Raw genomic sequence first — 40,841 nt, 5'->3', positions numbered from 1 at the left:
GTACAAGCCCCTCTCTTACAAAGTTCTGATGCCTGCGGCGGGCTGTGCCAACGGATAGCGCCACGGAGAGCGAGTCCGCGAGCGTCGGAAACCTCCGCTCAGACTTTGCGCTAAATTGATTTATGGGGATTATTAATTTTTAATTTTTAATTTTTAATTCCCCGTTCGCGTAGCGTCTCCAATAGTTGGGGTTGACTTGTACTGAGCTTTGTCGTTGGCGCAGCCTAAGAAGAGAAGTAGCGCTCACGCCGTACTCCTTCTCTACGAGACGCTCCGCCAACACAGAAGCAAGCTACGCGTAGCGTTCCGCAGGAAAGTCTAAAATTCGGTGAAGGGTGTTGAGGATTTGAGTTCCTTGAATAGGGACTTAGGGCTAGCAAGTTGTAAAGAAGTTGGAGTAGTTCATGTTGTGTACTCGGCGTTAATTCTCACGTAGTCGTAGCTCAAATCGCAACCCCAAGCTTTACCTGCACCATGACCGGTGCCAACGCTGACTGCAATGATCACCGGATTATCTACTCGTTGAGCCTTGATAGTGCTTCTATCAAAGGATAAATCATTACTATTATTGGTGGCAATGAAGTCTTTGGGTAGGGAAGAATCAACAGCTACTTTTTTCAAATAAGCACTCGCTGCTGCACGGTCAAATTGCAGAGGTTGCCCGTTTTCTAACATTAAAAAATTCCCTAGCTTAATTTGCAGGTTTTCTTGCTCAAAGGGCACACCTGCTCGTCCGGCGGCGGCGGCGATGCGTCCCCAGTTAGGATCATGTCCAAAGATTGCAGATTTAACTAAGGATGAACCAGCGATGGTTTTGGCTATTTGCCTAGCTGAGAGTTCATCATGGGCCCCTGTCACTTCCACTTCAATTAGACAGGTTGCGCCTTCACCATCACGAGCGATCGCTTTCGCTAAATGCTGGCAAACTGCTGTTAGCATCCCCTCTAATTTCTCTGCTTCTGCGCCCCATTCTATAATTGCTGGGGTGCGAGATTGACCGTTTGCCAAGGCAATTAAGCTGTCGTTGGTGCTGGTATCACCATCCACGGTAATGGAATTAAAGCTTCTATCAGCCGCCCTTGCTAACATTTGCTGCCAAAGGTGAGGCGAAACCACAGCATCACAAGTCACAAATGCCAGCATGGTTGCCATGTTCGGGTGAATCATGCCGGAACCTTTGGCAATGCCGCCAATTCGTACCGGGCGTTGGCGCAGCCCGCCGGAGGCATCGCCTATAGTTGTCTCTAGGGCAATGGATTTTGTTACCAAGTCTGTAGTGATAATTGCTCCGGCGGCGGCATCTGAGCCTGTTTCTGAGAGTGCTGCTACTACCTTGGGAATTCCGCTTCGCAAAGCATCCATCTTAATTCTTTGACCAATCACGCCAGTGGAAGCCAATAACACAGATTCAGACGAGATGTTCAATGCTTGGGCTACTGCCATAGCAGATTCTAAGGTATCAAGGTAGCCTTGAGTCCCTGTAGCGGCATTTGCTTGTCCGGCGTTGCAGAGGATGGCACGAGCGCTATGTTTAGCTTGCAAGCGTTGGCGACAATATTCTACGCAGGCAGCTTTAACTTGGCTGGTGGTGAATACACCAGCTGCGATCGCTTCCACCTCTGAGAATATCAAAGCTAAATCTGGCAACCCCGAAGGTTTCAACCCTGCGGTAATTCCCGCCGCCTGATACCCCCTTGGTGCTGTGATGCCACCGATTATTTTTTGCCAATCTGCCATTATTCTTCCTTACAACTATCAGGTTGGATAGGTCAATTTGTACTTTGGAAAAGTGCTGAGTACTGTTAGCGGATAGCTAGGGTTTAGCCCGTGCTGAGTTAGGAGTTAAGAGTTATTAGTTTCCCCCTACTTCCCCTGCTTCCCAATCCCCAGTCCCTTTTGTTGTGGGTTTATTTGCTGATGGTAATAATAATGCACCAGTTAGCGATTGGCATAATTGTTTTTACCTTTCTTATGACGAAAGACAAAAGCAAAAAAGGAGAGCCACTTAGGTCGCTCTCTAGATCATCTGGGTGCATCTACTTACTACACTCTATAATTTACGCTTTAAGGGTTAATACTTAATTTATTGAAATTATTTTTAATAATATTATGAAGCTAACCGTAAATACCACAAAAATAAAATAAAAAAGAGAGCCACTTAGGTAGCTCTCCAGATCATCAGGGTGCATCTACTTACCACAGCATATCATTTTAGGTATGCGGGTTGTTACCAGTTTTTATGTGAAGATTCTGTGAATAACACCGGGAAAATACTTACTTGGGGTATTGGGCATGGGGCATTGGGCATGGGGCATTGGTTAATCTCCTTATTCCCGTCATCTCCCTCATCTCCCTCACTCAGCAAAGTTGACTTAACAAACTACTAGTACATCATGGCGTAAATAGAGCAACCATTTAAAATCCCTAAAAAGCCCATTCCATAATACTTTTGACTTTTGACTTTTGACTTTTGACTTCCGCATTGCGGTACTAGGCGTCCAATTTTTTCTCCACTAATTCGTTAGTCAGCTTAGGATCAGCACGTTTACCTGTCTTTTTCAAAACTTGTCCGACAAAGAAGCCTTTGAGGTTGGTGTTACCGTTGCGATACTTTTCTAATTCTTTGGAATTGGCGGCTATGACTTCATCAATGATCGGTTCCAATACACTAGGATCGGTGATTAACTCTTGACCAGCAAAGGCTTTCTCAGGAGAAATACCACTAAGCAAATCTGGCAACTTTTCTTTAGCTTGAGCATTGCTAATTTTGCCCGTTTCAATGCGAGTGATAATCTCTGCTAAATTGGTGGGAGTCAGGGCGATTTCAGTAATACTGAGTTTTTGCTTATTGAGGTGTGCTGCGATATCTTGAGTAATCCAGTTTGCAGCAGCTTTGGGATTTGCTCCAGATGCGATCGCAGTTTCAAAATATTCGGCTACTGGACGATCTTCTGTCAACACTCGCGCATCGTAAGCCGAAAGCCCCAACTCACTTTCATAATGATGGCGTTTTTGGGCTGGTAGTTCTGGTAATTCGCTGCGCCATTGCTCTAATTGGGCATTTGACACCTCAATTGGTGCTAAATCTGGTTCGGGGAAGTAGCGGTAATCGCTAGAACCTTCCTTCACCCGCATACTACTTGTGCGTTGAGCGCCTTCTTCCCACAGACGAGTTTCTTGGATAATGCTCGCGCCTGCTTCGATTGCGGCAATTTGGCGCTCAATTTCGTAGTCAATCGCCCGTTGGATGGCGTTGAAGGAGTTCATGTTTTTAATTTCTACCTTGGTGCCAAACTGCTCTCGTCCCACAGGACGCACGGAAATGTTGACATCACACCGCAGAGATCCTTGTTCCATATTGCCGTCACTCACACCGAGATATCGCACAATCCGGCGCAATTCTTCGGCATATTCAGCAGCTTCTAGTCCGGAACGTAGGTCAGGTTCCGAAACAATTTCTACTAACGGTATACCTGCGCGATTGTAGTCTACCAGAGAATAGGAAGAACCCGAAAGGCGCTCACTGCCGCCGTGTACCAATTTTCCAGCATCTTCCTCCATGTGCAGACGTGTGATGCCAATGCGTTTGCGAGTGGGGTTCCCTTCAGCATCTACCAACTCAATTTCTAGCCAACCATGTTCTGCGATCGGTAGATCATATTGAGAAATTTGGTAATTTTTGGGTAAGTCAGGATAAAAATACTGTTTTCGGTCAAATTTGCTATATTTAGCAATTTGGCAATTCAGTGCCAAACCAGCTTTTACGGCGTATTCTAATACTTTTTCATTGAGTACAGGTAAGACCCCAGGTAAACCCATACAAACCGGGTCAATGTTAGTATTGGGGTCAGCACCGAATGCCGTAGAGCTATTAGAGAAAATCTTGGTATTGGTACTCAGCTGACAATGGGTTTCTAGACCAATAATCGCTTCATACTCAGTTTTTACAGTCGTAGCAGTGGTCATAATATCAATATTTGGGCAATAATCCTTGTAGTTGTACTATTGTAGCGGCGTATTGAGTTCCTCTGAAGACGGTTATTTGGGTGAGCAATGCTTACCCTTTTTAGCTTGAAAAGGGAGATGCAAATTTAACGTGAAGAAAATCTTAATCTTTGGTTCTGGGGGTGCAGGGAAATCTACCCTAGCCCGCGAACTAGGAACCATCTTAGGCTTAGAAGTGATTCACTTGGATGCTTGGTACTGGAATCCTGGCTGGGTTGAGACTCCAAAAGCTGAATGGCAGAGCATAATTCAAGACCTAACTCTACGAGAATCTTGGATTATGGATGGTAACTATGGGAGTACTCTCGACGTTCGTTTGTCGGTTGCAGATACGGTAGTTTTTTTAGATTTTCCCCGTCTTTTATGTTTGTCACGAGTGATTAAACGTCGCTTCATGTATGCTGGACAATCTAGACCTGATATAGCATCAGATTGTCCTGAAAGATTGAACTGGGAATTTCTCAAATATATATGGTCATACCCAATTACTCGTCGTCCTGGAATTCTCGAAAAGCTTAGTCAACTAACACCAAATCAGCAAGTGATTATTCTCTGCAAACCAACAGAAGTCAGAGGTTTTTTACAAAAGATTTATAATCAGGTATTAAATGGACAAATCAGTTCATGGAACAACTAAGATTATGATTGATGTCAAAACAGCAGTAAATGCTGCCTATGAATACATAAAATCCATACAAGACATGATGGGTTCTTCATTAGGAGATTTGAGACTTGAAGAAGTCGAACTTTCTGAGGATAAAAGCTTCTGGTTGATTACTTTAGGGTTTGATATTCCTAAAAAACCTCCTAAAAGCCGATTGGAAGACTTAATTGCTACCTCTCTTGCTTCTACCCCTGTGTTGTATGAACGAGAATATAAACTTTTTAAGGTAAATTCTGAAACTGGCGAAGTAGAAGCAATGAAAATTAAACAAGTATGAAAGATTTGATTGCTTCCCTTGTTCATCCTTATTGTTAATACTAAAAAACTTGTCAAATTCGGACTTGCTGACAGTATAATTTTTACTTTATCTAAAGGAAACTATCTTGTTTTAACTGATGACTTCAAGCTAGCAAGTTATCTTCACAGTGTAGAACTTTACCTGATTATTTTTAACAATACTCGTCACATTAACTGCAAGGAAAAATATGAATTTTAAAGATATATACGCCACTTAATTAATGTCTTAAACTATTTAATAATAAATCAAACTATTAAAAAAAATTAGCACTCTCGGCTTGTTAGTGCTAACTTATGACTGAGGTTTCATGCCTATGATATAGACCAAAACTATACTTTTTCTAGATGCTTGAGTTACTTGTCAGGTATTATATTAGAAAAAACTCAAGCTTTCCTGTAAGTAATTTAAAACTGGGAGTACTAGCATGAAATACACTTTTGATATTGTAGGCGTATCTCCACTTTTACAGTTTTTTAATCATCAACAGCAAAATGGGCAGAAACCACCCCACCAAGGCGTAGAATATTTAGGAATGTATAGGTGTACACTAGATACGTTTCTAGAATCAGTGGAATCAGTTCCAGCAAAGTTAGGTTGGAATATGGATCAAGTAGTAGATACCGTGATTCAATTTTGGTTGAACAACTCAGACAGTATTGGTTATTGGAAAGTACGTTTAAGTGATGCTGGTAAGGATAATTTACTAGTCACAAGATTGGCGGATATAACCGCCTTACAAGGTGAATTTGAATCCCTACTATATAAGGAGTGATGAAAAGATAGCTAGAGCGGAGCAACTCCTGCTCCGCTCTAGCGTCAAAATTAATGCTTTTCTCTGCTATTTTCGTTTTCAAGTGCTTTAAGAACTTTCAGATATAAATTTTCTACTCTCTTCCTCTGAACTTCACCAAATGATGCATAGTGAGTTAAGCTAGGAGCGCTATTCACTTCAATAATTGTATAATCTATTATTGGTGATGTTATATCACTAGTAAGAATATCCACACCTGCTAATCTCAATTCCATATCTCTTGTAATACTTACTGCTAATTTTTTAAAATCAGAATGGATATTTTCAGTAAAGTCTATTGCCTCGCCTCCAGTCGATAAATTTGCATTGTCTAAAAGATAAACTATATTATTCTTGGGTATAACACTATTAAAATTTAGCTTCCGTCTTCGCAAGTTTTTTTTGATTCTGTAATCTTCAAAATCTATAATTTCTTTTCTACCATTTTTGATAAAAGTTTCCTGTTTCTGTTGCATAAGTTCTAAAACATTAGATTGACCATTTCCCATTATAAATAGGGGAATTCTTTGATATGCCGAAACTACTTCATCGTCAAGTACTACAATTCTATAGTCATTGCCACTATAGAATCGCTCAACAATAAATCCTGATATTTTTTGTAAGATTTTCTTGGCTGCTTGATAGTATTCTCTCTTGTTGTGAACCTTTGTAACAAATATTCCTTGACTGAGATTAATCGGCTTGACAATTACGGGAAATCCCAACTCTTTAGCATAATATAATCCTGCATCTATATTCCTATAATTAGCTATTTCTTCGCATAATTCTTCACTAAAAAATGTTTTTCCTTCAGTAACCTTATAGCCAAATTTATTCATAAAAAAGCTTGAAACCCCTTTGTCTTTAGCTATTGCTACTGAACCAGAAGAATTAATACTAAACCTGCCAGTACGAAAAAAGGTTTTATTGCCGTTTTTAAAGGTAATTAGTCCCACAAACGTACATTCTGGATCTAGTAAAACTACTGCTCCTATTTCCTCTGCTACTTTTTGAATTATTGATGTTACAAATGGTGTTTCCATTGTCATAACTATAATTTTACGGAAAAGTATTAACTATTTTATGGTAGTTTGTCAAGACATTTTAATTAAACACTTGCACTATGTATTCTGCTTAAAACTATAGTAAAGTCTGATAATAATTGCTTTTTTAGTATCTAAAGAAACTATTAAACTTAAATTATTCTAAACTAACTATAAAAAACGTAAATGCCTGCAATATCGCTTTACTTTAGGCGTGTAGCCCGCCGTAGGCATCGCACTAGAGAAAATTAACAGCCTGTCCGCGCCAATTAATCTTACGCACGTTATTTGAGCTTTTGATATTATTTTTCAGACATTAGATATTCATTTTACCACTGATACGGACTTTACCTACGTGTAGGCATACAAATTATGCAAACCTAATAATTGCCAAACTTTCTGCTTGAGGATTGTTGTGTCCTGGAAACAATTGCAAATTAAGCCTTTGAGATTGATCGCTAGCCGAAAGTTACAACTTAGTTGGTCTAAAATATAGCGCTAAGTGTTGACAATCTAAAAATAATCGAATAACAAGGTGGCAGCAGCATAAAAAAAAGCGTTAGTGCATTCCTACTTAGAAACTAATTAACGCTCTTCATGAAATTTCATACGGATAAGATAATTATGCCAGAAAATACGGATAACAAAGATTCCAAATCAGACAATCAGCCTATTGCCTATAAAGAACGCCTCAATTCTTGGGCGATCGCTCGTCTACTTCCTAATACGCAACGGGAGATTATTGCTCGCTTCCGCAGCCGTTCTGATGCTGATGGCTATATGCGGCACCTCCCTCAGGAAATACCAAATGCTTCCTACATGGTCGTTTTTGATTGTCAACGCCAAGAAGCTGTGATTTAAAGTATAAGTATACGCAATAGACTTCCGATGAAAATAAGGACTTAGGTGGAAGTTGAGCAGCGTTTATTCAGATGCTCTCCAAGAGATGCTGCGCGTAGCTTGCTTCTTTGCAGAAGTACGCGGACTCGTTGACGCAGCCTCTCCAAGAGTTGAGGCTGCGCTATTCACTAGTCGGATTCTAATTCATGCTGAATTCCTTCTGTTGTGATGACGATATCTCAACAGAAGGAACGCTTAAAAATTAACTCGCGAAGAGGCGATCGCTTACCTCAATCTCAGGTTAAATCCCTTCCACCGTTGGTTTTGCAGATTTTCAGCCAGTGATACCGCAATCGGAGAAAACGTTTTCCATTGCGCTGTCACTTAATTATTACTGGCATTTATAATTATCACCTTCAAAATGCCAGTTAACTAGCATAAGAGACGATGCCCCTACTTATGTTACCTTCAAGCGGTAAGCGCTAGCCATGCCTCAGGCTTATCGCCCTATTACCAATGGTGTTTGCTTGCTGATTCACGATGACTGAAACCTCTATTTTCACGCTCATTTTCAAAAGTTTATCAAACAGAATAAAGGTGTCAGTCGCCAGAATTCAGAATGAATTTTGTGCGACTGGTGGATGAATAAACGGGTTTAAGACCCACACCAAATTGAAAATTTGGTGGTCAACAAGAAAGTGGCGGGTCTGAATCCCCCACTGATTGCATTCTGACTCCTGAATTCTGACTTGTGAATTCTGACTTCTGAATTATTCTTCAAGGTTTACTGATGTTTGCTTTTTAAGCGGTTTTCCCTGTTAATAGTTTGTAGTAGGGAAAACGCAAGAACAAATTCAAGATGTTTTATGCAGCATGAGCGTGATGTAGTTTTATTAATTACCCACAGTGGTGATTACTTCACTATAGATAGAGTTGCCCAAGCCGTGTCAAAACGAGGCGCACAGCCATTTCGGCTAGACACCGATAAATTTCCGATGACAGTCCAACTCCAGGCTAATTTTAGCAACTTTGGGAGCAATCATCGGCTGGAATATGGCGATCGCTCGTTGAATACAGAACAGGTGCAAGCAGTATGGATGCGGCGTATTTGGCAACCTGAGTTGGGCAAAGAATTGGCTCCAAAATTTCAAGCAGCCTGCACTGGAGAATCATTAGCCGCTTTAGATGGCTTTTGGGATAGTCTCAGAGGAGCTAGGTGGGTGGATGATTTACAACGGATTAACGCAGCTGAAAACAAGTTACGTCAACTGCGGGTTGCATCGGAAGTTGGTCTTGTCATACCTCAAACTCTTGTCACCAACAATCCTCAAGAAGCACGAGAGTTTTTCCACCGAGTAAAGGGAAAAATGGTTGCTAAACTCCTCAGACCTCTTTCTTACAGTATGGAAGGCTCCTCTTTTTTTATGTACACCAGCGCAGTTAAAGAAGAAGATTTAGTTGATGCCGAGACACTACGCTATTGTCCAGTTGTGTTTCAAGAACAAATCCCCAAACGGCAAGAACTACGGGTAGTGTATGTAAATGGCAAACTCTTTGTCGGAGCATTAAACGCATCAGCTTATTCAGCATCCACCCAAGACTGGCGACGTTCGACAAAAGAGGCTTGTGCGTGGCAACCCGATGAATTACCTGATGAAATAATTCGTTGTCTCCATGCCTTTATGAAAAAATTTGAACTGGTTTTTGGAGCGTTTGACTTTATCCAAACACCATCAGGGGAATACGTTTTTTTGGAAGTTAACCCTACAGGAGAGTGGGGAATGCTGGAGAGAGATTTGGACTATCCGATTGCGGAAGCGATCGCAGATGCCCTACTCTCAACAAGTACCCAGCAATAACTTTGTCCCAGAAAAATTTAAAACTCAGCAGTTAATATGACTGTTTTAATCATTACCTACAGCCAAGACAACGAAAGTATTCCCCTAGTCATTCAGGCAATTGAAGCTCAAGGAGGGAAAGCATTTCGTTTTGATACAGACAGATTTCCTACAGAAGTGCAGCTAGATGTTTACTACGGTGCAACTGAGCAAGTAATTTTATCAGCAGATGACCAGAAGCTAGATTTGAGTGAAGTGTCCGCAGTTTGGTATCGGCGGATCGCCATTGGGTCAAAGATTCCGACTACGATGGATAAGCAAATGCGACAAGCCTCCATTCAGGAATCTCGCGTCACTATTCAGGGGATGATTGCCAGTATTCAGGGGTTTCATCTTGACCCCCTGCCAAATATCCGTCGAGCCGAAAATAAGCAACTCCAACTACAAGTAGCAAGGAAAATAGGTCTAGATACTCCACGCACCTTAACGACTAATAACCCACAGGCAGTAAAGCAATTCGCCCAAGAGTGCGAACTGGGTATGATTACCAAGATGCTCTCTTCCTTCGCCATTTACGATGAACAAGGACGAGAAAAAGTTGTGTTTACCAATCCAATTTCATCTGAGGATCTGGACAACCTTGATGGACTGCGTTTTTGCCCAATGACGTTTCAAGAGAAAATCCCCAAAGCTGTGGAACTGCGGACAATTATTGTAGGCAGTAATGTGTTTACAGCCGCAGTTGATTCGCAGGCTTTGGATAAAGCACGTTACGACTGGCGGCGACAGGGAATCGCTTTACTTGACGCTTGGGAGTTATACAGCTTACCCCAAGATGTGGAAGAGAAGCTGCTCAAACTCATGGTAGAATTTGGTTTGAACTACGGGGCGATTGATATCATTTTGACTCCAGATGGTCGTCATATATTCCTTGAGATCAACCCAGTTGGCGAGTTCTTTTGGCTGGAACGCTGTCCTGGCTTACCGATTTCTCACGCGATCGCTGAGGTTCTACAGAAATAAAAGAACCTCACTTGGTTTTGCTATGCAAAACCAGTCCCTCTGCTTGGTAAGGAGCATTTGCCACAAGTTAAAAGTAAGTGAAATTTGTCAATACGTCTTTGAGTAGAAATAAATCAGCCTAAGAATGATAATCGTGTCGTGGGGGAAGAGGCGAGCAACGCTCGCCTCTTCCCCCAACCCCTTATTTGATTATCATTATCGACAAGTCTTCAGGCAATATTTGCCAATCTAAAAAATCATGTGAAACTCAGTTAAGACAAGTAATTGAGCGATTGTAGAAAACCGTGAGCCAAAGCCGAAAGACCAATCGAGATCACGCAAAAAAGACACAACGACCAATGGTGCAAGATGAGGTAATTGCCCAGTAGCTAGAAGCGTTACTCACTTCAGCGATCGCCGCACAAGAAAATTACTATCGTCAATTGAGTTTAAGAGACAGAATTCTCAACTTACCGTTTATGGTAGCTGCGGTGCTAACTTTACTGTGGCCAGACGTAGCGGGAGTCACAGAACTGACAAGAATGTTAGCCAGAGAAGGTTTTTTGTGGTGTAGTCCCAAGACTGTTAGTCAACAAGCAATATCCCAACGATTTTTAACATTTCCTGCTCAATTATTCGAGAAAGTTTTTAAGGATTTATTGCCAGATTTATATCGACGAAGATGGAGAATTGAAGATGCTTTTAATACTGTCAAACGTCTCTGAGGTTTAAGTTATTTATGGACTGGTTCTCTTAACAGTATTCAGTTACAAATTTGGGGTACTTGGTTATTTTATGCTGTGTTAGTTGATTTAGCCTCTGCTGTAGCTGACGAGCTTTCTTTACCCTTTATTCATGAATTTACCTACAAGATTATCGAGCTTGATAAACTTAGTTGAATCCTCTTGTGGAGTGTCAAAGTTACAAGCAACGGTGCTGTAGTCCAGTGTGGCAGTGCTGGCATAGTCAGTAGAATTATGATAAATGCCGCCACCTTCACCAGACTTGTAATTACTAGAACTGAGTTCGATCCCAAAAGCTTTATTGTGCTTGATAGTGCTGTTACCCACTATTAGATTGCCATCGTCGTAGATGCCAGCACCAAAGTGTGCCTGATTGTCACTAATGGTACTGTTACTCACGTTAATGTTGCCTAAGATTAACATGTCGTGGAAAACAACGCCAATGGGGCTACCTACTGCATAGAAATATCCATTGATACCATCGATACCGCCGCCGTGCGATGTAGCCGAATTGCCAGTGATGGTACTCTTACTTATCAATAGGGTTTCACCCCTGTTATAAATGCCACCGCCGTCCAATGTAGCCGAATTGCCAGTGATGTTGCTATAATTAACTCTAAGAATCTCATCGTTCAGAAACTGGCCACTCGCAATCCCGCCGCCGTATGCCGCAGTATTGCCAGTGATGTTGCTGTTATTTACTACAAAAGAGGAAGAGGAAATCCCGCCGCCACTGCCTGACGTAGTGTTGCCAGTGATGTTGCTGTTGTTCACTACAAGTCCAACAGAATCACTCTGAATCCCGCCGCCACTGTAATAGTCAGAATTGGTACCTGTTTTATTATTACTAAGAGTACTGTAGTTGACCGTAAGTGTGCCATCGTTGTAAATGCCGCCGCCACCGCCGTTCTCAGAGGAGTTACCGGCTTCCGCAGTATTGTTATTAAGAGTACTGTGGTTCACCGTAAGGGTGCCATTGTTGAAAATGGCGCCACCGCCGCCATTGGTACTGGCAACACTGGAGCTACCGGATTCCGCAGTATTGTTATTAAGAGTACTGTAGTTCACTGTAAGTGTGCCATCGTTGTAAATGCCACCGCCGCCACCAGAGCCGTAATTGGTGCTACCGGTTTCCGCAGTATTGCCAGTGATGATGCTATTGTTCAAGGTAAAAACGCCTTCATTGGAGATAGCACCACCTCCCGTGCCTTTGTAGCTATTGGTAATAGTCAGTCCGTTAATCGTAGCTGTCGCACCACTAGCAATATCAAAAACTCGTGTTGCGCTATCATCCTTAACAGTTAATAAGTTCGGATTTGTACCTTGAATGGTCAAGTTATCTGTGATACTCAGACCACTGCTAGTTAAACTGATGGTATGAGCGAGTCCATCATTAAACAGTCCACTGAAATTGATGATGTTTTTTCCTGTCAGGGCATTAGCATCTAGAATTTCTTGCCGCAGTGAACCTGCACCACTGTTGTTGGTATTAGTAACGGTAAATGTAGCCATTCATACGACTCCGATTGTGGGTAAGTGTATAAAAATTGCGTTAAAGTTTTGTCTCGATAGTACTACGACTGAAGAATATTTCTTCAACTCCTCACCGAGTATTCAAGCATCAGTTTTGTCAAAGAGATGAATTTATTATATATAAACCATAAATAGAAGTTGACCCGTTGGTAAGGTTTTAAGGTTTTACAGCGTTTAGAACCGGGACAACTCGACCAACGGGCATTCGTGAGAGATTAAGGTCATATACCATTTGTCAATAAGCAATTATACTTAAATTATTGCCAAAATTGGGGTCGAAAACAGAATTTTTAGGCAGGCAATCGCATAATCTTGATCCGTATCATTCATTGTCGCGCTCCAAATCAAGTACAAAAGTTAATTTAATACTTCAGTTTTTTCCAAATTTTCAGCATAATTTCTAATTGACAAAAGTAAGATTATCTTAATTTGTCACTGATGGGGAAGAGGCGAGCGTTGCTCGCCTCTTCCCCACGACACGATTATCATTCTTAGGCTGATTTATTTCTACTCAAAGACGTATTGACAAATTTCACTTACTTTTAACTTGTGGCAAATGGGTAAGGAGAGGGATGTCAGTCATGATAGGGTGAGGTTTTTGTTTATTTTAGTATCCTTAAGTTGAATTACCAGCCAAGCTCCTCCAGAGAATACTAACAACAATGGTGTCAACCAATCACCCCAACGCACATATAAAGTCTTTGTCTGTCGCCGATAAATTGTTGCAGCATGAGTTTCGTAGGTATTATATCCAGATATCCACAAGGTTTTACCGTGAGGATCTACAAAGGCTGAATATCCCGTATTAGTTGCCCGTGCTGACCATCGATCAGTTTCAATTGCCCGCATCATATCCTGTGCATGATGTTGGAATGGCATAGATGCAGTGTAATGGGCATCGTTAGAAGAACTGAGGATAAATTGCCCACCCGCCGCAGCTTGACGGCGAAATTGCTCAGCAAAAGCAGATTCATAACATATACTAGCGATCGCCCGACCAAAAGGGGTGTCAAATAGCTGATTTGCTGAACCCGGAACTTGGTGTGCATCCAAAGGCGACAAGCGCTGAACTATTTTGCCTAAAATTCCTTCAAAAGGAATATATTCTCCTAGAGGTACTAGTTTGGCTTTGTCGTAGCGGCTGACAATTTCACCTTTACTGTTAAAAGTAAACAAACTAATTGTATAGCTGTCTCCCCGTTCGCCAAAAGCCCCAATCCAAGCAACTACACCTTTTTCCTTTACGGCTGCGACTAAGGCAGTTGCCATCAAGTTACGTTGGAAAATAGGTAAGGCTCCTTCTGGGGTGAGAACTGCATCTACACCTTGATTTGCTAAAGTTATATACCCACTGGTGTAATTTTCTTGAGCGCGACGAAACCCTTCCGAACTTCGTAAAAGTCGGTTCGGGATATTACCCTGAACAATCCCCACTTTCAAAGCCGCTTCTGAGGGTTGAGCGATCGGACGGCTATATAAGATAAAACCAATCAGGTGTAAGCTAATTAATAATCCTATGGCAATAGCAAAGTATTTATTAACCAACCGCGAAGGCGCAAAGGAAATCTTGGTGTCCTGGCGCTTGATCCATCCTTCAGCAATTAAACCATTGACAGCTGCGATCGCAGCTGTCACAGTATTAGGCCCAGAGAGTTGACCAAGGTGTAAAATCACGAGATTATGCGGACTTTGGGTGTAAGCCAGGGAACTCCACCACAGAGGCCCGGCACTCCACAGACTCTCTAAGCCGCACCAGACGGCTGTACCAATCAGTATACGTAGCCACGGTTTTTGTCCGGCTAGGCGAACCATCACAGCCGCCCAAATAGCAACGAATACCCCTCCTAAGAGGCTGAGAAATCCCCAACAAAAAAGGGTGATTGCCAAACTCGGCAACCACGGAACGCCCAACCAAGTCATGGGATGAATTCCCGTAATCCAAAATAGGGCGACACCGTGATAACCGATACCCCAGGCGAAGCCATTTGGGATTTTGGGTCGCACCTTTGGTGCGCTTCCAGCGCTACTTAGATTTTGGATTGAATTAGAACTAACAACCAATACCCATAAGGGAACTAGAGCAATCCAAGCCAAGAACCATGCGCCGACAGGGGCGACGGTTAGCCCCATAAAAATGCCGCAAGCGTTGGCAATTAAATAAGGGAGTAAGGCGGTTAACCTCTCCCTCTGCTTTTTACTCTGCTTCTTCTGCATCGACAGCATCAGGTGGAACTATTGCCACTCCGGTAATCGCGTCATCTTCATCTAAACGCTGCACTCTGACTCCAGTTGCCGATCGCGATTGGATAGAAATCGCATTCACTGCTTGACGGATGATAATACCGCGATTTGTCACCATCATGATTTCATCGTCATCGTTGTTGACAATGCGTAGGGTTGCTAACTTGTCTTTGTTTTTGCGGTTTTTGAACTTGGTTGCCATTAAACCCTGACCAGCCCGGTTTTGCAGCCGGAATTGAGCAACTGGTACCCGTTTACCATATCCTGCCATTGTAATTACCAACACCCAAGGGCCAACAATGCCATTGCTAGGCACTTCTGCGGACTCTTCATTAATTTCGACAATTTCGATATCTTCTGTTTCGATTGTTTCGATATCTTCAATTTCGGCTTCTGTAACTATATCCAAAGTTTCAAGAATTGCTGCGGGCAGAATATCCATACCCACCAGTTCATCTTTATTTTTGAGTTTCATCGCTTTCACCCCACGAGTCGCCCTACTTAAAGGACGCAGTTGTTCGTGGTTGCACCGGAAGTTAATCGCCATCCCGTTACGAGAACCAATGATTACGCTGTCTTCTGGTTTAGCACGTCGCACCCAGCGGAGTTGGTCGCCTTCTTCTAAGGAAATGGCAATCAAGCCATTAGCACGAATGTGGCTAAACGCTGCCAATTCGGTTTTCTTAATATTGCCGCCTTTGGTGAGCATGACCAAATATTCTTCGTTGGTAAACTCGTCAACGGGTACAATCGAGGTGATTTTTTCCTCTTTGGGAATGGGTAGCATTTGCACAATTGGTGTGCCGCGACTGGTACGCGAACTAACTGGAATTTGATATGCTCTCAGGCAGTAAACGACACCACGCTCGCTAAAGAATAAAATACTGTCATGATCGCAGCAAGTCAAGAAATGCTCAACGGTGTCATCATCTTTTACTTTAGCTGCGGCTTTACCTCTGGTAGCACGGCTTTGCGCCTCAAAGGTGTTGACTGGCATCCGTTTGATGTAACCTTGCTCTGTAACCAGAATGATCGCTTTTTCATTGGCAATTAGGTCACGGTCATCTAATTCCCCTTCCCCTGGTAAAATCACCGTGCGGCGGGGTGTAGCAAAGCTAGTTTTTAGTTGCGCGACTTCGGTTTCAATGATTTCTAGCACTCTCTCCCGCCGTGCCAAAATATCTTGCAAGTCAGTAATTTTAGCTTGTAGTTCCTCGTGTTCCAGACGAATTTTGTCTGCTTCTAAGGCAGTCAAGCGCCGCAATTGCATCTGCAAAATCGCATCTGCTTGCACTTCCGAGAGTCCGTAAGTTGTGATCAGTTCGCCTTTAGCTGTGGGAGCATCTGGAGCATGACGAATCAAAACGATAATTGGATCTAACTGGGACAGGGCAATTAATAATCCTTGCAGGAGATGGTCGCGTTCCTCGGCTTTCCGCAGTTCGTAGCGGGTGCGCCTGGCAATGGATTCGATCCGGAAATCCAAGAAGACGCTTAAGAATTGCTTGAGGGTGAGTACTTGGGGTTCGCTATTCACCAACGCCAGCATATTCGCCCCAAAGTTGGCTTGCAGTGGCGTTTGCTTGTAGAGGTTGTTCAGAACGACGCGGGGATAAGCATCACGCTTGAGTTCGATCACAACTCGCATCCCGTCGCGATCGCTTTCATCCCGGATATCTGCGATGCCCTCTAGACGCTTTTCATTCACCATTTCGGCGATTTTTTCAATTAGCGCCGCTTTATTAGTTTGATAGGGCAATTCGGTGATGATAATTGCTTCTCTATCTGGGCGTCCGCGCTGTTCAACCGTTTCAATGTTAGCTACACCACGCATGGTAATAGAACCACGCCCAGTGGTGTAAGCTTCTCGAATGCCAGATGTCCCCAAAATCTGCGCCCCAGTCGGAAAGTCTGGGCCTTGGACATACTGCATTAATTCCAGATCGGTGATTTCTGGATTGTGGATTACAGCCACCAAAGCATCAATCAATTCTCCCAAGTTGTGGGGGGGGATATTGGTGGCCATGCCCACGGCAATTCCAGAGGAACCGTTGAGCAATAACTGTGGAATCCGTGCTGGTAAAACTGTGGGTTCTTGCTGAGAACCGTCGAAGTTATCGGCAAAGTCTACAGTTTCTAATTCGATGTCGTGGAGTAGACCAGCACTAGTTAAAGCTTGCAAGCGGCATTCGGTGTATCGCATTGCGGCTGGCGGATCGTTGTCTACCGAACCAAAGTTACCATGCCCGTTAACTAGGGGCGATCGCATCGAAAAATCCTGTGCCATCCGCACCAAGGCGTCATACACTGCCGTGTCGCCGTGGGGGTGATATTTACCCAGCACTTCCCCCACCACACGGGCACATTTCTTAAACGGGCGATCGTGGAGTAGACCTAGCTCGTGCATTGCGTAGAGAATGCGACGATGCACAGGTTTTAGACCATCCCTGGCATCTGGCAACGCCCGACCCACTATCACGCTCATGGCGTATTCCAGATAAGACTGCGACATTTCGGTTCGCAAGTCTATCGGGATAATCCTCTCCTGTGAGGTTGTCATAACCTAAAAATCTCCAAAAATCGTAGATTTTAGCTTTTTTACTCAATAAAGCGCAAAATTATTCTAAATTGCTCTTGAATAATTGCTATAATTTGATACAATCCTAGCATATATTGCCTTATTTTGCCTGGATCGCTAACCTAAATATCTAGCAAATAAATAGTATAATAAATCACAATCAAAAAGGTCTTAGCAAGTTAACAATAGCAATAAACTAAAAGCTTACTGAGTGCAAATTTACTTAACCTAAAATATGATCGGATAAATTTAAGATGGCAATCTAAATTAGCTTTGTAAGCTTTTACTTTTATAACCGTAATTTACTAAAAATTCTGAGGATCTGATGACTTTCCAACAACTACAAATAGGTGACTACTTTCGGATACCTGGTATGAGTGACCATTGCGTATATAGAAAGGCTAGTAGTTCACATTGCAGCCTAAATGCTTTATTACAGCCAATCCGAGCAGAAACAAAAGTTACACCGCTTAATCACGCAGAAATTACTAACTATTTTGCGCTTAAGCAAGAGTTCCTTCAAAGTTTTAGACAATAAAGGTTTTACATTTTGCTTAACACTCAAGCACAGTTTTGTCTTAGAGGTTGTTTGAAAAGTCTTATTGTAGGTATCAAAACGTTCTCGATCCTGCTAAATCTACGCCACGTGCAACAAGAGTGGCTCGCCGACGGCAGTTGCTTCTCCCAAGGGGAGACGCTACGCGAACAAGCCGGGAAACCCGTCCAACGCACTGCCTCCCCAACGCAGTGGCTCCCCTTAAAAAGGGGGACTTTGATTCCGGTTCCGCCCTTAAAAAGGGGGGTTAGGGGGGATCAATAAGTGCTTAAAATCACAGCCAACTACTTTTCAAACAACCTCTTAGGCTGTTTTGGTAAAAGTTAAACTTACCTTTATTTTTGGCAGTAGCTACTTTAGCTGTTTAATTCAGTAGCTTCTCTCTGGGATTTAAGTTGAGATGCAATCAAAGGAACTTTAGGGGCAAGAAAAAATCCAATCAAACTGGCAAAAAGGATTGGCGTAAAGGGACTCAAGTTAGTCAGTTTTGACAGTAGCAAAGTCGTACTTATAGGTGTGCGGGTTACGGCTGCATTGACAGCCGCCATTGTACAAATCATGGCAAGGCCAGGATTAAGTTCCGGAATTAAGACTACTACTGCTTTAGCAATACAAGCACCAGTGAAAAACAGGGGAATGATGAATCCACCGCGCCAGCCACCTGTTACCGTAATGCTAATGGCAGCCATTTTACCAACACCTAGAGTTAAGAGAAAAACAGCACCAAACCTAGTAGTGAGGACTGAATCTAACTCTTCATGTCCAAAATAACGTGTGAGGGGTAATAAAACTGCTAAAGTGCCAAGTCCCAATCCTGTTAGTGTTGTGCGTACATAAATGGGGACAGGAATCAGGGCAAAGATGGGTAGACGTGAAACGGCTTGCCAAATGGCATCGCAACCCCGAAAAATGCCCATAAAAATCTATCCCGCCCCCGCCCCAATAATTCCAAACATGATTGCGATCGCAAAATCATGAATATTTTCTAGGTGATACTGAGGAAAATGCCAAATGGGCGCAATTCCCAAGTGTGTAATTGCTGCAAACACCACATAACTAGCGCAACTCGAAACAATGGCTGGCATTAAGGCTTCGTAATATTCCACAATATGCTGATAGTGCAAAATCTCCAGGGCGAACATTGCATCGCCAATAGGTGCGCCAAACAAAGCTTGTTGGAGTCTTGAGTAATTCCAACATAGTAATTCCCTGCGGCTCCCAAAGTTGCAGTAATTTGACCGTTGCGACTGGAACCAGCATAATCAGAGTAAAGTTGTTCTCCACTCTCAATCAATCCATCATTGTTGCTATCGTAATAGACAGCTGCATCGACATAGTTTTGAGTCACTCCACTCAAAAGCAAAGCAATATTACTTGTGCTGGTTAGGGAGAACTTATAGTAATCAACTGAGTCTACATTCCCGACAAAATCGTTGTACTTAAAAGATTTGAGAATACCAATGTTTTGAGCAGTCGCTAATGTACTTCCTGGCATATTGTTCCTTTTGTGAAAATTGGACGAGGATTCTTATAGATTGAATATCGGAATGCACTTTGATTTTTGAAAAAGACTAGGACAGAATACGGGCTTCAACTTTACTGGTCGAACCCATGAAAACTATAAAGTGATCTACTGTTATTACATTGACGCTGTTACTACATTGATGGTGTAGGATTTATACTCATTAACAAAATTAAGTATACAGAGAATCGAGATACCAAAGTTAATTGGAGTAATCATTTAGCACGTCATAATTTTAGGTAAGCGCTGTAGGGGTTTAGCATTGCTAAACTCCTACGAAAGATGGAGTTTTTTCCATAAATTATATTTGGTGTTTTTTGTCAATGCGTAAGTCGTAGCTTTGTTTTTTATCGCTGATTCACTTAATTAACTAAAATTACCAAGTTGCTAATAAATGAGGCTAGGAATTTGAGCAAAAGCGCGATCGCACCCGCAAAAAATGCTTATAAAAATCTATCCCGCCAACGTCCCGATAATTATGACCACACCTACAAGGGAGAGAAGTGTGGGTAGTTCACTGAATTGCAGCAGTTTTTTTGTATGAAGTACAAAGTTACGGGTTTTGAGGCAGCAGGCAGCTATGCTGGAGGTATATCTGATGCGTGAGTCTTGCATTTTGTACCTCACTTACTTACAAACTGCTCTATCTTTGATCTAGAGGGAGCGATCGCCTTTCTTACCTACCACTGTGTGAAATTAAGTCCCAAGATAGTGTGTATTCACCCTAAAAGAACTTAAACTTGAGGTATAAGTTTGGGGAAATAGTGATGAATAAGGAAACAGTTCCTAATCAAGCTGAAAAGTCGAATCCAGAAGGCGATGAATCGCAACTAAGTCCAGAGGTACTGGACAAAATCAAACATCCTGCTAGAATCGACGATGTTATTCGGGAGCAATCACCAGAAGAACGTAAAAGTAACCCAGCTTTAGTACCGGAAATGATTGATGATCCAACTGATGATTGATTGGATTTGCGAAAGAGTAATCGAAATGCCAAGATTACCGACTTTTCTAAAAGTTGGTAATCCTGTTATTCTCAAAAAAATCAAGTGATTAAAAAATCTGATTGTCCAATCAAATAGTGATCGCACTGAAATTTACTCATTGAGGTGGTAGTTTTTAGATTACCAACTCAAGCAAATTTCTGACTCATACTCTTGACAAAATCCCTACCTGAGCGAATGAAACAGCCCTGCCTTTTTAAGGGTGGTTGGAAGTCCAATATCACTAACTTAAATCTATTGAGACCTACCTTTGTTTTTGGCAAAGTTATTAAAATGTAGAACAGCTTAATATTTAAAAAACTAGGCAATTAGACTGAAATTGCTACTACTCAAAGTAATATCAGGATTCCCTAAACGAGCAAACTCAAACACACTTCCTGTACCTAGAAGATTGCCATCCTGGTTATAGAATAGGCTGCCACTACTTCGACTAAAAATAATACGCCCATTATTAGCGTTGACTAATTGATCATTAGCGACAACTGCAAAGTTAGTTAAAGCCTGTCCCACAGTATTAGTAACAGCGTTGAAAGTGGTTTTACTCAGCACAATCTGGTCTTGTCCCGCTTCAAACTCAGTGATGTAATCAACACCTAAACTTCTGCTAAAAACCCCATTATTTTGGAACAGATATTTATCTTTCCCGGCTCCACCAGTGAGAATATCATCGCCGAGTCCTCCCCAGAGGAAGTCATCACCAGTTCCACCAGTGAGAATATCATTACCATTACCTCCCTGGAGGGTGTCATTTCCTGCTACCCCTTGCAATTGGTCATTTCCAGCACCGCCAATCAGAGTATTATTCAGTGCATTACCAGTGAGACGCTGATTTTGATTGCTTGGGATGCTAATGTTGGCTAACTGTAGGGAATAGTTGCTGTTATCGTTGTTGTTGTATTGGGAAATTTCAACATAGTAATTCCCGGCTCCTAATGTTTTAGTAATTTGAGCATTCCCACCGGAACCAACAATCTCAGAGTCAAGTTGTTCTCCACTCTCAATCAATCCATTATTATTCTTGTCATAATAGATTTTGGCATAGAGATAGTCGTCAGTTACTCCATTCAAAAGCAAAGTAATATTATTGGTGCTGGTCAGGGAAAATTTGTAGTAATCAAGTGGGTCTACACTCCCGACAAATTCTGTGAAACTCTTAGTACCAGTCAGATTGCCAATATTATAAGCAGTGTTAAGTGTATTACCAGGATTTGAGGCAATCGAAGCAGGTGCAGACGTAGCTGCTAATTGTAGGGAATAGTTGCTGTTAACGTTGTTGTAGTATTGGGAAATTCCAACATAGTAATTCCCGGCTCCTAATGTTTTAGTAATTTGAGCATTACTACCGGAACCAGCAATCTCAGAGTAAAGCTCATCTCCAGTCTCAATCAATCCATTATTATTCTTGTCGTAATAGATTTTGGCATAGAGATAGTTTTGAGTTACTCCATTCAAAAGCAAAGTAATATTATTGGTGCTGGTCAGGGAAAATTTGTAGTAATCTAGTGGGTCTACACTCCCGACAAATTCTGTGAAAGTTTTATTACCAGTTAGATTGCCAATATTATAAGCAGTGTCGAGTGTATTACCAGGATTTGAGGCAATCGAAGCAGGTGCAGATGTAGCTGCTAATTGTAGGGAATAGTTGCTGGTGACGTTGTTGTAGTATTGAGAAATTTCAACATAGTAATTCCCGGCTCCTAATGTTGTAGTAAGTTGAGCATTCTGACTGGAACCAGCAATCTCAGAGTCAAGTTGTTCTCCACTCTCAATCAATCCATTATTATTTTTGTCATAATAGATTTTGGCATAAAGATAGTTTTGAGTTACTCCATTCAAAAGCAAAGTAATATTATTGGTGCTGGTCAGGGAAAATTTGTAGTAATCTAGTGGACTTGCATTTGCTATAGCATCTTTGTAGTTAAAAGATTTAAGGATACCAATGTTTTGAGCTGTTGTGAATGTAGTTCCTGGCATATTTTTCCTTTTGTGAAATTTGGAGGAGCATTCTTATGGATTAAATATCATAATCCAGTTTTATTTCTGAAAAAGACTACAACAAAATACGAGGTTCAACTTCACTCGTAGAACCCATGAAAACTAGAAAGTAATCAGATGCTATTACACTGATGCTGCTACTACATTGATGGTATAATAATCCTGCTAATTAACAAAATTAAGTATACAGAGAATCGAGCTACCAAAGTTAATTGGAGTAATCATATTGACTAAAATTACCAGCTTGCTAATAAATGAGGTTAGGAATTTGAGCAAAAGCGCGATCGCAACCCAGGGAACCCCATTCTTGCTGTATCGATAGCGACGTAAGACTAATAAAGCTTAAAGTGGAAAGGCTGTTGTCGATAAAATCAGAAGCTACACTTACAAAGAAGAGAAGTGTGGGTAGTTCACTGAATCATCTTTAGTCTACAGGGCGCGATCGCTTCCTGATTGAGTATAATTTCAAACGTTTGTGACACCAGAGGATATTTTCACGTCAAGGAGAGCAAATTTTGGCAGCAGTCCGAGTCCGCCAGCATGTTAACCCACTTGGTAAAAAGTATCAAACACCAGCAAGTCCCCTTGACTGGGAAAAAATTTATGCAAAGCCAAATCAACTACTACATTTAGATATTGGCTGCGCTAAAGGACAGTTTTTGGTGAATATGTCCCAGATAGAACCCAACTGGAATTACCTCGGCTTGGAAATTCGGGAACCTCTGGTGGTGGAGGCAAATAAGTTACGTTCTGAATTGGCTTTAACAAACCTGCACTACTTATTTTGCAATGTGAATAACTCACTGCGATCGCTTTTATCTTCGCTCCCTCCAGGAAGTTTACAACGCGTTACAATTCAATTCCCCGATCCTTGGTTTAAAACCCGCCACGCTAAACGTCGTGTAGTGCAACCAGAACTAGTCGCAGAATTAGCTAATTATCTTGCGGTTGGTGGAGTTGTATTTCTGCAATCAGATATGGAATTTGTTGCAGTGGAAATGCGCGATCGCTTTAGTGAAAATCCAGCTTTTCAAAGAGTTGGTACAGAAGAATGGTTAGCCGAAAATCCGTTACCAGTCTCCACAGAACGGGAAATAGGTACGCAAAAAAAGGGTGAACCTGTTTATCGGGCTTTATTTGTCAAGCAAGAAGTTGTAAATAAAGGGTAATAACGGTATGAGCATCTAGGAATATAAACGCCAAATTTTACTTGACATATTGAGATTTTTAAATCAGATAATGTCTTAGGAGTTTATCTGGAGTGTATTTTCATTAGACATTGCCTGCGAGTTGGCAATAATTTTGGGACATAACTATTATAGTTAATGGCCATAATTACTCGAAATATTCAACTTGCATCAGTATGCAAGAGTATATGGCTTGATTAACTGATATATGTCCCTACTCAAAAATCGGATATTTAAAAATTTCTTTAGTGACATAAAAGTTTTATTTATGTCTAATTAATGATCTTAACAATAAAGTTAGTCGCTTTCCTTTTTCTTAAAATAAGCACATGATTAGGCAATTTGACTTAGTGTTTAAGCCTAAAAATGTCAATCTTTAGAGGAAAATCAACATGGAAAGGAAGTATAACGGTCAACTTGAAATTAACGATCTAATTGATGATGCTGTCAAAAATGCTCTGACACGTCGTAACGAAGTTTTAGATTCAGAAAATGCTTTGTTATCTATGTCTGACGAGGAAGCAAAAAGCGTTGCAGGTGGACTATTAGCATTGGATCCCACAATACTTGGTAAGTTTCCGTTTCCTCCTATTACTATAGGACTCGTAGCTGAAACTGACACCTTATCTTGATAAAGATTTTCTCCACTGGAGGCTCAATTGATGAAAGATATTGCTGTTGATAAAACTACACTTTGCCCCAGTGCTAGACCAGAATCTGAGGATAGTGTGGTTTTCGGAATCATCAGTGGAACAGTTGCAGAACCCCGTGTAGCTTATCTTAAGCAGCCCTTGCCTATCACTGATGAACTAATAGCAAAAGCTAGTCCAATTACACCTGCCGAAATTTTTCGGACGGCGGCAACTTGTGCTACTAAAGGTTGTCAGCATTTTGATGGACAAGATTGCCGTCTAGCAATGCGAATTGTAGAAAAGTTCCCTGTAGTAGCAGAAGAACTACCAACCTGTTCCATACGCCGAGATTGTCGGTGGTGGCAACAAGAAGGGAAGGCAGCTTGTATGCGTTGTCCGCAAGTTATTACAGATAACTACAACGCATCTGAGCTAGCAGTTGAGGTGGCAACACCGATTTTTGGTTAAGGAAAGCTAGGTCTGTAGTTAAATAATTTCAGGAGAAAATCATGTCTATAGAAAATGTTCAAGCCTTTTATGTAAGAGTGGCAAATGATGAAACATTTCGCGCTCAACTTCAAGAGATTCCAAGTAAAGATGAGGCTAACCGAATAGTCAATGATGCTGGCTATGATTTCACTCAAGAAGAGTTTGAAGAATATACGACTCAATTATTGGAGTCAACTACTAGTGAGGGTGAACTCAGGGATTTAAATGAAAAAGAATTAGAAACCGTTTTTGGCGGCTTTACTGGAAAAAACAACCCACAGTCATCATGTTTTAAGTGGTGGCTATCACATAGGCCACAACCAGTATATGGAGTTGTTCACCCACTATATGGAGTTGTTCAGCTAGAGAATGGGATTGTTTCTTAGTAATCCGTTTATTCCTGAACAAATTTAAATCATCATCTGATATTTATTGGGATGGATGAAGATATATCCGTCCCTTTCCAGATAATTTAATTGAGGTATTTTAATGACTTATCGCCGAATTAGTTATGCAGTTTGGGAAATTACATTAAAGTGTAATCTAGCTTGCCAGCACTGCGGTTCTCGTGCTGGTCATGTAAGGGCGAACGAACTTTCTACAGCAGAAGCCCTTGATTTAGTTAGACAAATGGCAGAAGTAGGAATCACTGAAGTAACCATAATTGGTGGTGAAGCGTTTCTGCGTCCTGATTGGCTGGAGATTGCCCAAGCAATTACTTCTTCTGGAATGCTCTGTGGTATGACCACTGGGGGTTATGGGATCACTCTGGAGACAGCACACCGGATGAAGAAAGCTGGAATTAGTGTGGTATCTGTCTCAGTTGATGGCTTAGAAGCAACTCACGATCGCCTCCGTGGTAGACAAGGCTCCTGGCAATGGGCGTTTAAGACTATGAGCAATCTCAAACAAGCTGGTATACCATTCGGTTGCAATACTCAAATCAATCGTCTCTCCGCACCAGAATTTCCGCAAATTTACGAGCATCTGCGCGACGCTGGCATCTTCGCTTGGCAAATTCAGATGACTGTACCAATGGGGAATGCCGCAGATAATAGCGAAATTCTGCTGCAACCTTATGAACTACTAGATGTATATCCGATGATTGCTCGTGTTGCCCAACGCGCAAAGCGAGAAGGGGTGAAGCTACAACCAGGAAACAATGTTGGCTACTACGGCCCTTATGAAAGAATGCTGCGGGGAGGAGGAGATGCTTGGACTTTTTGGCAGGGGTGCACTGCTGGATTATCTACTTTAGGCATTGAAGCTGATGGTGCTATCAAAGGTTGTCCCTCACTGCCAACCACGGCATATACTGGCGGCAACATCCGTGACTACTCACTGCGAAGAATTATTGAAGAAACCGAAGAACTACGGTTTAATCTCGGAGCTGATACTCCTAAAGGAACATCACACTTATGGGGTTTTTGCAAGACTTGTGAATTTGCCGAACTCTGTCGAGGTGGTTGCAGTTGGACTGCTCACGTTTTCTTTGATAAAAGAGGCAATAATCCTTATTGTCATCATCGCGCCCTCACTCAAGAAAAAGGCGGTATTCGAGAGCGAGTTTTTCTTCAGCGTCGGGCGGACGGAAACCCCTTTGACAATGGGGAGTTTGGGCTAATTGAAGAACCGATAAGTGCCCCTTGGCCTGAAAACGATCCGCTTCACTTTACTAGCGATCGCATTCAATGGTCAGAAAGTTGGGAAGAAGAACCAAATCTAGCACCATCTTTGGTTATTTCCAAGAATTAACAACTGTAAAATATCATTACTTATGAACAATATCTCTACTGATTCTCTCGCTTCAGAAAATACGACTGTTCCTGACTCCCAAGCAACCCTATTACCTCGTTCACCTTGGAATAGCCAACTAGCTTATTTGAGAATTATTTTCCGGGCGAAGAAAGCTCTAGACCACATTGAAAAAGAAGCAGACGTGTTGAAAAGCAATAAATAATTATATTCCCAGATTATTCATTTTTAAGATTTATTGCATCTCAACCCAAAATAAATATTGGGCTGAGTTTTTTATCGAACAGAATTCAGGAGTCAGGAGTCAGAATACAGGAAAGGTATTTTGTACGACTGGTGGATGAATAATCGGGTTTAAGATCCCCACAAAACAAGAAAATTTGGTGGTCAACAAGACAGTGGCGGGTCTGAATCCCTGACTGATAGCGTCACGCTTTCTCGTGTCCGCGTTCGCTTTTAGCGTCTCGTAGAGAGCGTCTTGATTCTGACGAATGTATTCTTCTTCAAAAGTTTTTCGTAATCTATCTATTTATCAAAGATGATCAAGAATTGAATCGGACATAAATGTATTAATTTTGGCACATTATCTATTGCTAGAAACCTTGCAATAATAGGGTAAATCATCCATTATATCAATAGGGATGAGGCATTTTTAAGCTAAATTCTCAAAAAATACTTTACCAAGGAGTAAATTACAAGATGACTAAAATTACAATATCTGACTTGAATCCTTCCGAAAGCATTCTCTATGAACTCACAGATGAAGAGATGAGTTTGACTCATGGTGGATTGCTATGGCTTCTTGTCGCTGCTGCCATTTTACTATATTCCACGAACGCATATTAAAAAACTCAAACTCAATGAACTGAATGTTGAAAAGCTAAACTGGCAAGATTTTAGCAGTTCGCAGTCTATTAATTTGTCGAGATTCAATTGAATTTTGACAAATTAATAGTATTAATACTAATGCGAGCTAAATATTTATCAAACAGAATAAAGGTGCCAGTCGCCAGAATTCAGCTTGGGTATTTTGTGCGACTGGTGGATGAATAAACGGCGTTTAAGACCCCCACAAAACAAGAAAATTTGGTGGTCAACTTTCGTAGTGGCGGGTCTGAATCCCCCACTGATTGCATTCTGACGAATGTATTCTGAATTCTTCTTCAACAGAAAATCAGCCTAATCCTGCAAAATATGCGATTATTAACATTGCATTTTTATCTACAATTAAGAGATAAATAACCAATTAAAGGCTTATGGAATTATTATTGAATTCTCATAATGTTTTCGATTATTTAGTTGTATATGGTTTATGTAATCAATCAGACCAACCACCCAGTCAAGTAGAACCAATTGCAGCTAAAAACTTTAATTTATTACTGAGTTGGTCAGGCGATCGCAAACTACTTGTGAAGCAAGAACGACATAATCAGGAAGGTAAAGCGGCTGGTGAATTTTTAAGTGAGTGGCGAATTCAAGAGTTGTTACAACGATTTCCAAACCTTGACAACTACCGCTCATTTTTACCAGAGGTACTGCATTTTGATGCCGAGAATTCCATTATTGTCTTCAGCTATTTAGATAGTTATCAGGATTTAATAGATTTCTACACCAAGGAAAATAACTTTCCTACAGAAATCGCTACGGCAATTGGTAATATTTTAGGGACTATCCATCGTGATACTTTCAACCGCCAAGAATATCAGGAATTCTTTTCTAAAAATCCAGAGAATTTAATGGCTGATCAAGTATCACATTTAGTTCGGAGATTAGAACGGGTTGAACCGGAAATTTTTGGTCTAGTTCCTAGCGATGGGTTAAAGTTTTTTGCTCTATATCAACGTTATGATAGCTTGGGGCAAGCGATCGCCCAATTGGGTAATGCTGTAACGCTCTCTTGTCTCACCCACAATGATTTGAAACTAAATAATATTCTCTTGTGCAAAGATTGGCAGGATTCCAGTAACAATATTGTCCGGCTAATTGATTGGGAACGTTCCGCTTGGGGAGACCCAGCTTTTGATTTGGGAACAGTGATTGCTAGTTATGTGCAAATCTGGCTAAGTAGCTTGGTAATCAGTAATTCTTTGAGTATTGAAGAGTCTCTACGCTTGGCAATAACACCTTTAGAAGTAGTTCAGCCTTCAATTAGGACATTAACCCAAGCTTATTTAAACACTTTTCCAGAAATTCTAGAACACCGCCCTGATTTCTTGCAGAGGGTGGTGCAATTTACCGGTTTTGCTTTGATTCAACAAATTCAGGCGATGATTCAATATCAAAAATCTTTTGGCAATATGGGGATTGTTATGCTTCAGGTTGCTAAGACGTTATTAAGCCGTCCTGTACAATCAATGCCAACAATTTTTGGTGCTGCTGCTGTTGAATTAACTCACTTGAGTAGTTCTGCTGTTTAAATCATTTGGTTATTACTAAAGTAGTTATGCAATTATTAAATTCTCCTCAAACTCAGCTAGAGAGTGGTTTAACTGGACAATTACTGGATGTTCTGCAAGATATTGTTCGGAAAATTCAGATAAAATCTGATTTCTCCATCCACCATCCAGATTACAAACCTTTGGAATTACCATCTGAGGCAGTTGAACGTTTTCAGAAGATGCCAACCGAGATGCAACATAAATATCTGAGTCTACAATTGCGGACTTTTCTTTACGGTATCTATTACAACGGTTCTATGCAAAGTGCGCTGGCACTAGATGGAGAGGGAAATGGTTTGCCCCTAGATTTGGAGAATAATACTGTTTTAGGGGTAGATGTGGGGTTTTATAAGCGATTGCATGAAAGTAATTTTGGAGATGGCTACTTTGACCCTGGTTGGTGTGTTTTGAGAGAAGAAAGTGATGGCAGTTTAGCTGTGACTAAAGGCGGTTTGAGGCTGCATATTCAACGGAATAAGCATCTTAAACCTATTGAAGTGGCAGCTGTGGTAGGTGATTCTGTGGCTATTCAGATGCCGAAAAATCTGGTGCAAAATGGCTTTTACATGGCAGTTAGCAATGTCGTACATCAAAGTCATGAAAATCTGGTACGGGTGTACTTTAACTTCAGCCCTGAAGGTGCAGTGGCGGTTATGGGTAGTTTGACACGGCGGCTGAATGCCATTTCCATTTTCTTCCACTTTAAGGTGCTGTATAACCCAGATGACTACAAGCGTTACGATTCAGGGGTAATGTATTTTGAAAAAGCCAACTATGAAGCTGTCCGACAAATTCTTGAGGCTGTCTATGCAGAAAACCAATCGCATTTTCAGCCGGAGGTGCCGCTATTCACTATGCAACTTGCACCAGGGTTAGGGTTGGCAGAAGAACCAGACCAAAAGTTTGGTGTTCAGGAAAGCTTTGGGATGAATCGCTGTCAGATTGTGGCAAATGGGTTGCTGGAAGCTTGGTATCAAGGGGATAACTCAATTGAGGGGCGGATGAAGGCTATAGTTGAGCAATTTTCTTCTTTGGGAATCGAATTGCAGCGTTCATATCTTAATCCCAACTCTGAAGATATTTATACAATGCTAGATTTCTAAAATTTTCATTCCAAAGGAGACTCAAAAAATGCTGAAAAAGTTGTTGATAGCTGCTACAGGAGCAGCATTTATTACTCTTGGAGTTGGAGAAGCTTCAGATGCAGCAAGCTTAAGTGTTATAGCTAGTGGTCTTGATGGGCCACGGGGGCTGACCTTTGCTCCTGACGGATCTCTCTACGTTACGGAAGCAGGTACAGGAGGTACAGGAGCCTGCATTCCGGCACCTGGAGGCAGTGGACTGACGATGTGTTATGGCGCAACCGGTGCTCTGACACGGATTCAGAATGGCACACAAGAGCGTGTGGTTACAGGTCTGCCATCCTTAGCAATATCCATTCCACAATTACCTGTTAGTTTTGATGCTACTGGCCCTCATGACATCCAATTTGATTCAGCTGGCAAGGCTTATGTAGTTGTTGGTTTGGGTTCAACTCCAGAGGAACGCGATAATGTTTTGAAAATTCCTGACTTTGGACAACTCATTAAAATTGATCAGCTTAACGGTGGGTCTTCGTGGACAAGGCTGGCTGATCTAGCGGCTTATGAAGGTTTATACAATCCCGATCATACAGGTTCAAATTTATATAATCCTTATCAAAATAGTATTGATAGCAACCCCTATTCTTTCCTGATTAAGGGAAACACAACTTATATAGTTGATGCAGCTGCAAACGACCTTTTCAAAGTCAAAACTGATGGGAGTGATTTAGCGGCAATGTCTGTGTTTCCTGAACGGGCTGTAACCGACCCAGCTACAGGTAAAACTATTGGAATGCAATCAGTTCCCACTGCGATCGCAGCTGGCCCTGATAATGCTTTATATGTAGGAGAATACACGGGGTATCCTAATCCAAATAACGCAGCGCGGATCTTTAAAATTGGCCCCAATAATAAGCCTGTGGTTTACGCTGATGGTTTTACACAAATAGTTGATCTTGCTTTTGATAAACAAGGTGGACTATATGTTTTAGAATTTGCCTCTAGTCCATTAAATTCTGGAAACACGATTCCTTCTGGTGCTTTGATCTATGTAGATCCTGATGGTACTCGCAAAACTATCGCCAGTGATGGGTTATTGTTCCCTACTGCTTTAGCACTTGGTTCTGATGGTGACATCTATGTTTCAAACAAAGGTTATCTTTCAGGACAAGGTGAGGTTGTTCGTATTTCCGTTCCTGAACCTAGTTATACAGCAAGTATGTTAGCTTTTGGTATTTTCATTACAGGTTTGCGGTTGTCACGCAAACAAAAATTAAGTACTTTTATCAAAAACTATATCGAGTGATTGTTAGAATATCTTTTGACATAGATGAATTTTGTAAATCTGGAGGAAATGCTAGATTTTTTTAGCAACATTTTATATATCAATTTTACTAGTCCAATATTAAAACAATTATGTCCTTAAAAAATCAGACATCTAACTTAAGCTCACTAGTACAACACAATTCTCAACTCTTACAAGAGATTTTTGATATGTTTTAATATGGAAATAATGAAATATTTAAGTCATTAAAAACTCTTTATAACTAGTTGTCATAATAGTTTTTAAATAGGAAAATGTAAGTATAAGGATTAATAAATACATTAATTAATCCTTGCTTAAACCTCATAAACAACTCCAAAGGAGACACAGCAATGGCTACAATAAAAATTGATAATCTGTCCGTGACTGGAAGCGAATTTTTTTCTGATTCCGAAAGCTATTTGGATCAGTTAACAGAATTGTCAGAAAATGATGCTCTCAGCATCAAAGGAGGAACAGATGTCGTAACAATTATTGTTCACCCTGTTTATCATCCACCAATTTATCATCCACCAACTTATCGTCCACCAGCCTTAATCTAACGAAAACAAAAGGCTTTACTTCTAGCTTAAACCTTATAAACAACTCCAAAGGAGACACAGCAATGGCTACAATCAAAATTGATAATCTGTCCGTGACTGGAAGCAAATTTTTTTCTGATTCCGAAAGCTATTTGGATCAGTTAACAGAATTGTCAGAAAATGATGCTCTCAGCATCAAAGGAGGAACATCTGTCGTAATAATTCATGTTCATTCTCATCCACCAGCATACTTATAGTAACGAAAACAAAAGGCTTTACTTATACCTGAGAAATAGAGCTTAAATAATAGTAAATCCCTCAACTAACTTGAGGGATTTTTAGGTAAACTCAAAAAATTATGTATTTATGCTTTTAAAGCAAGTTCTCTAATTTAACTGGCTCAATTTGTTGTTTAATCCACTCATAAAACAAATCAGTGATAATTTGATTACGCAGTTTATTATCCAATTCAGATTGGATAATTTCTTCCACAAAAATTAGATGTAATCCCTTAGAGGTCACTATTGGTTTGAGGATTTGAGGCGGTGTAGCAGCAAACACAGCAGCAGAAATCTCCGGCTTTAAATCTTGGCGACGCACTATCCCCAAATATCCCCCTTTTCTCCGTAACTCAGTATCCTGTATATATTTGTGAGCTACATCATAAAAACTCATTTCACCTTCTTGAATAGAATAGAAAAGTTCCAGCGCTAAGTCTTCATCATCTAAAACAACCTCATACATAACCACACCAGCGTAGTCTAATTGATTTTCAAAGAAGTATGATTCGATTTTATCTGTGAACAGATGTTGGCTTAACTTTCCAAAAATAACACCACTGTAAACAATTTCTTCAAAATCATCTAAAGACAAACTATGTTTTTCCAGCCAAGCCCATGTTTCTTCAGCATTGGTAAGTTTATTCATTAAACGGAATAAGTCTGCTGCTTTTTGTAATTCTTCTATCTCTACTTTTATACCAGTTTCTTCAGCAGTATATGTAATCACTTTGCGGCTAACAATCTGCTCAACTATCTCAGGCATTTTGCAGGATAGTTTGACTTGTTGAAGAATATCTTCGTTGGTAATAGTGATAGCTTGTAGCATTATATTTCCCCTAAATTTGGTTAACACAATTAAAAATGAGATAATGACTTATTCCCTGGATATAGAAACGTTATATATAACGTCTCTACATTGCCGATTTCCGTGTCATTCAGACACGCTTTGCGAACGCACAGGGAAGAGGTTAGGTTTTCTATAATTTCACACCTCCCTGCTGCAACTTCTTAAACGGGTCAAGTAGAAAATCAATAATTCGACGCTGGCGCACAATTACCTCAGCTGTTGCCGTATCCCCAGGATGCAAAGAAATACATTTATTAGCTGAGGGAATACAATTTTGTTTTAGGGCAATTTTCAACTCATAAGCTGCCACTTTTCCATTAGGTGTATCCACCTCTATGGTAGTAGGAGAAATCTCTAACAATTCTCCTTCTAGCACGCCATAATCTTGAAACGGATAAGCATCAAATTTTAGCTTAACTGGCAATCCTCTTCGTAAAGAACCACTCTCAGTTGTCGCCATTTGCGCTCGAATTATTAAAGGCGAACCTTGCGGTGCAATCTCCGCAATCATTGTTCCAGGCTGCACTACAGACCCAGCCTGTTGTATTGGTAACTGAAACACTCTACCATTCACGGTGGCTCTTAATTCTCGTTGTCCTAACTGAAAGTTTAACGAGACAATCTGACTCTTACTTTGAGCAATTTCTGCCTGAAGCGTAGTAATTTCTGTCTCCAAATCCTTCTGTTGTTCGTCGATTTTTAGCAGAGCTAGCTTGCTGGAACGAGTTAAGGTCTGATAACTCCTTTCCTGTTCTTTTAGTCGTAACTGTGCTTGCTCAATATCTGCATTTGCTTGCCGAATAGTCCGCTCATAACTACTCTGTTGTTCTACCAAACGTAGTTTAGCCTGCTGAATATCTGACTGATTTTGTTCGTATAACTGTTGCTTGTCTTTAGCTATATCTTGCTTCTGGATAACATTAATTTCTGGAACAACCCCTGACTGCCAAAGACTGCGATAGCGTTCAACTTCGCGCTCGGTACTCGCCAAAGTACTGTTTACTAACTTATTAGCAGTTTTACTATGCTCAAGAGTTTGCCGTGCCTGATCGACTTGAGCTAATTTTTCGTCTTTTTGTAAGTCGTATGAATTCCTTAGAGTATTCATATTCTCTCGTGCTTGATCAATTTGAGACTGCTTTTCTAACTGTTGAGATTGATTTTGTTGCTGTTGAGTTGTCAAAGATACAATTAACTGACTTTTAGATGAATTTAACTGAGAAAGTCGATTTAATTGTCCCTCCAATTTCTCCTGTGCCTGCCGTAAGTCCGCTTTAACTAACTCTGATTCCAATACCAACAAAGTCTGCCCAACTTTAACTGAATCACCTTCCTTTACCCGAATTTCAGCAACAGTACCCGCCACAGCAGCATCCAGCCTAACCGTCTTTCCCTTTGGCTCAAGTCGCCCTGTTGCTGTACCCGTTTCATCCACTTTAGATAGCATCGCCCAAGGTAAAATTATCGACACAAACACCACCAAAAAATACAGTAATCCCCTTGTCCAAACTTGGGGCAAGCTATCAAGTAAATCCTTGGTTGCATCAGCCCAATCATCAGATGATCTAGCAGGTGTTTGTTCCGTGAAAATTTCTTTGCGTTGTTCTATTTCATAGATTTGGGTTTGAATCTTTCCATTCAATGTGTTTGGCATGATTTTCCTGATATCAATTTTTGATTTTGGCAGTGGGGACAATACGGTTTGGTTAATGTGTTTGGCTTGAGGAGATCCCCCAACCCCCCTTAAAAAGGGGGACTTTTTATTTTTATTACTCCCTTAAAAAGGGGGTCGCCGCAGGCGGGAGGATCAAGTCTTATCCGAACCGTATTAGGAGTGGGTAGACAAAAAAAGCTTCCTCTTTGTCCTCTTCTTTCATCCTGCAACATCCATCTGCTGATGATTGAGATAAAAATAATGTCCCCGCTTCGCCATCAACTCTTGGTGAGTCCCACTCTCAATCAACACGCCGCGATCCAGCACCAAAATCAAATCTGCATGACGCACAGTTGAAAGACGATGGGCGATTACTAAGGTGGTTCTGCCTTTGAGAATTGTGTTTAAATTAGTCTGAATAATCCTTTCTGACTCTGCATCAAGATGGGAAGTCGCTTCATCCAAAACCAACAACTTGGGATTGCCTAACAACGCTTTCGCGATCGCAATTCTTTGTCGCTGTCCTCCAGATAACATCCCCCCTCCTTCACCAATCTGGGTTTCATAACCCATAGGTAACTTTTTAATAAACTCATCAGCACCCGCCAATCGCGCCGCTTCAATAATCTCTGCTAAAGTGGCCCCAGGATGTGCCAAGCTAATATTTTCCCGAATCGTTCCGCCAAACAAAAAGGTATCTTGGTCAACTACCCCAACCTGCTCGCGTAGAGAACGCAACGAAAGACTGGTAATATCATGCCCATCAATCAAGACTTTGCCATCTGTGGGGGGATATAATCCCAAAACCAGCTTAGAAATCGTGGTTTTCCCTGAACCACTCCGCCCTACCAGGGCTACCATTTGCCCGCTATGTATTTCAAAACTGAGATTTTCTAAAACATTAATATCGCTTTCAGGGTGATAGCGAAATGTCACGTTATCAAAGCGAATGTTACCTTGAATGGGTGGTAAAGATTGCCGCGCCTGATGCTGCAAATCCTCTTCTGGTTCCGCATCCAACACATCATTAATGCGTTCTACGGCAATTACCACTTCTTGCAATTGATTCCACAAAACTGTTAATCGTTGAAAGGGTGTAATAATATTTCCCAGCAGCATATTAAATGCCACCAGTTGCCCAATGGTTAACTCGTTGTGAATCACTTGGTACGCCCCAAACCACAGCAAGACGGTAGTTACCACTGCTTCAATTGTGTTGCTGAATATTTGCAGCCGATTGCTGATAACTTGCCCAGAAAAGTTAGTTTTTACTTCCTTACTTAATAACTCTTCCCAATGCCAACGCACTGTCTGTTCCACTGCTGTGGACTTAACTGTTCGCACACCAGAAAGGGCTTCAATCAGATAGCTACTTTCATTGGCAACAGCATTAAAGATTTCCCGAGAAATCTTTTGTAAAAAAGGTGTGGCAATCAATGCTAGCAGGAAAAAAGGCGGTACAATCACTAATACCAGTAATGCCATTTTCCAGCTGTACCAAAACATCAATCCTAAATAGATAAAGACAGTGACTAAATCCAGCAGAATGGACAACGCCTCACCGGAGAGGAAGCGTTGAATTTTGCGGTTTTCCTGTACACGAGAGATAATATCCCCTACATAACGGGACTCAAAGTAACTCAAGGGTAGCCGCAGGGTATGGCGAATAAATCCCACAATCAGTGCTAAATCGAGCTTATTCGCTGTATGGTCTAACAGATATTGCCGCAACCCTGTCATCGCCACCCGGAATAAACTAAAAATCAGTAACCCTAACCCCACGGCCGTTAAGGTTAGTTCAGAACGCTGCACCACTACGCGGTCTAAAATTAACTGGGTAAATAAGGGAGTAACAAGTCCAAAAATCTGGATAAATAAGGAAGCGACAAACACTTCCAGCATCACTAAAGAGTGAGGCTTGATCAATTCAAAGAATTGCCAAAAAGGAGTAGAAGTCTCTTTGGTATCTTTTAGCATGGCTGTCGGTTGCAGCAGCAATGTGTAACCAGTCCAGTTGGCTTTAAATTCGGCGTGGCTGAGGCTGCGTTGCCCGATCGCGGGGTCGGCTACAATAACGTGTTTGGGAGTAATTTCGTAGACAACAATGTAATGCTTTCCCTCCCAGTGGGCGATCGCAGGCAATTTTTGCTTCACCAATTGGTCAAGACTCGCTTTTACAGGTCGCGTCGCAAACCCAATGCTTTCTGCCGCCGCCGATAACCCCCGCAACGACGAGCCATTGCGGTCAACATTGGCGATATCCCGCAGGCGATTTACACTAAAGTTTTTCCCCCAATAGCGAGACACCATCACTAAACAAGCTGCACCGCAATCCGATCCACTCTGTTGGGCAAAAAACGGATAGCGCCGAATCACACGCTGTAATAAATGCCCGACTCGCTGCGTGGAGTTGGGAAAATAGGCTTTGCTAATCTTTTTCTGGCGTGGCTCTACTGCTGAGGTTGACAAAACCTTCGTTTTATGCACCCGTTTTGAGTCAGATGCCACTACTGGGGGGTTATCTGAGTCCACCTCTTGGGGATTACGAGATAGTGCCTTAGCCCATAAATGCTCCCGAATTTGGGGATATTTAGCCATCAATGGCCACAACACTTCACCCGGAACAAAGCCCAGTTGCAAGTTGAGTGAAGCCCTGGCAGCGTAAACTTTAAAGTCACCCTCCTTAAACAAGGTAAATTCCCCAAATGAGTCACCTGCCTCCAAAGTAGCGATTAACTCATCGGCGCTAGAGAGCAACCTGACCTTACCAGCGATCGCAATATAAATTCCTGGTTGGTTATCGGTTGCTTGCCAGAATTTGCCGACTTTCGGGTTAATAAATTTAACTTGTTGAAGACAGTGTTGAAATTCCTCTGTCGAAAGAGAATAACCCAAAGTATTGTTGAACTGTTCCAGAGAAACCAACTGAGCGGATATATCTTGCGCCATGAATGTCTACATCTTTTCCAAATTTTGCAAAGTTAATAGGTAACAATTCAGAATTATCGGGAATAGTTGTGGATTTAAGGTCAGTAATCAAAATTTTGCAACCTTGAGCCTGTTCAGCATTGCTGGGTTTTGGTCGTGTTGATAACCCCATCTGTTTGAGCAGTCGCTTGATATGGCGATCGCTCACCTCAATCCCAAATTCTTTTGTCAGATGTTTCCCCAGCCAGTTTGTTGTCCACCGTCGAAAAACATAGCCATGATCGCGGGGACTACTACTAAGCAGTTCTTTCAAACGTTCTAAATACTGGTCATTTATTGCTTTCGGGCGACCAATGGGGCAATCTTGCCATTGGTGTGCCATCCCCGTCCGGGCTATGTGCATCCAATGCCGTGCTGTTGCTGGACAACACCCCAAAATTTGACAAATTGACCTTTGAGTTTTTCCCTCATCTGCCAACAACATGATTTCAATCCGCTGTCGGTAAGATTCAGGTAAACTTTTTTCCAAACTTCCTAACAGTAATTTCCGTTGAAATGATGTTAAATACTTACTGTTAGTCATATTTGTATATTTTATTTCACTTTTCATTTGGTAGTCGGATATACACGTACAATTAACTAGTTTTTTAGACATCCGAATGTCTTCTAAATGAGGCATACCTTGACACTTATGTCATCTAAGTAGAGATATACAAAAGCTAATTTTTCCTTGTAGCTGTAATACTTATTACGTTTTGTTTTTTTATTTTATGCAACAAATTTAATTTTAATAAGTAATATTTTTAACAACAAGGTTTTACGTATTACTTTTGTAGTATAAAACTAGGCTACAAATCCTATTTATAAATTCCGAAAATAGTCGCTGAATTTTAATAAAGTTTTTGTAAAGATATTTTTTTTTTACAGAGAAAAAAGTTATAGCAGAATCGCCGTTACCACGGATGAAAATTCCTTTGAGAGCAGTTTTCAATTGAATAGACCACGCATAACAGCAGCGTATCGAACTATGCTGCCCGGTAGTGAATACTTAATAACATTGCTAAGTACTGCTTTGCGTAAAATCGTAGCTTTTTTCAACGCAGAGGTAGACGCAAAGCGGCTTACTGAACGCTACGTAAAGGAAGCCCAAAGGAGCGCAGAGTCTTGCTAAATTTAATGCACTACGAATTAATGGGACTTAGACAAAAAGTAGCCCTAAAAAAGCATCAAATGTATATATACAGAGACTTTGACATCGATTTGCCTAGTTTCTTTACATATCTGAGTTTCTAGCATTTTTGAGTCTTTGGTGTATTTTCCTTGCCCTATATGGGTTTGAGGCTTGTTTATACCCCAAAAATGTTTAAGTCCCGTTAATAAAATGTTGTACTAAGATTATTCTTCCCATACCTAATGCACAATGCCCCTTTAATTAAATCCAAGAGTTAAACCACATTCGCAGCTTATAACCGTTAGGGGAGAGAGGTAAACCCAAATAAATGGGCATCCAGAAAATGAAAGCAACCAGAATGATAAAAGTAATAGTGACACCTACCGCCCGGAGTTGTTGATAATAACTGCGAAGACACTGATCAACAAACCAAGCGATCGCTAAAAATATAAACACCACTGCACACATATAGTGGTAGATAAAAACGCACCTTGTCACTTTCACCCAAGGTAATAAATTAGCAGCATAATTTATAACTAAATACAAGGCAATCCAAGTATCAACACTTAGAGTTGCTTTCGTAGAAAAACGCTTTTCCTTAACCCAAAAAATCACGACTTGTGACACCAGCATCCCGATTAAAAACAACATGGCAGCAACACCAAACCACCACAAAAATGGATTTCCCATTGCATGGACATCATAAACAACTTGTCCAGCACCAGCAGGTAAAGGTGGCCCCATCACAGGTAAAGGTTCGGTGATACTTTCAGCTGTTTGATAATAATATGCCATTGGTCGAGTCATCAACGGCCATTTGTACCAGGCAGCACAATAAGGGTGGACATTAGGACTATTGCCACCTAAATGTAAGTGAAACTTCAAAATTTGTTGATGTACTGCAATAAATCCATATGTTTTATCTAGTTGAAGGTGGGGAATCCAGATGATGCTGTAGATAAAAGCTGGGATAATTCCTAAATAAAACAGCATCTGAAAAATGTTTAGCTGAGTCAAGTTTTGTAACGGTGTCTGAGATGAGGGGGATGAGGGAGAATAAGTATTAACTTCTGCCTCCTGCCTCCTGAATTCTGACTCCTGACTTCTGCCTTCTGCCTCCTTCAACAAGGGAGATGTAAAAAAGAATTTGGAGTTAGGAAAAGAATGTATCAAATGAATTACCCAAGCTGCTATCCAAATTAGATAAGCACCTGACAGGAACCATAAACCATTCCACTTAGTACCGACTGACGCACCAAAAGTAATGCCAGCAAAAACTAACCAAAAAGAACGCCGCCGATTTTGATTATCTAATGCCAATAATAAAAACCAGTGCCCTAACAAACCAAAGATAACGATATAAATATTACTTAAAGCATAGCGAGATTCAACTAGAAAGATGCCATCACAAGCCGTGAACAAACCTGCAAGGATTGCAAAGATACGGCGATAACTCAATTGATAAGCGATCGCAGCAACAACTAAAGGGATAAATGAGCCTGTGAGGGCATTTAACCAACGATAAGTCCAAGGCGATCGCATTGAACCTGTCAGCCCATTTACCGTATCGTGCCCAAAAGGAATGTGACTACCAATCCAAATGCCGATACCAATAATATATTGACTTAGCGGCGGATGAGCATTAAAAAATGGCGTATGCGTGAGATAATTATTACCGAATTTAGCAAAATAAACTTCATCAAATACCAGAGTGTTGAATCGCTCCAGCCCCCAAAACCGTAAGGCAACTGAGAGAATAAATACACTCACCATTCCAATTCGGAACCACTTTTTATTCATTTGTCATTTGTCATTTGTCATTTGTCATTGGGCATTGGGCATTGGGCATTGGGCATTGGGCATTGGGCATTGGGCATTGG

32 protein-coding genes and 2 pseudogenes are annotated in these 40,841 nt (G+C 41.2%); 19 read left to right on the top strand and 15 right to left on the bottom strand.

What is annotated here, in order from left to right; translation table 11 throughout:
- Positions 1-402 precede the first annotated feature (402 nt).
- The 3 genes from argJ to gatB form a co-directional block, all read right to left on the bottom strand.
- Positions 403-1,737, bottom strand: a complete 1,335-nt coding sequence (gene argJ, locus PUQ00_RS19115) for a bifunctional ornithine acetyltransferase/N-acetylglutamate synthase (protein WP_300419486.1) — start codon at positions 1,735-1,737, stop codon at positions 403-405.
- 490 nt (positions 1,738-2,227) lie between these two features.
- On the bottom strand, positions 2,228-2,365 hold the full coding sequence (locus tag PUQ00_RS19110) for a hypothetical protein (protein ID WP_300419484.1): 138 nt from the start codon (positions 2,363-2,365) through the stop codon (positions 2,228-2,230).
- 125 nt (positions 2,366-2,490) lie between these two features.
- The gene (gene gatB / locus PUQ00_RS19105) at positions 2,491-3,966 is read right to left on the bottom strand and encodes an Asp-tRNA(Asn)/Glu-tRNA(Gln) amidotransferase subunit GatB (RefSeq protein ID WP_300419482.1); all 1,476 of its coding nucleotides are present in this window, start codon (positions 3,964-3,966) and stop codon (positions 2,491-2,493) included.
- Positions 3,967-4,096: 130 nt separating this feature from the next.
- On the opposite strand from gatB, the gene PUQ00_RS19100 reads away from it, so the two are divergent.
- The 3 genes from PUQ00_RS19100 to PUQ00_RS19090 all read left to right on the top strand — a co-directional run bounded on the left by PUQ00_RS19100 (position 4,097) and on the right by PUQ00_RS19090 (position 5,739).
- Entirely contained in the window at positions 4,097-4,642 is a 546-nt protein-coding gene (locus tag PUQ00_RS19100) for a DNA topology modulation protein (RefSeq protein WP_300419479.1), read from the top strand.
- A complete protein-coding gene (locus PUQ00_RS19095) occupies positions 4,614-4,946 on the top strand; it encodes a hypothetical protein (protein WP_300419478.1) in 333 nt (110 codons plus the stop codon). Before PUQ00_RS19100 ends, PUQ00_RS19095 begins: the two co-directional genes overlap by 29 nt.
- 445 nt (positions 4,947-5,391) lie before the next feature.
- Positions 5,392-5,739, top strand: coding sequence for a hypothetical protein (locus tag PUQ00_RS19090; RefSeq protein WP_300419476.1), 348 nt, complete (start codon positions 5,392-5,394; stop codon positions 5,737-5,739).
- A gap of 50 nt (positions 5,740-5,789) precedes the next feature.
- On the opposite strand, the gene PUQ00_RS19085 is transcribed toward PUQ00_RS19090, so the two are convergent.
- Entirely contained in the window at positions 5,790-6,800 is a 1,011-nt protein-coding gene (locus PUQ00_RS19085) for a cyanophycin synthetase (protein WP_300419474.1), read from the bottom strand.
- Positions 6,801-7,424: 624 nt separating this feature from the next.
- Here PUQ00_RS19085 and PUQ00_RS19080 point away from each other — a divergent pair.
- The 4 genes and pseudogenes from PUQ00_RS19080 to PUQ00_RS19065 form a co-directional block, all read left to right on the top strand.
- Positions 7,425-7,661 carry a hypothetical protein gene (locus tag PUQ00_RS19080; protein ID WP_300419472.1) on the top strand — a complete coding sequence of 79 codons (237 nt, stop codon included), beginning with the start codon at positions 7,425-7,427 and terminating at the stop codon, positions 7,659-7,661.
- 845 nt (positions 7,662-8,506) lie between these two features.
- Positions 8,507-9,499: an MvdC family ATP-grasp ribosomal peptide maturase gene (locus PUQ00_RS19075; RefSeq protein WP_300419470.1), complete on the top strand. Its 993-nt coding sequence runs from the start codon at positions 8,507-8,509 to the stop codon at positions 9,497-9,499.
- Between the two features lie 36 nt (positions 9,500-9,535).
- A complete protein-coding gene (locus tag PUQ00_RS19070; protein WP_300419468.1) occupies positions 9,536-10,501 on the top strand; it encodes an MvdD family ATP-grasp ribosomal peptide maturase in 966 nt (321 codons plus the stop codon).
- A gap of 392 nt (positions 10,502-10,893) precedes the next feature.
- Positions 10,894-11,331, top strand: a pseudogene (locus PUQ00_RS19065) (hypothetical protein); the annotation flags it as partial.
- Here the strand turns inward: PUQ00_RS19065 and PUQ00_RS19060 are convergent.
- From PUQ00_RS19060 to PUQ00_RS19035, 5 genes and pseudogenes are all read right to left on the bottom strand, one after another.
- Positions 11,323-12,735: a hypothetical protein gene (locus PUQ00_RS19060; RefSeq protein WP_300419465.1), complete on the bottom strand. Its 1,413-nt coding sequence runs from the start codon at positions 12,733-12,735 to the stop codon at positions 11,323-11,325. The pseudogene PUQ00_RS19065 and the gene PUQ00_RS19060 overlap by 9 nt on opposite strands.
- A 600-nt stretch (positions 12,736-13,335) precedes the next feature.
- Positions 13,336-14,970 carry an apolipoprotein N-acyltransferase gene (lnt, locus tag PUQ00_RS19055; protein ID WP_300419462.1) on the bottom strand — a complete coding sequence of 545 codons (1,635 nt, stop codon included), beginning with the start codon at positions 14,968-14,970 and terminating at the stop codon, positions 13,336-13,338.
- A complete protein-coding gene (gene gyrA / locus PUQ00_RS19050) occupies positions 14,951-17,557 on the bottom strand; it encodes a DNA topoisomerase (ATP-hydrolyzing) subunit A (RefSeq protein WP_300419460.1) in 2,607 nt (868 codons plus the stop codon). Before gyrA ends, lnt begins: the two co-directional genes overlap by 20 nt.
- A 930-nt stretch (positions 17,558-18,487) precedes the next feature.
- Positions 18,488-19,303, bottom strand: a pseudogene (locus PUQ00_RS19040) (chloride channel protein); the annotation flags it as partial.
- Positions 19,216-19,626, bottom strand: coding sequence for a PPC domain-containing protein (locus PUQ00_RS19035; protein WP_300419455.1), 411 nt, complete (start codon positions 19,624-19,626; stop codon positions 19,216-19,218). The gene PUQ00_RS19035 and the pseudogene PUQ00_RS19040, both read right to left, overlap by 88 nt.
- A 794-nt stretch (positions 19,627-20,420) precedes the next feature.
- Between PUQ00_RS19035 and PUQ00_RS19030 the strand changes: the two genes are divergently transcribed.
- Positions 20,421-20,618: a hypothetical protein gene (locus PUQ00_RS19030; RefSeq protein WP_300419452.1), complete on the top strand. Its 198-nt coding sequence runs from the start codon at positions 20,421-20,423 to the stop codon at positions 20,616-20,618.
- 339 nt (positions 20,619-20,957) lie between these two features.
- On the opposite strand, the gene PUQ00_RS19025 is transcribed toward PUQ00_RS19030, so the two are convergent.
- Positions 20,958-22,631, bottom strand: a complete 1,674-nt coding sequence (locus PUQ00_RS19025) for a hypothetical protein (RefSeq protein ID WP_300419450.1) — start codon at positions 22,629-22,631, stop codon at positions 20,958-20,960.
- 536 nt (positions 22,632-23,167) lie between these two features.
- Here PUQ00_RS19025 and trmB point away from each other — a divergent pair.
- The 11 genes from trmB to PUQ00_RS18970 all read left to right on the top strand — a co-directional run bounded on the left by trmB (position 23,168) and on the right by PUQ00_RS18970 (position 32,337).
- The gene (gene trmB, locus PUQ00_RS19020; RefSeq protein ID WP_300419448.1) at positions 23,168-23,821 is read left to right on the top strand and encodes a tRNA (guanosine(46)-N7)-methyltransferase TrmB; all 654 of its coding nucleotides are present in this window, start codon (positions 23,168-23,170) and stop codon (positions 23,819-23,821) included.
- Positions 23,822-24,231: 410 nt separating this feature from the next.
- The gene (locus tag PUQ00_RS19015; RefSeq protein ID WP_300419446.1) at positions 24,232-24,471 is read left to right on the top strand and encodes a hypothetical protein; all 240 of its coding nucleotides are present in this window, start codon (positions 24,232-24,234) and stop codon (positions 24,469-24,471) included.
- Positions 24,472-24,501: 30 nt separating this feature from the next.
- Positions 24,502-24,939: a nitrogen fixation protein gene (locus tag PUQ00_RS19010; RefSeq protein WP_300419444.1), complete on the top strand. Its 438-nt coding sequence runs from the start codon at positions 24,502-24,504 to the stop codon at positions 24,937-24,939.
- 41 nt (positions 24,940-24,980) lie between these two features.
- Positions 24,981-25,346 (top strand): Nif11-like leader peptide family natural product precursor, encoded by a 366-nt coding sequence (locus PUQ00_RS19005; protein WP_300419442.1) that lies wholly within the window; start codon positions 24,981-24,983, stop codon positions 25,344-25,346.
- A gap of 103 nt (positions 25,347-25,449) precedes the next feature.
- On the top strand, positions 25,450-26,715 hold the full coding sequence (locus PUQ00_RS19000; protein ID WP_300419439.1) for a nif11-class peptide radical SAM maturase 3: 1,266 nt from the start codon (positions 25,450-25,452) through the stop codon (positions 26,713-26,715).
- A 22-nt stretch (positions 26,716-26,737) separates the two neighbouring features.
- On the top strand, positions 26,738-26,920 hold the full coding sequence (locus PUQ00_RS18995; RefSeq protein ID WP_300419437.1) for a hypothetical protein: 183 nt from the start codon (positions 26,738-26,740) through the stop codon (positions 26,918-26,920).
- A gap of 1,051 nt (positions 26,921-27,971) precedes the next feature.
- The gene (locus tag PUQ00_RS18990; RefSeq protein WP_300419434.1) at positions 27,972-29,132 is read left to right on the top strand and encodes an aminoglycoside phosphotransferase family protein; all 1,161 of its coding nucleotides are present in this window, start codon (positions 27,972-27,974) and stop codon (positions 29,130-29,132) included.
- A 26-nt stretch (positions 29,133-29,158) separates the two neighbouring features.
- Positions 29,159-30,256, top strand: coding sequence for a T3SS effector HopA1 family protein (locus tag PUQ00_RS18985; RefSeq protein ID WP_300419431.1), 1,098 nt, complete (start codon positions 29,159-29,161; stop codon positions 30,254-30,256).
- 28 nt (positions 30,257-30,284) lie between these two features.
- A complete protein-coding gene (locus tag PUQ00_RS18980) occupies positions 30,285-31,541 on the top strand; it encodes a ScyD/ScyE family protein (protein ID WP_300419429.1) in 1,257 nt (418 codons plus the stop codon).
- A 350-nt stretch (positions 31,542-31,891) separates the two neighbouring features.
- Positions 31,892-32,101, top strand: coding sequence for a hypothetical protein (locus PUQ00_RS18975; RefSeq protein ID WP_300419427.1), 210 nt, complete (start codon positions 31,892-31,894; stop codon positions 32,099-32,101).
- Between the two features lie 62 nt (positions 32,102-32,163).
- Positions 32,164-32,337, top strand: coding sequence for a hypothetical protein (locus PUQ00_RS18970; protein WP_300419424.1), 174 nt, complete (start codon positions 32,164-32,166; stop codon positions 32,335-32,337).
- 115 nt (positions 32,338-32,452) lie between these two features.
- Here the strand turns inward: PUQ00_RS18970 and PUQ00_RS18965 are convergent, their stop codons facing one another.
- The 5 genes from PUQ00_RS18965 to PUQ00_RS18945 form a co-directional block, all read right to left on the bottom strand.
- Complete coding sequence (locus PUQ00_RS18965) at positions 32,453-33,187, bottom strand: peptidylprolyl isomerase (RefSeq protein ID WP_300419421.1); 735 nt, start codon at positions 33,185-33,187, stop codon at positions 32,453-32,455.
- 151 nt (positions 33,188-33,338) lie between these two features.
- On the bottom strand, positions 33,339-34,862 hold the full coding sequence (locus PUQ00_RS18960) for an HlyD family efflux transporter periplasmic adaptor subunit (protein WP_300419418.1): 1,524 nt from the start codon (positions 34,860-34,862) through the stop codon (positions 33,339-33,341).
- A 219-nt stretch (positions 34,863-35,081) separates the two neighbouring features.
- Positions 35,082-37,811 (bottom strand): ABC transporter transmembrane domain-containing protein, encoded by a 2,730-nt coding sequence (locus PUQ00_RS18955; protein WP_300419416.1) that lies wholly within the window; start codon positions 37,809-37,811, stop codon positions 35,082-35,084.
- Positions 37,705-38,373 carry a helix-turn-helix domain-containing protein gene (locus PUQ00_RS18950; protein ID WP_300419415.1) on the bottom strand — a complete coding sequence of 223 codons (669 nt, stop codon included), beginning with the start codon at positions 38,371-38,373 and terminating at the stop codon, positions 37,705-37,707. Before PUQ00_RS18950 ends, PUQ00_RS18955 begins: the two co-directional genes overlap by 107 nt.
- Before the next feature lie 849 nt (positions 38,374-39,222).
- Complete coding sequence (locus PUQ00_RS18945; RefSeq protein ID WP_300419412.1) at positions 39,223-40,761, bottom strand: phospholipid carrier-dependent glycosyltransferase; 1,539 nt, start codon at positions 40,759-40,761, stop codon at positions 39,223-39,225.
- Positions 40,762-40,841: the final 80 nt, after the last annotated feature.

It is taken from the genome of Nostoc sp. S13 (assembly GCF_029379315.1).
GTDB lineage: Bacteria > Cyanobacteriota > Cyanobacteriia > Cyanobacteriales > Nostocaceae > Nostoc.
The sequence above is the reverse complement of the archived record's forward strand: the minus strand, read 5'-3'. Positions and strand labels throughout refer to the sequence as shown.

What these genes read in the sequence shown, in the direction of transcription:
- argJ (WP_300419486.1), bottom strand. Translation starts at nt 1,737, where the DNA reads ATGGCAGATTGGCAAAAAATAATCGGTGGCATCACAGCACCAAGGGGG.
- PUQ00_RS19025 (WP_300419450.1), bottom strand. Translation starts at nt 22,631, where the DNA reads ATGCCAGGAACTACATTCACAACAGCTCAAAACATTGGTATCCTTAAA.
- lnt (WP_300419462.1), bottom strand. Translation starts at nt 14,970, where the DNA reads ATGCAGAAGAAGCAGAGTAAAAAGCAGAGGGAGAGGTTAACCGCCTTA.
- PUQ00_RS18960 (WP_300419418.1), bottom strand. Translation starts at nt 34,862, where the DNA reads ATGCCAAACACATTGAATGGAAAGATTCAAACCCAAATCTATGAAATA.
- PUQ00_RS19000 (WP_300419439.1), top strand. Translation starts at nt 25,450, where the DNA reads ATGACTTATCGCCGAATTAGTTATGCAGTTTGGGAAATTACATTAAAG.
- PUQ00_RS19070 (WP_300419468.1), top strand. Translation starts at nt 9,536, where the DNA reads ATGACTGTTTTAATCATTACCTACAGCCAAGACAACGAAAGTATTCCC.
- PUQ00_RS18945 (WP_300419412.1), bottom strand. Translation starts at nt 40,761, where the DNA reads ATGAATAAAAAGTGGTTCCGAATTGGAATGGTGAGTGTATTTATTCTC.
- PUQ00_RS18990 (WP_300419434.1), top strand. Translation starts at nt 27,972, where the DNA reads ATGGAATTATTATTGAATTCTCATAATGTTTTCGATTATTTAGTTGTA.
- PUQ00_RS19010 (WP_300419444.1), top strand. Translation starts at nt 24,502, where the DNA reads ATGAAAGATATTGCTGTTGATAAAACTACACTTTGCCCCAGTGCTAGA.
- PUQ00_RS19015 (WP_300419446.1), top strand. Translation starts at nt 24,232, where the DNA reads ATGGAAAGGAAGTATAACGGTCAACTTGAAATTAACGATCTAATTGAT.
- PUQ00_RS19090 (WP_300419476.1), top strand. Translation starts at nt 5,392, where the DNA reads ATGAAATACACTTTTGATATTGTAGGCGTATCTCCACTTTTACAGTTT.
- PUQ00_RS19035 (WP_300419455.1), bottom strand. Translation starts at nt 19,626, where the DNA reads ATGCCAGGAAGTACATTAGCGACTGCTCAAAACATTGGTATTCTCAAA.
- PUQ00_RS18975 (WP_300419427.1), top strand. Translation starts at nt 31,892, where the DNA reads ATGGCTACAATAAAAATTGATAATCTGTCCGTGACTGGAAGCGAATTT.
- gatB (WP_300419482.1), bottom strand. Translation starts at nt 3,966, where the DNA reads ATGACCACTGCTACGACTGTAAAAACTGAGTATGAAGCGATTATTGGT.
- PUQ00_RS19085 (WP_300419474.1), bottom strand. Translation starts at nt 6,800, where the DNA reads ATGGAAACACCATTTGTAACATCAATAATTCAAAAAGTAGCAGAGGAA.
- PUQ00_RS19075 (WP_300419470.1), top strand. Translation starts at nt 8,507, where the DNA reads ATGCAGCATGAGCGTGATGTAGTTTTATTAATTACCCACAGTGGTGAT.
- PUQ00_RS19060 (WP_300419465.1), bottom strand. Translation starts at nt 12,735, where the DNA reads ATGGCTACATTTACCGTTACTAATACCAACAACAGTGGTGCAGGTTCA.
- PUQ00_RS19080 (WP_300419472.1), top strand. Translation starts at nt 7,425, where the DNA reads ATGCCAGAAAATACGGATAACAAAGATTCCAAATCAGACAATCAGCCT.
- PUQ00_RS18965 (WP_300419421.1), bottom strand. Translation starts at nt 33,187, where the DNA reads ATGCTACAAGCTATCACTATTACCAACGAAGATATTCTTCAACAAGTC.
- PUQ00_RS18985 (WP_300419431.1), top strand. Translation starts at nt 29,159, where the DNA reads ATGCAATTATTAAATTCTCCTCAAACTCAGCTAGAGAGTGGTTTAACT.
- PUQ00_RS19005 (WP_300419442.1), top strand. Translation starts at nt 24,981, where the DNA reads ATGTCTATAGAAAATGTTCAAGCCTTTTATGTAAGAGTGGCAAATGAT.
- PUQ00_RS18950 (WP_300419415.1), bottom strand. Translation starts at nt 38,373, where the DNA reads ATGACTAACAGTAAGTATTTAACATCATTTCAACGGAAATTACTGTTA.
- PUQ00_RS19030 (WP_300419452.1), top strand. Translation starts at nt 20,421, where the DNA reads ATGAATAAGGAAACAGTTCCTAATCAAGCTGAAAAGTCGAATCCAGAA.
- PUQ00_RS18980 (WP_300419429.1), top strand. Translation starts at nt 30,285, where the DNA reads ATGCTGAAAAAGTTGTTGATAGCTGCTACAGGAGCAGCATTTATTACT.
- gyrA (WP_300419460.1), bottom strand. Translation starts at nt 17,557, where the DNA reads ATGACAACCTCACAGGAGAGGATTATCCCGATAGACTTGCGAACCGAA.
- PUQ00_RS18995 (WP_300419437.1), top strand. Translation starts at nt 26,738, where the DNA reads ATGAACAATATCTCTACTGATTCTCTCGCTTCAGAAAATACGACTGTT.
- PUQ00_RS18955 (WP_300419416.1), bottom strand. Translation starts at nt 37,811, where the DNA reads ATGGCGCAAGATATATCCGCTCAGTTGGTTTCTCTGGAACAGTTCAAC.
- PUQ00_RS18970 (WP_300419424.1), top strand. Translation starts at nt 32,164, where the DNA reads ATGGCTACAATCAAAATTGATAATCTGTCCGTGACTGGAAGCAAATTT.
- PUQ00_RS19095 (WP_300419478.1), top strand. Translation starts at nt 4,614, where the DNA reads ATGGACAAATCAGTTCATGGAACAACTAAGATTATGATTGATGTCAAA.